Raw genomic sequence first — 44,339 nt, 5'->3', positions numbered from 1 at the left:
GTTGCAGTTTCACCGCTTAGCTCCAGAGTTTTTCCAGTTCATACATACGGCGGCTTTCTTCTTGCATCACATGCACAATCACTTCGCCTAAATCGACCACGACCCAGTCAGAGACACCCTGACCTTCAATGCCAAAAGGTATCATGCCTGCCGCGCGGGATTCCTGAACCAGGTTATCTGCCAACGCCATCACATGGCGAGTGGAGGTACCGGTACAAATAATCATGTAATCGGTGATGCTGGACTTACCCTGAACATCCAGAGTAATAATGTCCTGGCCTTTCAAATCATCGAGCTTGTCGATAACAAATTCTTGGAGCGCTTTACCTTGCAAAGGTTCCCCTTAATTTTTTCTAATTTAATCAGTTGGTTACGCTGTGCAGGTCGAAATTATTCGAAATTCGTTCACTACACCTCTATCTCGATCCATTCACTTCCGCGAACGTCGCGATACTTATCGGTCGTTTGTGCGGATTTATGCCCGAGGATTTTTTGAGAAAATTCTTTACCCATTTCCTTTTCATAGAGTCGTGAAGCTAAACTCCGTATCTCATGAAATGGCGGTGGGTTAATTCCTTCCCATGTTATGTTTGCTAAATCTCTCGCTTTGGCGAATCGCTTTGTCAGTGTCTTATCTGCAAATGACTCACCCTTGTCAGACGAAATTATCGTTTCGCCTTTGATTGCGCGTTTTTCGCAGCGCGCGATGATATCACGCAAAGAGAGCGAAAGGGTATCTAGCTTAACATCAAAGGGGATTATGATCCTCATCCCTGTCTTTTCTTGCTCAACAAACAATTTATCATCCTTGATATCTGTCCACTTCATTTTACGAACATCCCCCACGCGCTGCCCCGTCACTATAGCCAGGTCCATACTATCAACAACCCAGCCCGGCATGTTAGCCGCTGCTGCCCTAATTGATAGGAAGTTATCAAGCGACAGCCTTGCGCGCTTAACCTCTATCTTTGGGTTTTTTGTTGCATCGACGGGGTTATTGTAAATAATTCCCTCGGATACTGCCTCTCTGAAAAAATCAGTCAAAAATGATCGCATCAATTTAGCAGATGCCGCCTTTCCATTATTGGTGTAATCGTTAAGAAGTGTTGCAATGTCTTTGGTGCTAATGCTGTCCATGGGCCTTGATGCGAAAACTTCATCAACCACATCCAAGCGGCTATGGTAGCCAGTGATCGTCTTGCTTTTTAATCCGCGATTACTTAGCACTTCTATATACGTTTTAACCCAATCTGATACAGTGACAACTGCGACACCATTAATCCGGTCAACCAGCCTCACTGCCGAACCAGCATCCATAAGTTGCATGTTTGCCTCTACTGCCTGATTTATTGCTAAACGCTTGTCACGCCCAAGCCCGAACTCCTTGCCCGTCCTTGGGTCCTTATAGCTGTAATAACCACCATTTCGAACATACAAATTGGCTGGTAAATCACGCAGTGCGGCGGATCGCCTTCTTGCTGCCATTTCTGATCCTTGATATTAAGTTGCTTGTGGGTGTTGGGTTGGTTTTGTCTGAGGGGTTTATATATATTGCGGTTGATTCAACTTCGTACTCTTTTCCTACTCGTTCCGGTGGAGGGTATATCTTTCCGGCTTCCACCCATCTATATATCTGCTTCATTGATCGCGGCCTGTCTCGCCGCTCGTTCCACTCTTTAAGGCTAATCTTCATACTCTCACCACCCCTTCACCCAAATCAGCCAGAGCGCCGCACAGCCTCCCATAACCAGAAGTATCCAGTCCAAATAAGTCACTACAAAGCTAAGTGAATTCATCAGAACATCCCCCTAACAGCTTCATTCTCAATGATGTAAATGGTTGCCAGAACCGCCCATGCGATGATGACGATAAAGAACCAGGCACCGTCTGATATTTTTCTCTTCATGCTGCCTCCGAACTGCCAGGTATTAATTTGATTGATTGACCACACTCATTGCCCCAGGTATCCCACCCCTCCAAATCCTTCCTTGAAAACAACTCAATGCGTTTCACATCGCCATACAGTAATTCCAGCCGGTGGCGCACCTCCCACGGCTTTTCGCTATGCTCGCCAAGTGGTGAGTACACAACTTGCTTGATGCTGGCATTGAGCCGCTCAAGTCCATTCCCGCGCACTGCGATCAACACATCTTCCGTATTGGCCCGCGTGTAGTTGCCGCCGTTCATCCGTGATTGGGTATTTAGTAGGGCGAGAAAGTCGTAAAAGTCGTTAACCTCACCGGCTGCCAGCGCCTTGTTTATGTGATCCTCTGCCAGTTGATTCAGCTTCACCCAAGTGAAACCCTTCATCGTGCGCACCTGAAAGCCCCATGCCTCAGCGAGTTGATTGGCTTCGTCGTTGAAGTTACCTGTGTACCACATGGCTAGGACTGCATTAGGGGCGGCGAGGGACCAAACAGGGAGGCGTTTTAAATCGGTGAGTGACATCGTGCTGTAGTGATTAACTGCTGCGCCATTGCTGGCCTTGTTTCCGTATTGCCAGGGTGGGTCACAATAGATGAGCTGGTATCCACTCATTCCGCCTCCATTATCTTTCTCACTTTCGCCTTCACTGACTTCACCGTTTTGACTGGCGTAGGCGGGACAGCTTGCTTCGGTACCGGTCTCTTTGATTTATCGCCGGTTCGTAGCCGCTGCTTTATTCTCATATCCCACAGGTAGCAGTCTTTGTGGTCACGGCCGTCATCCAGCGCGCGGACAACAGTTAGAATTAGTTCGCTGATATCGTCCATATCAACCTCACAAATTTAGAATGGTTTTTACATCATCCGGCTCGCAGCCAGAGGACATGATATGAGTGCCTTCATGTAGCGACACCACAACATCGGCAGGCATAACGCCGTACCGTTTCCACAATCCCTGATGCAGAACTTGCGCTAATTCATCCGTGCTAACGCGACCCGCAGTGAAGTAAGCGCGGGGTAATTTGACGATGATGGACATGGGGATACTCCAGATAGTGAAATCCGTTTACTGAGAGTCCGTGGTGGGGTTAAAACGAGTTAGCGATACACTTCGCTGCACATAAGCACAACGTTGGGCTTGCGCTCTTTAATCAGCGTTGATACAGATTGGCATTCAGATTGAGTAGGGTAGATATCTTCGGTAACGGGTAGAGCATCACAGGCATCAAAGCCGCATGAGCTTATGAGAAGAACAAAGCCGATTAGCATTTATCCTCCATTGCTTTCCAGTTCAATTTCTACATTGCAGTAAGGGCAGAACCCATCAGCTTCAGCGTGCTGCTGGAAGGTAATGAAGCGTCGACATGAGTAGCATGTGATATCGACCTTGTGGTTGACGTCTTCGGCCCCAAGCGTTATTGGCTTAGCTGTTGTAAATAACATGGCGTCTCGACATGCATTCCATCCAGCCATATAGCCTACTCGCCCGTTCCATTTTCTATTTTGTTCAGGTGAAACAGCTGCAACTACTTCTGAAATTTTGATAGTCGGCGGTACCACCGGTTCCCGCTGTTTTGCAAGTTGATCACGCAGTGAACGCAGCTCAATGAGAAGCATAAGTAACTCGGTGTTGTCGGCATCACCGTCTGCGAATGCTTCGAGTACTTCAATCTGAGCTGCAAGCCCACCGTCAGGCTTGCGGGTATATCCCAATTCTTTACTCAGCATCTGCATTCCCCTCTACCACGGTAAATACTGCGCACCCGCAACTAGGGCAGCAGTTATCAGTCCAGCCGCCTTTGTTCCAACGATTAACAAGAGCGTCTTTCGCGTGAGTTTTTCGACAGCGGCGACATTTTAATTTCTGCATCACTCATCATCCCAGTTATCAATAGGGCAATGGCGTCCTGTAGCCATTGGCTCGTTGTCTCTAAGTTGAGGACAGTCTTTGTGGTGACACTCGCCATCACGGGCAGCGGCGCAACGTTCGAGCGGCTTCTCAAACTGAGGTCGCATTACCACACCGGCTAGGTGATATGTTTCAGTAGTTCGATACATTTCAACGATGCGTAATAATGAATTGAAATTCATAAACGGTACAATTTGATGGCCCTTGCAGTTCAAGGGGTCAAACGACATACGGATGCCGCCCGTAACAAACTGAACTCTATCTGCTAGTTCATCGAATGATATTGGTTTGGGTTTCTCGTTTGCCGCTGATAACTCGGCTTCTGCTTTCTCAATTCTATCTATCAGAGTGATAATTGATGATGCTGGGATATACGCATATCTCAGGGGAGAGATAGCCATTATTTCTTCACAGTGTTCTCTCAACTCTTCGAGGTTAGTCATTAATATTCTCCCCAGCGATACGTCGAGGCTACTTCTCCAGCTTCTTCTGCCGCGCGAAAGTCTTTGTCGGGAACAGATAGAATGTTGCTAAAACTGTTGAATTCGCCGTCTTTACTGATTTCAACAAAACCAGCCTCACTTATCCCTTTAAGGCAAAGCGACACGGTTTCGCTTGTTAGCCGGATTCGTTCTAACTGATATTGTTTGCGGTAAATAAACGCTTTTAACGCTTCCTCTTTGGTGCAGTGATAGCGTGAGCGGGCAGCATTTTTACGGCTACGCTTAATTGCCTTGTCGCCTGGTTTGCTGAGATATTGGATAATTTGTTCAAGACTCATTAGCGGGTAGTCATGGCAATACCAAAATGTCTTTTCTGTCTCCCTTAGAATTACCATTTGCCACAGCATTACGATTGGCCGTCCATGCGAATCATTACCGTCTGTATAGCGATAGCAGTATTTCTTGTCAGCCATGATGTTCACCCCTCAGGCTGGCGGCGAACTCCCGCAAATCACGAAATACCATTACGCACACGTCATCAAGTTCCCCGTATTCACCTTCAAGGCGTGAAACTTGCTCTTCAACACCCTGCGCCTTTATCTCGTTGAGCGCCTGAGTGGTGGCACTCATTTCAGCTTTGATTATTTCTACAGCCTTGGCGTGGGTAATGAGTCCGGTCATGTTTTCATCAAACCAGCCTTGTAATCCATTCACCTCCATTCTGTCTGGAATTTCCAACTGAGCCTCGTCAGTAGTACCCTCAAGCCATTCCCTTGCTTGACCTAACTTGCCTTGAGTAATGCAGAAAAGAGCCGCTTGTGCACCCATCATGGTGCGATGCAGCAACCATGCATTTGATAACTCACTGGCGGCCTTATCAGTAAGCCCTGCATTCTCGAAAACCAGTCGAGATATCAGAACTATTGCCGCATCGCGCTCAGCTTTTAACGTTTCATAATCAGTATTTTCAGACATAACTATTCCTCAGCAGATTGACTGCCGGTAATGGGGGGGGATTAGGCTGCCAGTCCGTTGGCAGCGAGTGACAATTTCAGATTTGAGTTAATCCGCTCAGCAATTAATTGAGCAATGATCTGGTTTTTAACTACCCGGTTATAAGGGGTAATCCATCCGTGGTGTATCTCTGAATAAACGAGGGTTATTCTTCCTACTGTGATGTTGTCGTGAGAATGGGTCATAGGCTGCCCCACTGGTCACCAAATTTGAATCCTAAAGCATCAAGAGCCTCGTCCATGGTCTTAATGAATTGAGGTATCTTCAACTCAAAGGCATCCTGGAATTCGTTGTCTTTGTCGATGATGATTGAGTGCATGTTCTCGCGGCGCATGCGCGGGTCATAATTGCTAAACCACCACTGGTCACATCCTGCTACCCACATAGAGTATTGAACCTGAGCCATGTACTCCTTTTTTACTGCCTCAATACCGCCAAGGCGAAACTTAACGTACTGAGATGATGTGTAAGGTGACTTCAGCTCAAGTCCTCTCCCATCGCTGCACATGCCATCAGGTGAGCATGCGCAACGCATTGATTCATCATTGTAATAAATGGGGGGTTGGGTAGTTGTCAGGTCGTTTTCAAACTCAAAAAGAAATCTTGCAGCTTCTTCGTGTTTCTTCCCCCAAAGCAGGGGGCGGGCGGGTATTTCGTCGGGGATCCTTCCCGTACAGACTTCAGCAATTAAATCCATCATGTATGTTTCTGCCATGCCAGATAAAACCCCTGCATCCTTGTCCTTTTTTGACTTTGGTTCTGTCAAAATATCGCCAACTCTTGAAGCTGTAATGCATGCTAACCTGCACATTTTCCACTCGTCGCTTCCTTGCTCGATAGCGGAAATGTCAAAGCCAAGCCGCTGTGATGCCATTGCATCGCTAAGCATTTGCAGCCTCCTTGTTGTTGGCTAATCGGCGTTCCATGCTTGATATAAGCATCCCTGCTTCGACGTTAGTAAGTTCAGACTGGTTATTAACTTCACGTCCTGTGAGTGTTTTGCATGCTTTCTTTAGGCTGTCGAATGTGGAATTAACCTGGATGAGAATGGAGTTAATCTTATCGTTTTGCTCAGCCGTTATTGGCGTAACATCTCGCTCAGGCGACTTTGCATTCTCGAAGTTATTTCCCTCACCGCCTTCCGTATTAACATAATCAATGGCCGCATCCAGACGTTCACGGCGGGGCCAGTATTTGCTTGCTCTCTTGACGATGGTTTTCCGTGCCATCTCTTCCCAAAAGTTTTTCCATGGGCCATTTTTTGCCTTGCTAGTAGCTTCCGTGGCTTTAATTTCTGCTAGGCTCATTTCTTCCGTGAGGTAGTCACCATCTGGTGTTTTTATGGTGCAATAGCCGCCAACAACAGTTCCTCTGTCGCCAAATGTGTTGTACTTATGAGTCGGTGCGCTATCCAATCCATTGGATTCATACGTATCATTTGAGTAAACGAGTTTGCATTGACCCCACTTAATAGCCCCTGTCGCTTGAGCCAAGTGAAGAAGGCCCATATAGCTGATATCAAGGCACACCATACCGTCACGAGGAACCAGGTAGGCCAACTTACTTGCCGGGTTTAATGTGATACCAATTGCTGCCACGTTGATAATTGCGTTCTGTGCGCTAGCAGGGTTGGCTATCGCTGTTTTTGTCAGATATTCATTTCTCTGGAAAAGCTGCACAGCGAATTGGCTTTCCTTAGCCCATGTAACTCCCTGATCTGTCAGTGCGCTGGAGAATAGCGGTTCCTGTTGTTTTACAAATTCAACGATACTGAAGCTCATCACGCCGCCTCCTCATGCCCGTCAATCATCATTGCTCGCTCGTACTTCGCGGCAATAAGCATTGAATCCCATAAGAATTGAGATGCCATTTCTTGGAAATCAGTGTTATTTAGCATCAGGTGAAGTGCCTTTTGGTTTAAGTCGCAGAAGCCTACCTGTTTAAATAGCGCTTCAATGTGCTTAATCTTGATTTCTGTATTCAGCTCGGCAGTTCGCGCTTCCAGCGCTTTTTCGTCACGATAATCAAATCCCTTTGTGACCTTATCGAGTGCCATAATCCGGGTGACGTTCATAGCGGATTCCCCTTACTGCGTAGAAACTCAACTATCTTGTCCAGCAGGCTCTTGCGTGGTGGGGGCGTGAAGCTGGCTGATGTGAGGCGATAGGCTGGCGCGTGCTGAATTTTGGTCAAATAGTTAGTAGAGCAGCCCGATGCGGTCTGCCCAGCAAATGCATGTTGCATGGGATACTCCGGTTTAATTAGTAGTGAATATTTGTGTGAGGAATTTGGTTATTGATAAGCGCTTTCAGGGTGGCAATCGCCTGTTCGCGAGTTAGTCCAGCGTGTTCAATTAAGCCGTTTACAACTGCGGTGCCAATAGTCTTGCGATGCGCTTCGTTAGCTGCTCGCGCTGCTGCTTCATCAGCAACACGCTTCTCTTCAGCTATCCTAGCGTCTTCTTTCTGCTGCGCTTCTCGCTTAATGCGATCTGCTTCTTCCTGCGCTTTACGTTGTTCGGCTGCGATAGCTTCCTGCTTCTCACTTTCGGCTTTCTGCTCTGCTGCGATACGATTGCGCTCTGCAAGTTCAGTTGCTTCCCGCTTTTCACGTTCAGCTCGTTCCTGAGCCAGTTTCGCATCACGTTCACGCAGTTCTGCTGCTTCAATGTCACGCTTGGCTTTCTCTTCAGCTTCACGTTTCGCTTTCTCTGCCGCCTGTTGAGCAATGAACTCCTCATGGGCTTTGCGCAGACGCTCAACTTCTTCAGCTTTCTCTTTGGCGTCACGGTCGAATGCGTCATTCATCAGTAGGGCCATTTCGTGATCGGCTTCTTTCTTGGCTGCTGCCTTTTCTGCAATTCTGATAGTGATAACGGCATCCATATCGTGGGCTTCCTGCCACATAGCCGAGTAAGCTTCTTCGGCTGCGATACGTTCAGCTTCAAGCTTTAGCCGTTCCTGTTCAGCCTCAAACTCCAGCTTTGGCAGTAACACCTTTTCTTTCAGCGCATCCAACCGGTCACGAACCGTCTTGCGGCTGGCATCAATTTTCTTTGGCACCTCTTTGTATTCGGTAACCAAATCCTTACCCAGACCATCCAAATAAGTTTTGGTCTTAGCCACTTTCAAGCCGAGAGAAGCAATAGCGTCGCGGCCTTTCTTTGTGCTGACATCTGGAACAAACGAATTAACTTCTTTCTCAACCTGCTGAAGAATTGATTCGATGTGGTCAGGCTGGGTAAATACTGCGAGAGCGTTTTTAGGATCGATAACAATCGATAACCCGTTTGCTTCACTCATGCTCATTTCCTTGTGTTTAGCCCACAGCAAAACACCGACAGTTGTCAGTTATTTACTCTGGGGATTGGTAGGGGATTAATTGTTGATTGCGACTAAGTCAGTGAATGTGCTGCGCCAGATATGACCGCTCTGAATTCCGAGTATTTTCGCTAAATCAGCCATGGCCTTTAGTTTGTTATCACCAAACCCAGCAGGGGACTCCTGAAGATTTACAAAATCCTTTTTATGAGCGCACCACGAATTACCGTCCTTTTCGATTTCAACTCCAACGACTTCCGCGAATTTGTCCGCATCTGTATCGTTGCATTTCCATTTGCCCGCCAGTTCATCCACACGGTCAGGGTTAGCACCTAAAGCCGTAGCCTCAATCAAAAGCTCCCACGCGCTTTTTCTGTCATGTGGATCAATTGCCCACGCACATCGAGCAAGGTCTGAATCTCGAATGCCTGCAATAGCGTCTGGATCTGGTTTATAAATAAGTTCGCCGTTTACGTGTAAGTAATACCAACCGATTATGCTCATGCTGTTTCCTTGAATTTTAGGTACAAAAAAAGCCGCCTAAGCAGCTCGTTGTTTGTTTCAGTGGTCTTATTGCTGCCACCGGTTAAGTGGCAGGGGTAAGGTCACTGGGGTTCCGAGATGAAATCTAATACTTCCTGCAAATCACCGTCACACAGAGCTACATATCCATCAGCATGCATGGTGCTGAAGCCACTCAATGCTTATGTTTCGATATTGACTCATCATTCATTCCTCATTTACCCGCCAATAAAAAAGGCCGCGTTATGCGACCTGTATAATTTGTGCTGGGATATTTAGCCACGCCCAGCCGTGGTTTCCCTGCTTTCCACAGTCAAAGGAAATTGATATGTTGGTTATTCCACAGTCAATATAGGGAGTTAAAAATGTCTGGTACTACAAATCCGTTACTTAATCCAGGTCAAGCCGCGCACGAAGTGATCATTGAGATGATAAAAGCAGGCAAAATTTCATACATTAAAGATGCTGAGGAGGTTTTTACTCGCATGCTTGATCATTATCGTGCTGAACAGAAGCGGATTCTGGCTGAAAATACATCTCGATAAATGCATCTCTTACCTCTCGGGCCAGTGTCTTAACTGGCTCTGTTCGCTCATTCACTCCTACGCCTAACGTAGAAAGCCTGTTTGAAAGTGTCTGAGCTGCTATTAACTGTACTTCACGTGGTAATTCTTCAAATCTCATTCTCTTACCCCTTAACTATGTGGTAGGCCTACTTAATAACGTGATAGCAATCTTCACGAACCTTACGGAAGCCTGCTGCAAACTTAGCTACCTGTGGTAAGCAGGTCTTACCGCCAGACTTCTTTGCTGTAGGCTCCGTGAAGCATTTACGACGCACATCCCTTATCTTTGCTAGGTCGCAATCTTTCGCGCCCTTGTGGTGCTTCTCGATGTGCATAAGCGGTATCCTTGGATTGAAGTTCAACCCACACACCGGACAGCGAATTTCATTCTTCATACTCACCTCTCGCTTAGAGAACTTATTACTGCCGCCTCGAACTGACAGCGACAGGGTATAAATTCACGTCTCCTTTAAAGAACACTTAGCGGTCGATCCCTCTCGGGGCCGGAAGTGATTACATCGCTCACCTCGGTGCGTGTTGCTTAGTTGGCGTCCTGCCGTGTTGATGGACTTAATTTAATACTATAGTTGTATTGTCGTCAACAACTATGGTTGTAATTAAGTTGTAATTGGTTTTATTTGGTTGTTTTTAAAGTGAATTTAATTTAAAAATAATTCAGACGTGACTCTTCGCACCGGCTAACGGGCGTGAAAAGTGTGCTAAATTGGGTGAAATTTAGACGGAGAAAGCTATGAAACTGGATGAAGGAAGACTAGACATGATCATTAACTCGATGGGCCGAGCTGTTATCGAGCTATCATTTGCGGACAGTGAAATAACTCAGCAGGCTATCGTGGATAAGTTGGAAGGGTATCGGAAAGAAACTGGGAACGTGATAGGTAAGGGCATTAACAGGGATGCAGCAGAGATAGTGAGGAAGGGGAGTAGAGCTGTAGAGTAGGCACAAAAAACCCGGCAGCGGGGCCGGGTTACTATATTGCGGCTTTGATGGCGCTTATGATTGGTGGAAGTAATTGAGCAATAAAAATAGCTCCAACCACCCAGACAATGATACTGAATTTAGCGTCGCTTATATCAGCCTTAGTTGCATAATTTGACTTTATGACAGCAAGATCGGTTTTGATGGTTTGCATGTCATCTTCGAGTTTTTTAATTCTAACAAGCATGTCATCTCCCCCTCCATTACCTCCACTGTGAGAAGTATAGTGATCCTTTGATGTTTCAGAGTCAATATGATTGTTTACTCTGTGAGAGTAACCAGGGTGTATTCCGATTTCTATAGTTGATTCAGCCATTTGCTTTGCTAACCTTAAAGTAAGCTGAGTTTTGATGAATGACTTTCTGATCAATCGAGAGTTCAGCTTCGATAAAGTAAGTCCCTTCAGTTTCAAATTGGCAATTTTCAATTTTCAAATCTATGGAAGCAGCGATATCGTTTGGCTTACCCTGCGTATCCTTTGCCCGAACCCATATGCCTTTTTTTTCTGATATCGAGATATCGGCGTCCTGCCCGCACTTATACATTTGAACTGAGAGGTAATAAGCCTGATCGTGGGTCATCCCTACTAAAAACACGCTAACATCCATATCATAAGTAGTTGGGAACTCGTCAAAGTCAAATGCTAATAAAGGCGACTTTGCTCCAGATGACAAACTTCGATCATCGGCATGTGGAAAAAGAAATGCTATTTTTGCGTTAATCATTTTTATCCCATTTAATCTAATTCATTACTAATCAATCATCCCACCCCTCTATGGGCTAGCAGTGGGTTAGCTACCAAGCCATTACTGACCAGTTGATTACTCGGCCGATTATTTCAACCGAGCTAAGATCAGCTTCTTCATCAGGGAACTCATCTTTGTTGTAACTTCTAATGCTTAACTTGTTGCCAGGTAATCGATAGAGGATTTTTAAGCGACAAAGTCCATCCTGACAGATGCCATAAATGCCTCCATCAACAATCTTTTTATTTCCAGTATCAATTGTTACCGTTGTCTTTTCTGGCATGACAGGAAGCATGCTGTTGCCATGTATAGGGAACGAAACTACGTTTTCTTTTTGAGCCCCATAGCGACGCAACGTCGCCTTTGAAAATCGCAAAAGAAAAGCATTGTGGTCATCGCCATTTTCTTTCCCATGCCCAGCAGCAAGTTCTATATCTTTATAAAACCTAATGTAAACCTCGTCATCTGGTAGTGGGGTATCGCTATCCCACGCATCAACACTTCCCCATTCAGATTCAGGGGGGATAGAAGATTCAGATCTATATGGCTTTGCGTTGCTATCTAAATTATTTGCTTCGCCAGATAACCACTGAGGATCTACATTCAGGGCATTAGCCAGCGCAACGAGGTAGCCAGTCTTTTCGACCTTGCCCGCTTCAATTTTCTGAATCGCCGCCTGTGTAACTCCAGCACGCTCACCAAGCTGTACTTGAGTTAGTTTTGCGGCCTTCCTCGCCTTCTTCAATCGTTCTGCTAGTTCCATTTTCATCTCGCGAAAATACAACCGTAGTAATCACGCGTCAAACAACCATTTGCTTGCAATAAAACAACTATGGTTATATATTTATCTCTAATTACAACGGAGGTAGTTTTATGAACCAAATTATTAAAACCGCTATCGCCATTGTTGGTACTCAAAAGGAACTAGCAAGAGCGTGCGGAGTAAGCCAGTCAGCCGTTCAGAAGTGGCTGCACAACAAGGCAAAAGTAGCGCCTGAAAACGTTGATGCATTAGTTAAAGCAACTGGTGGTGCTATTGAGGACTATCAGATTCGACCTGACTTGCCACACCTGTTTAAACACCCAGAACAAGCAGCTTAACAAACAACTTAGTAACCGAACGACCCGGTATACGGTCGGGTGCCCGGCGTGGTCAAGGTTGACTGTCAATGGTGCGCAAAAAATAACACTACCAAAGTGACAGGCTCACAGCTTTGTCACGTAACAACCAAACCACAAGGGAAGTATTACGCATGGAACGTGCAAGTAACAGCAAGAGAATTATGGAAGTTGAATCTGAGCTACGAAGCCGAATGGCTATCAAGGGCCAGAGCAAGTTTGCGCGGGAGGCTGGCTGGGCCGAATCAAAGGTAAGCCGGTTAAACGTACATGACATGGCAGTGACGTTTGTTCTTCTGGAGAAGATATGGGAGACGAGCGTGATAAGGGAAATCGCAAGGCAGGCTGTGATTGCGGTGACCGGAAAGCAAAAACCCCTGGCGGCAACCAAGGGTTCTGAACAACAGATAACAATCGACTTCTAAGGAAATTATACATGGGCACATCAACAGTGGCAATCATTGTCCCTTCTGACATTTCAGCCAAAATACGGGAGATTGAAACTTCATATCTAAATTATTTGGCAGAAAATAGAATTCCAGATGATCACATCATCGTTGTAAATTATTCGGGCGGGAAAGACTCAACGGCCACGCTAGCAGTTGCTCACCATCTTTTCGGCAACAAGGTTCGTTCGGTCATGGCTGACACAGACAATGAGCATGAGCTAACAATTAACTTCGCAAATAATATCCATACACAAATTGGTTGTTCACCAGTTGAAGTTGTCAAGCGTATCTACACGCAAGAGCATTTTGACCGCCGCCGCGCAACAATAAAAAAAGGGTGGAGCAAAAAGCAAGCTATCCGTATGGGTTCTTATCGCGGTGTCATCATGCCATCACTTAGTCGTTCAGATACCCAATTTGGTCGGGCTTGGCAAAGTACGGCCGCTCGATGGGGGATTGAATTTGATAACCCACTTGATGCAGCTCTATCTGTATTGCACCCATCTGGTAATAGTTTCCTCGATGCAGCACTGTTGCACGGCAAGTTCCCAATGTTGCGCGATCGTTTTTGCACTGATGAGCTGAAAATTCAAATTGCTTATGACGCAGTCATGGCCCCATTGCTTAACGATGGGGAAGTTATTGTTCAATGGTCTGGCGTTAGGGCTGATGAGTCCAGCAAGCGTGCAGGGTACTCACGATTCGAAGCTGACCGTCGAGATCCTTCTTTTCTCTACAATTTCCTCCCAATTCATCAGTGGACGGCGGTTGACGTTTTCGCGCTACACAAATATCTCGGCATTAAACCAAATCCTCTCTATTTAAAAGGCGCAGACCGTGTCGGCTGTATGAATTGCGTACTCTGCAACAAAGAGGAAATTGCACAAACCGCCGCCCGCTACCCTGACCACATAGAAAAGCATCGTCAATGGGAGCTTAAAGTACGACTTGTTAGCCGCTGGGTTCACTGGATGAGCATTGGCACCTTCAGGCAAACATGGTTCAAGCAATTTAAACAGCCATTCGGCACCATCCCACAAATCGGGCATCTATTGCCAGAAGTTCAAATTATCGACTGGTCTTCATTTTACGGCACTCGCGGTGGTATGGGCGCTCCTGGTGTTGATGATGTGATTGAGTGGGCAAAAACAGGCAGGGGCGGCAAGGTATATGACATCGTAAAAGCCAGTATTGATACCAGTGTGTGCTCATCACGCTACGGTCTTTGTGAATAGGAGATGACCACATGAGTACAGCTAAATTCTATGACTTAAGCGCCGAACGTGAGCGCAGGAGCAACAGGATGGAGAACCAGAAGCTTGGTTATGTCCCGTTGTACCGAAGCATCAAGAAGAAACCTTGGGCCAAAGACGTTTTCCTGCGGACTCTCTGGGAGGATCTGCTATTCGGTGCTCAAAGAAAGCCCCGCACGGTTAATTTCAAAGGTCACCAATGGAATCTTCAAGCCGGTCAACTGGTCACGACAGCGGCTGATTTAGGGCTATCTCTGTGCGACAGAGAAGGTAAGCCAACAAGCCGTGATGCGGTGGGCAGGATGCTCTCCTTTTTCGTCAAAGAAGGGATGATCGCAACGGGTGGAGAGAAGCGAAAAGGGACGGTAATCACCATCCTAAATTACGCTGAATATGCCGAAAAAATAGACAATTTACCCGCACATAACTCCGCACTTAAACCCGCACATAGTGAAGCCAGTAACGGCGCGGCCTTAGAGGGTGGTGCCGCACATAACGCCGCACTTAAACCCGCACATCATGAACAAGAAGGTAATAACAATAATATAAAACCCTTTACGTCAGAGAATTCTAACGAATCCCCTGACACCCCACCTAAGAAGCTTCCTGTTGTTCGTCCTGATGCTGCAATCCAAAGCGGTAAAAATTGGGGAACTGCTGATGACCTTCGAGCAGCGGAGTGGATGTTCAACGCCGTGCTGATGATTGCCCCTGACGCTAAAAAGCCGTCTTTTGCTGGCTGGGCCAATAGCATCCGATTGATGCGTGAACGGGATGGCAGGAATCACCGAGATATGTGTGTGCTCTTCAAGTGGGCCACGCAGGATAGCTTCTGGTGTGGCAACGTGCTTTGCCCGTCAACGCTACGTGATAAGTGGGACAAGCTGGACATCAAGCGCAAGAAGCAGCAATCAGGCACTGCCACTGGTAAGCCTGTTATTGATTTTGATAACACTGACTGGATAAACGGGGTATCGGTATGAGAAATGTCGTCACAGCCATCCAGAACCGTGATGGTCAATCATTGCAGCAGATGTACGCCGCTGATAAGCCAAAGAAGCAGGTGCCAGAGCAGGCCGCGCAGATATTTAACGAGCTATTTCGCCAGTTGAAGGCTGCATTTCCAGCGCTGATGACCAGTATCAAAGACCAAAGCGACCTGAACGAATTACGTCGCCAGTGGGTTTTGGCATTCATCGAAAATGGAATTACCAGCATCGACCAAGTTAACGCAGGAATGAAGATCGCCCGCCAGCAGGCTACGCCGTTCCTCCCGTCACCTGGTCAATTCATCGCATGGTGTAAGCAGGGTGCCACCCGCGCCGCTGGGCTGCCAGATGCAGATGAGCTTTACGACATGGTGATGGACTACGCCAAACGTCGTGACATGTTCAGCAGTGCCGAAGCATTCCCTTGGCCAAGCAATCCGGCTTACTGGATGGTCACGAAACTCTACTCACAGCAGCGGGTTCAGGGGTTATCTGAGCAGGATTTGCGGAAACGCTGCGGCAAAGAACTGGCTGACATGTCGAAGCGCATCGAGGCTGGAGAACCCATCCCCGCGCCGGTGGTGCAAATCCCTAAACTTCACATCCCGGTCAGCAACGAGAAAGCACTGGATCACATTGCCGAACTGCGCGCCAAGCTGAACATGACAAGGAAATCATGATGCTGATTAATGTTGAAGATTATGAAGTTATTGCAGCTTACGCCGGTAGTGATCGCTCTTGGCATGATCGAGTATCAACCAAAGAAGGCATAAGACAGCACCTGATTTTCAGTGAAAAAATGGCTAAAACCGCAATTTTAGTAGCTAAGCATGAATCGAAATGTATTCGTGGTTCGAAATTTCTCCCATCGGTGGATGAATTCATCACATGGTGCAAACAGAGGAAATCATGATGGACATAACTAAATCGCGGGAAGAGTTCGAAATCGCATGTCGAAATGTATTAATTAACTACGGATTAGCAAAATTCGAAAATGGTGAATACGCATCTGAATCAACTAGGGCTGTATTTTCTGGATGGCTCGCCGGTCGTGAAAGCCTTGAGGTGGAGCTGCCAGCAAAAATAACCTCCAAAGATACGCATTGGACTACGCCAAATAAGATGCGTGAAGCCTTAGTTTTATCCCTCCGCACTGCCGGTATTCGAATCAAGGGAGAGAGTGAATGAAAACAGACTCGTATTTCGACAATGCTGTAATGAATGCCGCTGAGGAACTAAAGAGCCGGGGCCTGATAGATTTTCAAATCTCATCAACGGGAGCTGAAATGTTTACCACCGTACAGGATGAGACATTCTCGGCTGGTAGTGGTGACATATCCGCCGCTGCTGAATTTGGTCGCTCTGTGCTGGCGCTAATCGAAAAGTCATACGGCAAGCCACTTTGCATGCGCATGACGCAACAGGATATCAGCATGAAAACAATGTCTGGTGTGATGTCTATTCGTGTTGAGGAGCTAAATTCATGAAAGAACTAGATAGTTTCACTGTAGAGAGACTGGAAGAGTTAGCGGTGTTAGACGAAAGTTTGCTCATCCTCCCTGCATCACATAAGCAAGTAGCAGCACTAGCCCGAATCGCGTTAGCTGCAAAGAGGGATGAGCCAGAGTGGTATGTCGTAATTACAAGTGTAGGGGTTTGGCAGACGCGTTATAAAACCCGCAGCGAAGCAGAAAACCATATTAAGCCGTGGCACAAGGAATACTGGATTAAAGAACTCTACACCACCCCACAGTTGAACTCTCCGGAGGTACACAAACTTATTTTAAGCGAAGTCAGTGACTTTTGTGCCGGACTTGGTCAACCGGGTGAGCCAGAGTTACCGGAAGATATTCAGCAAGAGCTGATGAATCGGATTGAATTAGTTTTCAATAATTGCGGATGAAACCATGCAAATCGATATGGTCAAGAATGCCGGTGGCGTTTTTGTTCCAGCCTTCGATCACGACTTACCAAGGTTAACCAAGTTCAAGAACGGCGAGATGTACACCGCCGACATTAAGCTAACTCGAAACCCCGCTTTTCATCGAAAGATGTTCGCCTTCTTCAACTTCTGCTTTGCTCACTGGGCAGCAGAGAATGCCGGTTATGAATTCACAGATGAATATACCCAGAAAGAAGAATTCAGGAAGAACCTGACTATTCTGGCTGGATTTTTTGACGTCGTGACAACCATCAAAGGCGAGACAAAGGTGAGGGCAAAGAGCTTGGCTTACGCGAACATGGAGCCTGACGAGTTCGAACGCTGCTACAACGCAATGGTTAACGCCGCAATAAAACACCTGTTCGGTCGCACGAATGACCAGAACATTATCAACCAACTTTATAGCTACTTCTGAGGTCGGACATGAAAATTACAGACCAAGAAATCCTAACGAGCATATTCCATGAAACAGCAAAGAAACTCCCATACTTCGCGACAAATAACTATTTTGGCAATCGGCGCGGGCTGGGTAGCACCGATGCATGGTCACAGCGTTATGCGACACAAATATGCACTGCTTATCGTGAAAGTGCGCTGAAATTGGAGTTGAGCAGCACCCAATCAATGATCCGAATTCGGGAGTTAATTGCTGCTCACTCATCGCGTTCTCCTTACTCTGTCGAATTTTGCGCGCAGCAAAACGCATATGTGGTCATATGTGGGTATTTCGCTGGCGGGGATTGGGGGTTTAGGCTTGGTTCGAGAGGTCTTGCGGAATATCAGGTTATCTATGGCTATCTGAGTGCTACTTCGTCGCGTCATCGGCACCACCATTTCCATAAATGGAAAATAGACGCTCCTAAAAATAAAATTGGCCACAGGATTGCCGCTGGCAACGCCCATGCTGAACTTATATTTTCCCTTTCATCAAGCTTGCAGGAGAAATAACCCATTAAGTAAATTCCCATGATGATATAAATAGCGATTGCGTCCATCATATGCGCCCTCCTGATTTTCTCAGAAAAAGCCAGTAAGGCCATGTGATGCCAATGCAAAACGCCCTTACATACCCCGAGACGGTTTCGTTGCTTCCTTGAATGTCATGAGCCCATTCAGATACAACGCCAGCCATCCAGAAATAAGCTGCGACTAATATCAGAGTAATCATGCTGCCACCCTCCCCTTGTCACCGAACTCAATAACCAGAATCTCAGTGATATTCGCCGCTAACTCATCAAATCCCACGTCACTGACCGGCTCTTTTGTTATTCCGCCGTTAGCCAATAGCTCCATCGTTCTTTCAAACATTGGCTTTGTTTCGCTTTCCGGCAATGAGAAGTAAAAAGACTGTCCGGGTCGAGCCTTCTCCGCTATTAGATGACCACTGGCAATTAACTCACGATGAGCTATGCCTGATAGCTGAAAAGTTTCTCAGGAATAACGGCTTCAAAGTGGCATTTCATGACCGCTTCGTTGCCGCTGTATCAACTGGAGAACAGCCAGATGCAATAGGGTTTAGGAATCTGGCGTCATGTCTGATTGAAGCGAAGTGCTCACGCTCTGATTTTTTGGCAGACAAGAAAAAGCGTTTTCGTATTGATCCAGAACTGGGCATGGGCGACTGGCGGTTCTTTATTTGTGAACCGGGAATTATTAACGCCGCTGACCTGCCGCAAGGGTGGGGGTTATTGCACGTAAAGAACGGACGAGTTTACAAGGTGCATGGCTGGCCCGGTAACGCTCTGTGGTGCTCTACAGCATCGAAGCCGTTCAAAGCCAACAAACAAGCTGAATGCGACTTCATGTACAGCGCACTGCGAAGAATGCAAATCAGAGGTCACTTATCTGAAGTCTATGACGGACTGCCAAAGCCGGAGGTTAGCCATGCTTGAACTACAGCGCTCCGTCTGTGCGTTCTGCTTCAAACCAATGACTGACGGCTCTATTTACGCTCATCAGAAATGCATTGATAAAGCAGCGAAGGAGAAAAGAGATGGCGAGAATACTCAGTCATCCAGGTGAGCGCCTAAAGACTCTGGCAGAGGAAAACTATGAGCTGAGGCGAGAGCGAATGCTGATGAGGCAACGGCTAATAACTCTAGGTCACCGGCTTGATATGGCGCAAAAGGAACTATCCCTACACCATTTCGATATAACCGCAATTCCCCCGATCCCCATGACCAAAAAAGTATCTGCATGGATAAGCGAATACGGCGTCCCATGGGAGGCTCTTTACTGTCCTGAGTGTCGGAGTTGGTTTATCGAACTGGATAATTCATTCCCATACCACCTCGAATGTTGCGTGTGTCGATGCGATATAAAAAAGGAGGAAGCCGATGATAAACAAGCTACCGAATCATCGTAACTGCAAAGTATGCAAAACGAGGTTCAAGCCTGACCGCGTAGAAACGTGGTGGTGCTGTCCAGAACATCGAGAAGAGTACGCCATACTTTTATACCGAAAAGACCGTGAGCGAAGGCAGAAGAACAAATCAGTAGCAGATAAGCAGTTAGCCAAGACACAGAAAGACGAATTGAAAGCCAGAAGGGAGAAGTTAAAGACCAAACCGCAGCGAATGGCAGAGGCCCAAGCAGCGTTTAACAAGTATGTGAGACTCAAGTATTTAGGTGTCCCCTGCATAAGTTGCGGCAGGTACCCAGAACAGAAGTACGGCGGCACGATGGAATGTGGTCACTATCGAAGCCGAGGCGCAGCCCCCCACCTCCGATTTAATCTTCACAACACTGGGTCCCAATGCGTTTATTGTAATCGACACCTAAGCGGCAACGTAGCCGGTTTCAGAATAGGGCTTATCGAGCGTGACGGCTTAGATAAGGTTCAGGAAGTAGATTCAAACCACGAAACCCGCAAGTTCGACATTCCATATCTAATCCGCATTAAAACCATCTTCACCAAGAAAGCCAAGATGCTTGAGAAAAGGCGATCCCATTTTCAGGAGGTAGCAGCGTGAACGCATATGTGAAAACCATTCCAGGGTTACTTATCGCTTCTTATGGAAACCAATCAACTGTAGCGGCCCAGCTAAATACTCAGCGCTCAACGGTCAGGAAGTACGCCAATGACTCCAAGGGTGAGCACCACGCAATTGTTAATGGTCGGCTGATGGTTGGGACAACTGGCAGGAAGAGGATTGAGAAATGAGACTGGAATCAATAACGAAACACTTCTTCGCTAAATCCACAATGATTAGCGACTCTCCACGGGCAACGGCTTCTGATTTACTTACCGGCACCGACATCATGGCAGCGTTAGGGTTGGCAGACCTTAAAAGCGGCTTCGGGCTGGAATTGTTCTTGGCAAAGCAGGGGATCAGTAATCCGCATCGCGCCGTGGAAAGTCTTACTCAATATGCGCTGGAAGAATCCGTTAAGTACAAAGCAATCTCAAAGCTCGATAAGAATATTAAACAAAACGTTGTGCAAACTCTCGCAAGATATGCGTTTGCTGATTATGCGCGGAGTGCTGCCAGCGTTCGTGAGTGTGAATGCTGCAAGGGGGAAGGGTTCATAGAAGCTGATGTTTTCACAATGAAAAGCCATTACACAATGCAGTTACCACAATTTGCTAAAGACTTTGGTCAAAGTCCGAGTGACTTCGAAGTGAAGCGAAAGGTTGAAGAGACAGTCCGACTGTTGTGTAAGCCGTGCGGCGGGAAAGGCGTAGTTTCCAACTCATGTCGATGCAACGGGAAAGGCACCGTAGTAGACAAGGAGAAATCAGAGCAGCAGGGAATTCCGGTTTATAAAACCTGCGGAAAATGCTCAGGTCGTGGATATTCTCGGCTTAAGTTTGCTGATGTCTACGAGGCCGTTAGAGAGCATTTGCCCGAACTAGCTTCCAGCACATGCTATGAAAGCTTTAAGCCGTTCTATGAGTTACTGGTAACGAAATGCTTAATGGAAGAGGGCATGGCTGATTCAATGCTCGCAAAAGTAACCCGGTAAATTACGATAGGAGCATTATTGCCACGGATGGCGACATTATAAAAACAAAGTCTTGCATTTTCCGGAAAAATGGACTAGATTCATCTCTAACGGTGGTAATTGCATCCGTTGAAGTGGTTAACCACCAAATAATCCCAGCCCTTGAGCTGGGTTTTTCTATTTTAGGGCTGCGCTAATGCGTGGCCTTTTTGCATTTAGCTCCCGCCTACACCAATCAACCGCAAACACCCTCTAGCGAAAAGTGGAAACGGCGGTGAGCTAATTCCTCACAACAGCATACGAACCCGACCAATGGCGGGAAGATAATTCCCCAAATGGGGGTGGGTTATGAAAATGGAAAAATACTCAAGCGGTATCGCGAAATTCTTCGGTGGGCTTTTGATGGGGTTTGGAGCGATGTCCTTAAATGACTGGGCTGTTCTTATTGGTATGGCTTGTGCTGTAGGTACGTTCGCTCTGAACTGGTACTACAAGGACAAGGAATTCAAGTTGAGGTTTAACCCTAAGTCTGGAGCTGAAAATGTCACCAGCGCTGAGGAATAAGATAATTGGCGTATCGGCTGCCGGGGCATTAGCAATAGCCGGAGCATTGCTTGGTGGTGACGATGGGTTAGAGGGCCGCAAGTATGTGGCTTACCACGATGTCATTGGCGTTTTAACAATTTGTGATGGTCACACTGGTAAAGACATTATCCCCGGCAAGAAATATTCAGATGCTGAGTGCGATGCTTTGTTACAGAAAGACCTGGTACCAGTACAGCGCACTGTCGATGCCGCGGTAAAAGTTCCACTGAGCAAATACCAGAAAGCCGCGCTCTACTCATTTACCTATAACGTAGGCCAGAGCGCATTCACTAAATCCACTCTGCTTAAAAAGCTCAACACAGGCGACATCAAAGGCGCTTGCGATGAGTTACGCCGCTGGACATATGCCGGTGGCAAGCCGTGGAAGGGATTACAGAACCGACGCGAGATTGAGAGGGAATTATGTTTAGCGGGTTAAAGAACATACTCACCTACCTACCGGCGTTACTGCTCATCATTCTGGCTGGCTTATCGCTTCACTTCTACAACGAAGCTGACGAGTGGCACGACAAGGCTGATGCAGCTACAGCACTAGCCCAAAGAAAGCAGGACACCATCGATATGATGGAGAGTCAGCGCCAAGCTGTAGCCGCTATCGATATCAAATACACCAAGGAGTTGGCAGATGCCAAATCTGAAAATGAGCGCCTTCGTGCTGATATCGCTTCTGGCACTAAGCGGTTGCAGCTCAACGCAACGTGTACAAAGCCAGTGCCCAAAACCACCGGCCCCGCCAGCATCCCTGATGATGCCAGCCCCCGATATGATGCAGAATTTGAACGAAATTATCTCAGTCTCAGAGAGCGAATTGGAGTTGCCACAAGCCAAATAAGCGGCTTGCAGGACTACATCACTAATGTGTGCCTGAAATAACCCAACAGGATAAATCATGACTCAGAAAACAGCAGAACAAGTAAAGAGTGATGCATTAGCTACCATGCAGGAATACTTCCCGAACGGCGGTCGAGATTGGGATAACGCCAGCGCGCTATTTGATGCTATTCGTGACGGCAAGGTTGCTGGCTTGGGTATTAATTCCGAGCAAGAGCAAATCACCCCATTAGACCCGCCACGCGCACAGATGGTTGAATATATCAAGACTGCAATAGGAGAGGGATATCAGCCTGAGTATGAGGCAGCAGTGAGCGACCTTGCTGTTATTGATGCGCTTGATGATCATGACTTAAATCGCGAGTTTGGCAAGTGCTGGCAGTGGTACAACATGGGTGGTGGCTGGCATGAGACATTTGAAGAGACCAAGCTACAGAGCTTTGAGAGAAGCGCAAAACCCCTTATTCAGTGGTTGGCTGAAAATATTCATCCCCACCACACAGTAATCGTCACCAGCACTGGCGCTGAGTTAATGGTTGGTGAGATGTCATTCCCCACTAAAGAATTCCTGAAAGACTAAGCAACCAGATTGTGCAGCCCTATAGAGGTGATCCACATCTTGCTGACGGGTAAGCCGTAAGTGGTGTAGCAACTCTGTGAAGACGTGGCAAAGCCGCGATAACCAACGGAGCAAATATGGCAAGACCGGATTGGGGAGCCATTCAAGAACAGTTCCTCGCCGACCATGCCAAATCAAACATCTCCCCTAAAGATTGGTGCGAGGCACAAGGACTTAATTACTCCACCGCAAAGCGTTATATCAAAATTGCGAATGCGAATGGTAAAAGTGCGAATAAAAGTGCGAATTCGCAGAAAGGAAAGGATAGGGCACAAACTGCGAATCCTAACTTAAAGGAAACAACATCAGTTCATCACGACGCTCAACAATTATTGCCTCAACCCATTGATGATTTTGGGCTATCCGACCAGCAGATGATTTTTGCTCGCCATGTTGTTGATGGGAAACCACGAGTTGAAGCATATCGAATGGCTGGGTACTCAGATGTTGGTCATGGCGCTTACGCCAACGCCAGTCGTTTGATGAGGAATGATAAGGTTTCACGATATGTCAGGCATCTTCGCAACGAGCGCCAACATCGCTACACCGCTGAAATTGATGATGTTATATCCCAGCTTAAGGCCATAGTTGATGCCGACCCAAATGACATTGGCCAGTACCGTAGAGTTAATTGCCGTTACTGCTGGGGGTTCGGTTACCAGTATCAATGGCGTGATTCTGTCGAATTTGAAGAGAAACGACTGGATTCGGTAGAGAAAAAGAAAAGAGAGCCGCTCGATGATGGTGGCTATGGCTTTGACCAGTCAATGGATCCCAATCCGGAATGCCCTCGATGCAATGGTGAGGGGAGAGGGGAGGCATTCTTCGCAGATACGAGAGACATCGAGGGTGATGCTCGACACCTGCTTCATGGTGTGAAACTGGGCAAATTTGGAATAGAAATACTTTCTGCCGACAAAGACGGTGCTAGGAAAGAGCTGGCGCGACTGATTCTTCTGCGTACGACAAATGATCGCCAAGCTCAGCTAGAAGTTGAGCGGCAGGAACTTCAGAACGAGAAGCTTCGTCACGAAATTGAATTAATGAAGGACGGCGATAAAGACAACGCGATTGTTGTGCATAACGCATTGCCAATACCGGGAAGATAATCATGGCCGATATTTACCTGCCGACGCTGCACGATGGGCAGCTAAAGGTTTGGTCTGATGCGTGGGAACATCAACTTAACGTCGTTCGATGCGGACGGCGTTGGGGTAAAACGTTCATGCTGGTTAGCGCTGCCGTTACCTACTCTACAGCCCAGTTTAAGCGACCTGGAATGGATATCGAATTAGGTGGGAGGGTGGGTATCTTTACTGCTGAGTACCGCCAATATCAGGAAATTTACGACAAGTTAGAAGAGGTGCTTCAGCCTCTGAAAAAAAGCTTTAGCCGACAGGATAAGCGATTACTGTTGAAGAATGCGGGAAAGATAGACTTCTGGGTTACTAACGATAACAAGCTTGCCGGTCGTGGTCGCGAATATGACATTGTGCTTGTCGATGAGGGGGCGTTTACTAAATCGCCAGAAATGTTGAAAGAAATCTGGGCTAAATCCATAAAGCCAACGCTTCTTACAACCAGAGGGCGCGCGTTTGTGTTCTCAACACCCGATGGCATTGATGACGATAATTTTTTCTACGCCATTTGCAATAACAAAAAACTAGGGTTCTTTGAACATCATGCTCCAACGTCGTCTAACCCTTTTGTTCCTCCTGATGAACTGGAGAAGGAAAGGGAGAACAATGACCCTCGCGTATTTCGGCAAGAGTTTCTGGCTGAATTTGTTGATTGGTCATCTTCCACCCTGTTTGACATCAGCAAGTGGTTCATTGACGAGAAGCCTGTTGAATACCCGGCCATGTGTCAGGCGGTTTTTGCTGTCATGGATACGGCAGTTAAGGGTGGCACAGAGCATGACGGAACAGCAGTAGTTTACTACGCCATTGAAACTCGCCCCGGCATGGAGCGACTAACAATCCTTGATTGGGATGTTGTGCAAATCGATGGCGCTTTATTAGAGGTTTATCTCCCCTCCGTATTCGACCGCCTAAATGAATTAACAGGGCAGTGCGTCGCTGTAAACGGCAGCCTTGGTTTGTTCATTGAAGATGCCAGCATGGGCAGTATCTTGCTGCAAAAAGGCGACAGCATGGGCTGGCCTGTCAAAAAGATAGAGTCAGCACTAACGAGCAAAGGGAAAGATGAGCGCGCAATTATGGCCTCCGGTTATCACTACCGTGGACTAGCCAAAATATCGCGTCATGCCTTCGAGAAAACGGCCGTCTTTAAGGGCGAGACAGCCAACCATCTATTTAAGCAAGTATCCCGATTCCATCTCGCAGATAAGAACGCACATAAGCGCGCTGATGACCTGCTCGATGACTACATGTATGGGCTGATACTGGCATTCGGTAGCGGCGACGCACTCTGATGAGATAACAAAATGATTGACGACGAAATTGAAATCGGCAGCAGCTCACCAGAACTGTCACTGCTTCTGGAGGGTGATGATATCCAGCCAGGAATGAACACTGGATATCAGATCTGCAAAACTATTTACCTTTACCACCCACTTGGCGGAAAAATGGTGGATCGCCCAATCAAGATGGCGATGAATGAATCAAGAACGGTTCATGTTTCTCAGACATTTGCACTTGAACAACGATTGCGCGATGCATTTGAGCGCGAGTGGAGATCGCTTGGTGCTGACCGCCACATTTCAAACGCTGCGCGGATTGCCAGAATTTACGGCACATCAGCAATCGCGATGTTGGTAGGTGACCAAGAGCCTGCTACTGCACTTGATTTCCGCACCCTATACAAACACAACATTAGCTTTAATATTTTGGACCCGTTAAACACCGCTGGCAGCATCGTTCTCAACCAAGATCCTAATGCCCAAGACTTCCAAAAAGTTGATGGCATCCGGGTTGCGGGTAAGGCATATCACAAGTCACGCTGTGTAGTAATCCAGAACGAAGACCCTATTTATCTTGCATATAACCCGGCAGCATTCGGCTTCACTGGCCGCAGCGTTTATCAGCGCGCCTTATTCCCGCTAAAGTCGTTTATTCAGACCATGCGCACCGATGACATGGTTGCAGTAAAAGGCGGATTGCTTGTTACGAAGATTAAAGGGCCTAGCTCTGTTGTAAACAACATGATGCAGAAGCTTAGCGGCATTAAGAGAATGATGCTTAAGCGTGGGCGGACTGGCGAGGTGTTACAGGTCGGTCACGAAGATGCTATCGAGTCAATTGACCTTAATAATCTTGATAAGCCGCTCGATACGGTGAGAAATCATATCTTAGCTAATATTGCCGCCGCCGCTGACATGCCAGCCATCATCCTGAACAGTGAGACATTTACTAAGGGATTTGGTGAGGGTACCGAGGACGCTAAAGCGGTAGCTGTTTACATTGATGATCTGCGTGAGTGGCTTGATGAGCTTTACAACTATTTCATCCGCATTTGTCAGTACCGGGCTTGGAGTATCGAATTCTTCCAAACCCTACGTGCAGATATGCCAGAAATAAAGAACACCTACAGCCTGTATTTCACAAAGTGGATTAATAACTTTGAGTACGTCTGGCCATCATCCCTGAAGGAGCCAGAAAGTGAAAAAGTTAAAGTCGATGAGACGCGATTTAAGGCCATTGTCAGTACGTTGGAAATATTACTGCCACAACTAACTTCAGACCCAGATAACAGAGCCACGTTGATTGAGTGGGCCTGTGAGAATGCCAATGCTAACGAGCACCTGTTCCCGCAGCGCTTAAATCTTGATTACGACTCTTTGTTAAACAATCCTCCTGAGCAGATACCAAACCCACAGGAGCAAATTGACGGGATGCCGCTATGAACCAGTTCACGCGAATTGTGCGAGAGGCGGTTAAGTATTTCCTGAAAAATGGATATTCATCAAGCAGTGAGTTGGAGCGCTGGCAGTCTCTTATCCGAGGTGCCGCTGAGGGAGCTACTGCTGACGATTATGCTGGAATGGTAGCCGAAAGATTAAGGCATTCATACGAGCGCAAAGTAACCAACGGTGGTGCTCTTAATCGTCACCCAGGGATAGCGCGCTTCACCATTCATCATCTTGAACCACAGCTTAGGGCGCAGTTAGATCGCCGCATTCTCGCTAGCGTTGACCTCATCAAACTTAACAGAAGTAAAGCTATCGACACTACGTTATCTCGGTTTAGCGGGTGGGCTAGCAGTATTCCTCCATCAGCAAGCATTGCTCTGGTCGGTAATCAGGGTGGCATGCTGAAAACTGCACAGCACATCCAAAAGACAGCTGAGCAAATGGACTATGAAGCACGGCGCGTAATGATTGACCAGAATCACAAGCTGATTGCCAATATCGACAATGTTATTGCAACAAATAACAACGCTATTGCAGTTGAGTGGCACAGCCATTGGCGACAGGCTGGATACGATTACCGCGTTGATCATAAAGAGAGGGATAAGCACTTTTATCTTATTCGCGGTAATTGGGCGCAGAAGAATGGCTATGTGAAGCTGGCTGAAGCTGGCTATCTGGATGAGATAACACAACCAGGCGAGGAACCATTTTGCCGCTGTTACGTAACCTACCTATACAACCTCCGCAGCATCCCTGAAGACATGCTTACCCAGAAGGGTAAAAAGTTTATGGAGTCGATGGGAGGACAAAAACAAAACTAAAGGAGCATTGAAACGTGGCTATTTTTGGCAGCGGGATAATGTTTCGTCATGGGAAGTTTGTCTTCCTGATCCAGCGCTCTGACGATGGTACGTGGTGCCCACCAGGAGGGAAGGTAGAACCAGGTGAGCTTGCCGTCGATGCCGCAAGGCGCGAAGTGTTTGAGGAGGCTGGCTATCAATATGATGGTCTACTAACCCCGCATAGCGTTTACGGCGATTATCTGACGCTTCGTGCAGAAGTAACGGATCAGTTTGAGGCGAAACTTAACGATGAGTCACTGGCTGCTGGATGGTTTCACATTGATGATCTGCCCAAGCCACTTCATCAGCCATTCGCTGAAATGCTGGGACGGCAGGCGCTCAACGAAACCGAGGTAGCCGCACTTATCTCAGACGGGACATTAAGCAGCCCGCAATACTTCATAAACATGTGGATGTACGCCATACGGGTGACCGGAACTGGTGTTACATGGCGCTCCGCAGGTCAGGAGATGACTTTCCGTAATCCGGATGACTATCTCACCCCAGAGTTCTTACAGCGTGTAGCGGGATTGCCGCTCATCTGGCTTCACCCTAAGAAAAATATACTTGATAGCAATGAGTTTGCAGAGCGCGTTATCGGGACCCTGACGAGTAGTTGGGTTGCCGATAAGGGCGAGGTGTGGGCTATTGCCAGAGTATATGACGCCGAAGCCGCAGAAATTATGGCGACGCGGCAACTAAGCACCTCACCAACTGTAAAGTTTGTTGAGATACCTAAATCAATCATAGTTGACGGTCAGCCTCTACTGGTGGAGCCATCCCCTGAGCTGCTCGACCATGTTGCAATTTGTGAACAGGGCGTATGGGACAAGCTCCTTGACCCTACTGGTGTTAAATCTGATTCCATTCCAAACGAGGCTGAAATAATGGACGAAGACAAATTCGTAGAACTATTTAATAAGTGTATGGATTCTCGCATGGCTAAAGCTGATTCCGAGGCCAAAGAGGCCAAGGAAAAGGCGGATGCCGAAGATGCAGCCAAGAAAGAAAAGGCTGACGCTGAAGAAAAAGAAGCTGCGGAGGCCAAGGCTAAAGCCGATGCGGAAGAAAAAACCGCAAAGGAAAAGGCTGATGCTGAGGCTAAAGAAAAGGCCGATGCTGAATCGGCAGCAAAAGAAAAAGCAGACTCTGAACTACGTCAGCAAATTGCAGACCTCAAAACTCGCATCCCAACCGAGCTGAGTGATGAAGAGCGCAATGAATTAGCTGATGCGCAAGTTAAGGCTGATAGCGTGTTCTCTGTGTTGGGTAAGCGCGCACCTATGCCGCTCTCTGGTGAGAAACCACTGTCATATCGTCGTCGCCTGATGATCCAATTACAGGAACATTCAGGTGATTACAAAGCAGTTGATCTCTCTTCAATCGCTGACTCTGCATTGTTGAATATCGCAGAGAAACAAATTTACGCCGATGCACAATCCTCAGCCAGTTTGAGTGTTGGGCCTGGCATGTTGCGTGAAATTAAACGCTCCGATGTTACTGGTCGTCAGATTAGTACCTTCGAAGGCGATCCGGCAGCCACTTGGGGACCATTCCAAATGGGTAAGCGTCAGGTCACCATGTTCAACAACCAGGCTTAACGGGAGCATTAAAGCATGGCTAATTTATCTCTAAACCCAATGGCGACGACTAACGCATTGGGTTCTTTCGGTGTTCAGTCTGACGGATTTATTCAAGGCGTTGCTTTGGATGACCCGGCTAATCGTTTCAATCTTGCTTCCGGTACCGTTTCTGCGACTGAGACCAAACCTCTGTGGGGCGGCGTGCCGGTTGCTGAGCTGATCCCCGGCGTATCGTCCAGCCCTCGCGGTTCGACCATTCGCCGAGCACTTGGCGTAGCTGATATCGAAGGGTTTACAGTTTTCAATCAGGCTCACAACGGCCTGACTACCCCTCAATCGCCTGTTCCGCTATTTGCGTCAGGTATGAGTGTTTCCTTCTATCGCTTTGGCGCAAATATGCGCATCCCGTTGAAGGCATCTCCTGCGGTGATTGCGCTCGGCACCAACAATGCATCTGTAAAAACAGCATTGGCGTGGGACTTCGTTAACAACCAAATAACCACCGCTGCCGATGCGGGTTATGCAGGTGCTGATATTGCCACCACCGCCATTTCATTCACCGGTGGTGTGGCTACGGCTACCACTGGCGCGGCGCATGGATTAACTGCTGGTAAATACATCACCATTAGTGGTGCTGTTCCTGCGGCTTATAACGGCACTGTAGTTGTTACTTCGGTACCGACAGCTACCACGTTCACCTATGTGCCAGCGTCAACACCTGGTGGCGTAGCAACTACACAGGGGACTATTGGAGCGGTAACTCTGGCGAACATTACGCTACCGGCCAAAGTTATCTCAATACAGTCTGGCAACTCGAAAACCGTTTCTTATGACAGCGTTACGGGTTTCCTGACATGGAATGATCACGACAGCTGCGCGCTGGTCCTAATTTAATCGGGAGTTGAATTAAATGGCTGCAATTACTCCGAGTTACACGATCGTCAATCCGTCGTACATCGCGCCGGAGATGATCATTGGTTACCAGCAGGCGTCAGGTGCATTTGAAACCATCGCCAGCGGTAACCCACAAGTTCGCCTGGGCGTTGGCGACCAGTATGTTTACATGCGTCGTCTTGATATCCGAACCCAAGTCACATCCAGTCAATCCGGTAACGCTAACCAGTTGCCGAGTGTTGCGATGGAAGCCCGTATGATTTCCACGCCAACATATCTTTTCCGCTGCCGCGGTATCTATGACCACCATGACATGGCCGCAGCAGGAAACTGGAATGTGGCACTGCCTGAAGCACAGCGCCTTGGTATGCGCCAGGGTATCTTCCAGCAACTTCGTACCAGCTTACTGTTTGGTATGAACCCAGCAGGCGGGGAGGGCTTGCTGAATACCGCAGGCGCAACTACTGACACCCTGCCTGCTGACTCAAGTGGCAACACCACCGTCCTAACTTACGACCATGGGGAAATGGCGGTTTATCTTCTGGGACAAGTTCAGGCAGCGCTGACGCGGACCATGCAGTTAGGTCTCCAGCAGCGTGTTGTCATCCTTGGTCCTCAGCGTGTCCTGGGTGCTATGGAGATTCAGCAGATTGTGCAATTGACATCATATCAGCGCCCTGGCGGTGGTACCGATGCAGTTGGCGGGATGGTGAAGGAAGTTCTAAGAGGCGCAGGTGTTCAGGTTGATTGGGTTTACGACGACACCTTGATCGGCGCTGGCGCTGGCGGTACAGACGTTGTGTTAATTACCATCCCTGAAGTTGAAGTCCCGATGGTTAACTCAACCGTTAACACCAACGAATTTGCCAAGCTCTCGCCTTCTCTGTCTGCCAATGCCCTAATGTTCTGTGACATGGCCGCACCTCGCGAAATTCCTACTCCGATCGCCGGTGGTGCAGTAGACGTGTTAGCAGAAATGCGTTCAACATCTGGCTGGGCCGTTCGCCCGGAAGCTATCACTATTTTATCTATGGCCTACGCCGCTTAAGTCTGCGCGTTGTCATAAGAACCCCTGTTGGTTAAATCCTTCAGGGGTTTTTTATTTTGGGGGAAACGATGAAGCTTTATATCGCAAACACTACTAAGCAGCGCCACATGTTCTCTTTCCGTACCTTAGAGACGGGCCGTCTGCGCAACATTCCTATTGCTTATGGTTCTCAAGCCATTGTTCTTGATGGGAACACCGAAGAAATCAGTGCAGTTATCCAGCATCACCAAGTTTACGGGCTGATTGATGCCTCAACTATCGACCAAAGTAAAAACTTTGTTGGTCTTTGCTACAGCATTGATAAGCCAGTGCAAGAGAAAATTATCGAAAAAGCGATGAGAGATAACGATCACAAGTTGACTGAAACCTCTCATAACCGCCGTCAGGCTTCAGTCGCAGCTCAAGACGATGCATTGCTGAATAGCGGTACTGGTTATGCCGGTGACATGGAATTTACTGTCGAGCAGACAAAAGGCCGTGATGACAATAACGACACACCTAGCGTGAATGAAACAATTGTCACCCAGAAGCGCGGGAGTAAAAAGTAAATGACCATCAGTCTGTCGGGATTTATCGAATTTATTCGCACTGACATGGGGATTCCTGCTAGTCAGCTTCCCGACGACTCGCCTTCAATTGCTCTTGCTTACGGTGGCGCTGTTGAGTGGGTGAATCAGGATATTGCCTCTGTGATGCCGAATCTCTATACAGTGGCGGTATATAACCTTGCTGCTTCATTCCTGGTTAACTACGGAACGGAATCAGTATTTTCTGAGCTTCGTAAAACGCTTGGGCTGAATAACTTCAAGGCTGGGGTGATCACCGGGGCCAGCGATAACTCAACAAGTTCTCAGCGCCTGGTGCCTGATTTCTTCAAAGACTTGTCACTTGCTGACCTCCAGATGCTGCTTGACCCTTGGGGGCGCAGATACCTGATGATTGCTCAGCAATTTGGGAGCTTGTGGGGGCTGTCATGATCACTCTCCATTTAGGTGTTATGGACATCCCTTATGGGGATGAGAACACGACCACTGGTGATGTAGCAGAGTTGCTAGAGGGGAAGTACAAAGTCATGCAGACGTTCTTTGACCGGTACGGCCAAGATATCGCTGACATGATGGCAAATGATATCGCCGCCAGTCTTGAGAATATGATTGCAGGTGCGCCCCCTGCAAGAGATCCGTTAGCTGAATCAATGTCACGAACGCACAACCTATTTGTCGCGTTTCTGGACAATGAAGAGATGAACGGGCTAGCGGGAATTCCAACTCGCCGGGCAATGGAAGGAATATCGAAGAGATTCAAAAATAAGAAGGGTAGCCCAAGACCATCCTTTATCGATACTGGAACATATCAGGCTTCAATGCGCGCCTGGGTAAGTGGGGTGCTGAATGCCTTCCCTAACTGAGCTACAGAAAACCGCACAAACAGAACTTAATGCGGCCTTGACTCAGGGCCTTGATGACATCAGCCGTTCTGAGGTTGTCACATTTACAAAATATATTAGAAAGGTTCTTCCGCTGGATGGCTTCGTGTTCTGGGTGAAAGCGTCAATTCTGACTGACGACCCAGACCCTGAACCAGACACGGTGGATGTGAAAGGTTACCTGCACTTAACAACAGAAACTATTCAGGATGATGAGCAACTTTACGACCGAAACGTTGTGACTTTCACCGCTCAGTCGGATATCGACCCATTTAATGACATTGGTTCTGATGTGCTCTATATCGGCGAGTTTTACGGAATACAGTTCTCTTTCTCTCGGCGAACCGGCCTGAATGAGCCAGCTAATCTGTATCACTACACTGGCGAAGCTGTATACCCGCACATGCGCTCGCAGATCATCAACTCTGCTGAAGATATAGATTTAACGGATGTTGTTGTCTCCAGTTCACTGCCTATCTGGTTAGGGTTGAATCAGTACATGCCAATGTATCCGGCTATGCTGTCAATCCAGAATATTTCACCGCCTTTTGCAACGGTCAGATGTAGCAACGTTACTCCTGTTGCAGGTTCATTTTACCTTGATGAAAAGAGCAACCAATATCAGCTGGTATCCGAAGATGTAACCATTTCTGTGACCGGTTTACGAAATGCTGCAATAGAAGATTTTCTTCGCTATGTGCAGCAATACACGATAAGCGACGACTCGGAAATGGGTGTCATGAATATCCCTGTCGTTCAGGATGAGCGCGTGACTCAGAACGAACTTAACGCTATCGCCATGCGAAAAACCATCAAATTCAAGATCAACTATTACCAACAACGGATGAGAAATATCGCCCGCCAGTTGGTTGTATCTGCAATCCCGTCCATTTATCCGGAGAAATAATTAAATGGCAATTGTTAATATTAACGTATCGGTGACCAACCCACCGAAGCCGTCGCAACTGCTTAAGTCCGGGGCGATGATTTCCATGGGCGGGACCACTCTAAGCGCTGGTGAATACCAATTACTGACATCCAAATCAGATTTGGCAACCATCCTAAAACCAGCAAAATCGATTGCTACCATTGAATGGGCTACAAACGTAGTAACAGTCACGCTATCAGCAGCGCATGGCTGGACGATTGGCGATGAAGTGCCAGTGTTGATTTCTGGTGTTACTCCAGCTGGGTACAATGGCGCCTTTACTGCCACGGTAACCACATCAACTGCGTTCACATATCCATTGCTAGTTAGCCCTGGCGTGTCCACGGTTATGGGGTCAGTGAAAACTGTAGTGTCGAATGAAATAACCCAGATGAATACTTCGTACTGGGCGCAAGGAACCAACCGAGCAGTATTTGTGCTGGAACTTGGTGATGTATCCATGGAGAGCGGTGTGGCGGCTCTGTCTACTTTTATTGATGAAGATATCTCTCTGGGTAACACATACCAGAAATTCTTCTCTTATCTGGTGCCGCGCGAGTGGGATGAGCAAGCGACATTTAAAGACCTAACCGGTCAGTATACATCGCCAAGTTCTCTGGTTTACTTTTTTGTGACAACCACTATCGGCACTTACTCTGAGTGGGTTGCCACTAAGAATAAGACGGTCTTTGCGGGTGTTGAAGCGCCAAATATTCCGGCAACAGAGTTTTCTATGGCCGGACCATTCCAATCTTCGCTATCAAATGACCCTGGTTCATCAAACATGGTGCCGCCGATGGCCTATCGGTTCATGTACGGGGTAACAGAATACCCATTGAGTGGTAATGGCACACTGCTGAAAACGCTTCAAAATAACAGCATCAACTACATTGGCACGGCAGCAGAAGGGGGCCTTAGCAATAAGATGCTGGTAGCTGGCCACATGTTGGATAGTAATCCATTCAACTATTGGTACTCAGTGGCATGGACTGCGATAAACCTTGAGTTGGATCTGGCTAACGAAGTCATCAATGGCTCTAACACCTCAACCAACCCTCTTTACTATGAGCAAGTTGGCATCGATCGCCTCCAAAATCGCGCGCTGAAAACGCTACGTAATGGCATTAGCTATGGGTTAATTCTGGGCCGGGTCATTGGTGCAAAACTAATTCAGACTGACTTCAATGCTGAATATGAGAAAGGCACTTATGCGGGGAATGCTGTGATCAATGCGGTGCCATTCAGCAATTACACAAGCCTTAACCCGTCAGACTATCAGGATGGGAAATATAGCGGACTAAGCGCCGTTATGACACCGCGCCGTGGATTCGAGTCAATCACGTTTAACCTGAACGTAACCAATTTTGTGGGGGCATAAAAAATGGCAAACCCGTTAGTACCACAGGGATTTCTTAACCGCGTTCGTGGGGCTGTTTCCGTAACTGGTGATCCGTCTTTGAATGTTACGGCGTCATTTCTTGGCAAAGAAGGTGTTAGTTTGCGTCCTGACGGGCCAGCAACCGATATTTTGCCAACAATGACAGGCACGGTAGGCAGCCAAGCCCCCTATCAACAGGTTACGTTAACAGTTCACTTGCTTAAGACTCAGGCGCTTGCTGCGGCATATCAAAATCGCTTTGCGACCGACACGTCACTTGGGGAAATTGTAGTTACCCCAGATGCTAATACCTTTGGGAATTACACCGTTCTTAACAGTTACTTAGTTAATTTCAACGAAATAACCATGAACGGTATGGACCCCGGCTATGTGGCCACAATTTCTGGCTACATCATCACCAATGACAACATGTGGGTGTAATTCGTGAAAATTGATAAAAATCTTAACCTGGTTAGCACCATTAGCCGGGATGGCGGAAATCCTGTTTATCTTCATGTTGCCCCCTTCCCCTATGAAGTTATTGAAGAGAATTGCCTGCTCTTGGGGAATATGTTCTCAAGCTTCATATCTCAAGTTGGTGGGCTTGGGTCTGCTCGCATTGCCGCCATGATGCTACGGAAAAAACTAAAACAGGATCAAGAGTTGAGTGGGGCTTCTGGGCCGACAATTGTTGACGACATTCAACGCTTAACCACTGTCATTTATAACGACAACGGCGAGTGGAAGTCATCACCGTTTGATGCCGCGATGAAGAATGGAGTTATCACCGCTGATGAGTATCGAGACACTGAAGGTGAAATAGTTTTTTTTATGGTGTCATCTGCCATTCAGAAGAAGGAGCTGATAGCCCCAACAGTGGGAGCGGTGATCGGAATGTACGGTGGGCAACTAACATCATCAAACGCTACGGAATTCCGCGCTTCCTTGCTGAAGTCGAATCAGGATACAGATACCCAACCCCAGAGTGCCGAGCAGGAAACTTCATTTATACCCTCTTAGATTGGGCGGCGAATGAGGGGTTCTGGCGTGTTATTCGGGACATCACTGGTGAAGAGTTTCACAGTCCTGCTCAATATCGCCAGCGCTTCTTAATCGCGGCACTCAAAGAAAGAGGCTTCTTCAATGGCAGCTAAGTCAATCATTGATATTGATGTAAATGACGATAAATTCCAGTCATTTATGGAAAAATTCAACGAGTATCAAAATGCCCTTAATGACCTGCCAGATGCATGGAGGGGGGTTGCTCAGGGGATTGGTGATACTGAGAAAGAAACTGCAAAAGCGCGTTCTGAATTGCAGGGTGTAGCAAAATCTTTCTCAGATGGTGCTGCTGCTATTTTGTCTATAAATAGTGGGCTTGACCGGTTAAACGACAGTCTTGATAAAGCTAACAAAAACCAATCTGGATTTAATAAAAATGCAGGAGCCGCAAAGAAATTTCTGAGCGGTGCAACGAAAGATGCAAAATCTCTGGCTGGACATATCAAGGATGCTACTACCAGTTTGATTTCATGGGGTAGCATCCTTGGCTTGTTTTCTGGACTGATAGGTGCAGGCGGTTTATTTGGGATTAACCGGCTGGCTTCCGGTGCTGCATCACAGAGGTTTACAACGCTTGGGCTGGGAACTACGTCTGGTGGACTTGATTCTAGTGCTATCAACTATCAGAGGGCGCTGGGCAACCCAACAGGCACCCTTGGCGCTATTCGCGACTCACAGCTTGATCTGAGTAAGCGCTGGCAGTTCCAGGCGATGGGTATCAACAACCCGGATCAGGACCCTGCAAAACTGCTTCCACAGATGATCCGCAATGCGCGCGATATCTTTGTTAAAAATGGTAGCAATCTTCAAGGGGCCGAGGCTCATGGACTGACAAACTTTTTCACCCTCGATGATTTGAACCGCTTTAAAAATATGAGCGATGCAGAAATTGATTCGATGGAAAAGCAATCTCAGAAGGATGCCGTTCGTCTTCAGTTAACAGACCAGCAGTTAAAGCAATGGCAGGACTTTAATGTACAGCTTGACCTTAGCAATCGCAGTATTCGCAATGCTTTTGTTACCGGTCTAGCCCCGTTAGCACCATCACTTGGTAAATTATCTGATGCAGTTTCTGGTGCAATAGATACGTTCCTTCAATCCCCAGAATTAGGTAAGTGGATTGATAGCCTTTCGCAGGGCATTCAAAAATTTGGCAACTACTTAGCATCCCCTCAATTCAAAAGTGACGTGGATGACTTCATGTCAAAGGTTGAACGTATGGGAACGCTAATCGGTAACGTTGTTGATTGGGTTCTTGGTAAAACTGATTCAGCAGGAATTACCGCTTCAATAACCTCCGGTTCCAGCATCTTGAATGCCAAGCCAGTAACCAATCCACAAACAGGACAGACTTATACCCCTGGAGGGGAAGATGACCCGCATGTATGGGGATGGCTAAAAGGGGTCAAGCGCTTTTTTTCTGCGGGTGATGTTAAGCCTGTAGATTCAACTCCAGCTGATGTCACAGCAAGGGGGAGAACAATTGCTGATCGCTTTAACAACCCAGGTAATTTGCGCTGGGCTGAAGGGTATGGAACGCATAACACTCAAAGTGGAAAGTTTGCCGTGTTCCCAACCCTCGATGAGGGGGTTCTGGCAGCCACGAAACAGCTTCAGATATATGGATCCAAGGGAATAAATAGCGTTAAGGATATCGTCAAAAAGTGGGCACCATCCAATGAAAACGATACTGATGCTTATATTCGCCACGTTGTTAAATCGACGAAATTCAGTGAAAACGAAAAGCTCAACCTTAACGACCCAACCGTTCTGGCAAAACTCATTTCAGCTATGGCAACGAAAGAGGGGGCTGGTAGCCGGGTTACTGAGGGGGCGGTCATCCAGATTTACAACAATACCGGTGGCAACGCCATTGTAAATAGCGCTCAGCTTGGGGGGGTATAATCAATGGCTTTCACAAGGGAGCTTTACAAGCTTGGATTCGAGATATCCCCTGTTATTCTCTGTGAAGGTGTAGCTCAAAGTATTCCAGGCGGAATGCTACCGATAGTGGCCCTTACGCAAAGCGCAAGTTTTGTTACGGGCCTGATTGGTGGGGCTATAAACCTGACAGACTTGGATAAATATTTCTGCCATTGGAAGCCCATACAAGGGGCTACCATGGTTGATTACGATATTGCCAGATACCCATTTGCTAACCAAACCGTGGCTGCAAATGCGCTATTAGCGCAGCCACTTCGAGTATCTCTAATGATGGATGCGCCGGTTAATGAAAACACTGGTGCAATGACAAAATTAGTTACCCTCAGCGCGCTTCAGTCAGTTCTGCAAGCTCATGCCAATCTTGGTGGCACATTCATTGTTGCAACGCCTGCATTGATATACAGCGGTTGCATACTGAAAACGGTGAAAGATGTTACCAGCTATAACGAGCCTATCCCTCAGAAATCATGGGTGTGGGACTTCGAGCAGCCGCTTGTTACTGAGACTGGAGCCGAGCAAGCCGTTAATAGCTTTATCGGCAAGATAGACGGCGGAGCAAAGACAACCAGTAGTGCGTGGACAAGTACGGCAGCGGCATTAGGAAATACCTCACTTGGGGGTAGCGTCTCAGGAATAGCTAGTGAGGTTGTAGGGCTTGTTGGCAAACTGAGTGGAGCTTTCGGCTTATGAGTACAGAATATTATGATTTTTCTGGCAATGAGCGCGAGAGTATGTCGTTTACTCCACCACTGGATGGGACGATTTATAACTGCCAAATAAAATGGAACATATCGGGTCAGCGATGGTATCTGAACATTACGGATAACTCAGGTAGCCAGATCCTTACTACTGCAATGATCGAATCAACAACAGGCATGGGGATTAACCTTATATCTGGAGTTTTTTCTTCAACATCCATGATATGGCGTCAGCCTAATGGTCGAATTGAGGTAACAAGCTGATGCGCTTTTACGATATTCAGATATATGACCAAAAGGGGGCTTTATTTCGTCAGTATTCAAGTCTTAAAAATGGAGTTTTCAACCCCGGCGGCCTGATGGTTGAATTTGATATTCAGCGATTTGGCGAGTCCACTCCGCAAGGTCAGAGCTGCATTACTGTTTGGGGCGTTAGCCCACAGGAAATGCAGCAAGCCCAGCAAAACATGTTTGGCATGACTGTAAAAATGTTTGTTGGAATGTCAAAGGGATTGCCATTATCGAAACCATCTCAAAAAGGTTTGGTTCTTGAGGGCACCATCTGGCAGGCCTTTGGAAACTGGCAGGGAACTGAGCTGAGACTTGATTTAATCGTTGTTGCTGGACCAACATCGACCACCAGTCAGGTGCCAATGGCTCCGCTTAATTTAACGATGCCATGGAGTGCTGGGCAACAGTTATCAGTAGCACTAACTCAGTGTTTTCAAACTTTGGGTGGTTCATACACTCACAACATAAACGTTAGTAGCCGCCTGGTTCTTCCATATTCTAGACCCATGTTTTGCGGAACTCTTAGCCAGTTGGCGAGGGATCTGAAAACCTTTTCAAGGTCAATAATTAAAGACGCCTCTTATTATGGAGTAGAGATCACTGTCGTTGATGGGAAAGAGATAAGGGTGTGGGATAACGATTATAATAACCACTCTGATCAATCATCATTAAAAAGCGCCACCTACCGTAAAGGGCATCCAACTCAAATAGAATTTACTGACCTTATAGGTCAGCCCACATGGATTAGATTTGGCACAATAACAGTGCCATGTGTAATGCGGGCAGATATTCAGGTTGGCGATCATATTTTAATGCCGAAAAAATCACGGCCAATGATACAGGCATCTTCATTTTCTCAATTCAGAAATGACTCTGCTTTTACTGGGGAGTTTATCGTGCAATCCGTTCGCCTTGTGGGAAATAGTCGGCAACCCGATGCCAATAGTTGGGTGACAATTATTGAGGCATATCCTTCTATGGAGTTGGCGAAAAAATGAATGTTAGCAACAAGTTGAATTTTAATAGAAATATTACTCAGTTTACTGAGAACAAAATAAGTGAAGAAATGGAGTCGGCAGGCAAGGTATTGCCAGTGACTGTTATCTCTCAGTCAGGGAAAATGGTAACTGTTTCATTCAATCTCACTAATATCCCGTACACGCTACCTCAAGTCACTATTCCTATTTTTGGTCCTCAATATATCCGATACCCAATGCAACCAGGTGACAGGGGAATCGCGATACCTGCTGATACCTATCTTGGGGGGGTTAGTGGGCAAGGTGGAGGCACGGCAGATCTCACGCCGCCGGCGAACTTAAGTGCTTTGGTTTTTTTACCCATAAGTAATACAGAGTGGGATTCGGTTGATGGACAGGTCCTGACACTGTACGGGCCAGAGGGTGTGACTATTCGTGATGCTGGAAGCAGCACAACATTTTTACTTACACCGGAAAGTATCACTATTGCCACGCCAACACAGTTTAAAGTCACGGTTGGCGGCACGGTATTCACTTTGACAAACGGCATGTGGAGCCTTTCTGGCGAAGCTGGAAAGTTAGAGGACTCTACCGCAAGTACAAGTCCTGCAATTATGCATGCTGGCTGGTCTGGCTTGGTTGCATGGTGCAATAGCCACGTTCATACCAACGGCAATGGCGGAGCGAATACCGGTTCAACTACAACGCCTTTTAACGGGAATATTACTGAATGAGAACTTACGGCAGAAATTCAGATGGCCAATGGGTGCTTGTTGAGACTGATGATAATGGTTTTAATGATTCTGTTTATCTGACGACGCTTATTCAAAACCTGAAGCTGGCCCCGCAAGAATCACCCTTTTACGCGAATAACGGCATCCCGGCCAATGGTTCGGTCATTCAGCAGATATTGCCGACTTATTACGTTAATAGAATACAGCAGCAATTTAGCCAGTATTTCTCTTCTTTGCAGATTGCGATGGTCAGCGATGACCCGCCAATTTATAACATATCGGCCATAACGAACGCCGGTTCAAAAATCATTGCACAGGTGAATGTATGAGTGATTTGCCAGTTAGTTACAATGCATCAGGTCCTATCCCGCTAACCGCAAATGAATTAAGAGATCAGATAGTCACTCTGGCCACTGCGCAATCACCTGGAATCACAACCGATTTACCAGGTTCATTAGTAGAGGATATCGTCAGCACGAACGTTGGTGCGCTGTTGGTGTGTGACCAGGCTCGAGTAGATTTAATTAACTCAGTCGGGCCTCTTACTGCCAATGTTTTTATGCTCAACACTCTTGCTGAGCAATATGGGATAGCCAGTCAAAAAACAGAAGGACTGACAACCGTGCCGGTTGTGTTTACTGGCCCCGCGGGATTTGCAATCCCCCAAGGCTTCCTTGTTTCAGATGGTACTTATCAATATTCTCTTTTGGACACAACAATCATTCCTTCATCTGGTACCACTTCACCAACGACCTGTGCGGCTACAATTACAGGTTCTTGGGCTGTGCCAGAGAATACCGTGAACAATATTGCTACAAGCCTACCGTCAGACATTGTTATTTCCTGCACCAACCCAACAGCCGGGGTTCCGAGTGGTTCTGCTGAAACTGTTGCTGAGTTTCGTAGCCGCGTATGGGAATCAGGAATGAGTACAGTTCAGGGCTACCCTGGGTTTATTCGTCAAAAATTAACTGATTTAGAAAATGTTCAGGCTAGGCTTGTGTCTGTTGTCGCAGATGGTAGCGGCTGGATAATCATGTGTGGTGGCGGTGATATATTCTCAATGGCAGGAGCTATTTATAAATCAGCGGGTGATATAAGCCGATTGAAAGGAACTACGCTGGGCGTGACGGGCATAACAAACGCGTCGCCTGGGGTTGTAACCACTGATATCACTCATGGGTTTAGTGATGGTCAGGTAGCTGTTATAAACGACGTCACTGGAATGACAGGAATAAATGGAACGCCTTTCACCATCACCGTAATAAACTCACATTCATTCTCAATCGGCGTTAGTACGATTGGATCTGGATCATGGTCTGGTGGTGGGGTGGTGACGCCAAACTTAAGAAATAACGCAGTTACAATAAACGACTGGCCAGATAACTACATCATTCCATTTGTTCAGCCATTGCAGCAGCGTGTAACTGTGAGGCTGGAGTGGGCAACAGAAAGTGTAAATTACTTAACCGATGCTACTGTAGCCTCGCTAGTAACTGCGCCTGTAATCTCTTACATCAATGGAATTTACGCGGGAAACCCTTTAAACATTAACAGCATTAAGGATGTTTTCTTACAGTCAATTAATGAAACTATTAACATGAGTTTAATTAGTAGCTTAAATGTTGTTGTTACTGTTAATGGTGTTATTACTGGAGTAGATGAAAACACAAATATAATCAGTGGCGATAGATATAGCTATTGGTTTATTTCGGATGATGGCGTAACAGTATCGGGGGGATGAGATGCTTGAAGATATTATTCGCGCATACCTATATCAGCAGTACAATGACGATGAAAATCTTCAAGCGTTTGTTGATGCATATAATACGCTAGCAAAAGATATATATGGCTGGATGAAAGACGCAAATCTTCCTGTTTTCGTTGGCGGGTATAATGCTGGTGATCAGCTAAGATGGATAGCACTTGGAATTTACGGCGTTAAACCACCGATACTTTCAAGTGATAAACGGAGAATATCCGGTCCATTCAATGCCATGCTTTTTAATCAACTTCCATATAACGGTAGAGTGGTTAAAAACGAGTCAGAGCAAGTTGTTGCATCAGACGATGTCTTTAAAAGAGTCATGACATGGAACTACTATAAGGGTGATGGATTCAACTTTACGATACCGTGGCTTAAGCGGCGCATTATGCGCTTCTTGACTGGTGTTGACGGGGTTGATGTATTGAATGATCAGCGATGGAGTATATCTGTTTTGTTTTCTTCCTCCGGTGCCAGCATATCCATCGTTAAAGGATACAGGAAGCTGACCAGTTCCAGTTTGTACAATGCATCCACTTTCAATACTCGTTCTTTTAACCAGAAAACAAGCGTCCTGATTAAAAGTAACGAATATGAGTTTGCATCACTATTCAAACAGGCTTTTGATAGTGGGCTTCTACATATGCCATTTTATCAGCCTGTTTCTGTGACTATTGTTGGTTGATTATATATTTCCATCTTTAAATTTGTTTTGTTTATTTGCACTTTGATTTCTATTGTCAATAGAAATATACAGGTGTGTTTTTAAACAAAAACAGATAAACACAAGCAAAACAATAACAAAAAACAATGAGACACTAAACCGTATATTTTCAAATGGAGGCATGCCATTTTGAAAAGCAATGTCGAATATTAAACATATTAGGAAAATAGAAAGCAGTATTGTTGCCGTGCTTATTGCGGAAAGAATTGCCTTTAAAATAACAACCATCCATTTGCTCATTTCAAACATCCTCTTGTATTGGGTAAGTATTATTTTTGCAGTGAAATCACTTAAAGTCAAAATCAAACCATCTTGCTTTATTTTAACTAAATTCAGGAGGGCCAAATGGCCTTGACACTATTGTCTGCAAATAACGCCTCAACAGTGTTATCAGCGGGGATCAGCGCATCAGCTACAACTCTAACGGTAAATACCGGCACTGGCGGTCTTTTCCCATCACCGGTATCTGGTACGAGCTTTTTTAAACTTACTTTGATTGATGCTGCTACAGGAACATTAACCGAGATAGTGCATGTCACGGCCCGAACTGGCGACACTATGACAATAGTGCGCGGGCAGGAGGGGACAACTAATAGGATTTGGTCTGCTAATGATATAGCTGCAAATATGATGACAGCTGGCACCCTGGATCTGTTTGTACAGTCCGGCACTCTAGGTGGGGCGGCATTACTAAATGTTGGAACCGCAGCAGGTACGGTCGCAGCAGGTAACGATAGTAGAATCACCGGCGCACTCCAGAAGTCAGCGAACTTATCTGACTTAACCAACGTTACAACGGCTCTCGCAAACCTTGGTTTAGGTGATGGAAGTATATTGCCAGTTGGCGTGCCTGTGCCGTGGCCGCTTTCAGTGCCACCAACCGGCTGGATGAAATGTAATGGTTCATCTTTCAACACATCAGCAAACCCTAAGCTTGCGCTATGTTTCCCATCCGGAATACTGCCTGATTTGCGGG

66 protein-coding genes are annotated in these 44,339 nt (G+C 46.9%); 44 read left to right on the top strand and 22 right to left on the bottom strand.

Features of this window, described 5'->3' with window-relative positions; translation table 11 throughout:
• Window positions 1-16: 16 nt before the first annotated feature.
• The 16 genes from rsfS to ACNSO8_RS22415 form a co-directional block, all read right to left on the bottom strand.
• Complete coding sequence (gene rsfS / locus ACNSO8_RS22490; protein WP_005167894.1) at window positions 17-334, bottom strand: ribosome silencing factor; 318 nt, start codon at window positions 332-334, stop codon at window positions 17-19.
• 74 nt (window positions 335-408) lie between these two features.
• Window positions 409-1,485 (bottom strand): tyrosine-type recombinase/integrase, encoded by a 1,077-nt coding sequence (locus ACNSO8_RS22485; protein ID WP_418395979.1) that lies wholly within the window; start codon window positions 1,483-1,485, stop codon window positions 409-411.
• On the bottom strand, window positions 1,451-1,642 hold the full coding sequence (locus tag ACNSO8_RS22480) for an excisionase (protein ID WP_418395980.1): 192 nt from the start codon (window positions 1,640-1,642) through the stop codon (window positions 1,451-1,453). The genes ACNSO8_RS22485 and ACNSO8_RS22480 overlap by 35 nt, the downstream gene beginning before the upstream one ends.
• 260 nt (window positions 1,643-1,902) lie before the next feature.
• Window positions 1,903-2,538, bottom strand: coding sequence for an MT-A70 family methyltransferase (locus ACNSO8_RS22475; protein ID WP_418395978.1), 636 nt, complete (start codon window positions 2,536-2,538; stop codon window positions 1,903-1,905).
• A 222-nt stretch (window positions 2,539-2,760) separates the two neighbouring features.
• Complete coding sequence (locus ACNSO8_RS22470) at window positions 2,761-2,964, bottom strand: hypothetical protein (RefSeq protein WP_145554894.1); 204 nt, start codon at window positions 2,962-2,964, stop codon at window positions 2,761-2,763.
• A gap of 230 nt (window positions 2,965-3,194) precedes the next feature.
• The gene (locus ACNSO8_RS22465; protein WP_418395977.1) at window positions 3,195-3,653 is read right to left on the bottom strand and encodes a zinc-ribbon domain-containing protein; all 459 of its coding nucleotides are present in this window, start codon (window positions 3,651-3,653) and stop codon (window positions 3,195-3,197) included.
• 141 nt (window positions 3,654-3,794) lie between these two features.
• Window positions 3,795-4,277 carry a hypothetical protein gene (locus ACNSO8_RS22460; RefSeq protein WP_418395976.1) on the bottom strand — a complete coding sequence of 161 codons (483 nt, stop codon included), beginning with the start codon at window positions 4,275-4,277 and terminating at the stop codon, window positions 3,795-3,797.
• The gene (locus ACNSO8_RS22455) at window positions 4,277-4,750 is read right to left on the bottom strand and encodes a hypothetical protein (RefSeq protein ID WP_418395975.1); all 474 of its coding nucleotides are present in this window, start codon (window positions 4,748-4,750) and stop codon (window positions 4,277-4,279) included. Before ACNSO8_RS22455 ends, ACNSO8_RS22460 begins: the two co-directional genes overlap by 1 nt.
• Window positions 4,743-5,252: a hypothetical protein gene (locus ACNSO8_RS22450; RefSeq protein WP_418395974.1), complete on the bottom strand. Its 510-nt coding sequence runs from the start codon at window positions 5,250-5,252 to the stop codon at window positions 4,743-4,745. Before ACNSO8_RS22450 ends, ACNSO8_RS22455 begins: the two co-directional genes overlap by 8 nt.
• 41 nt (window positions 5,253-5,293) lie before the next feature.
• Window positions 5,294-5,476 carry a DUF1317 family protein gene (locus ACNSO8_RS22445; protein WP_172654830.1) on the bottom strand — a complete coding sequence of 61 codons (183 nt, stop codon included), beginning with the start codon at window positions 5,474-5,476 and terminating at the stop codon, window positions 5,294-5,296.
• Window positions 5,473-6,180, bottom strand: a complete 708-nt coding sequence (locus tag ACNSO8_RS22440; protein ID WP_418395973.1) for a lambda exonuclease family protein — start codon at window positions 6,178-6,180, stop codon at window positions 5,473-5,475. The genes ACNSO8_RS22445 and ACNSO8_RS22440 overlap by 4 nt, the downstream gene beginning before the upstream one ends.
• The gene (locus tag ACNSO8_RS22435) at window positions 6,173-7,072 is read right to left on the bottom strand and encodes a recombinase RecT (RefSeq protein WP_418395972.1); all 900 of its coding nucleotides are present in this window, start codon (window positions 7,070-7,072) and stop codon (window positions 6,173-6,175) included. The genes ACNSO8_RS22440 and ACNSO8_RS22435 overlap by 8 nt, the downstream gene beginning before the upstream one ends.
• Complete coding sequence (locus ACNSO8_RS22430; RefSeq protein ID WP_145555815.1) at window positions 7,072-7,365, bottom strand: hypothetical protein; 294 nt, start codon at window positions 7,363-7,365, stop codon at window positions 7,072-7,074. Before ACNSO8_RS22430 ends, ACNSO8_RS22435 begins: the two co-directional genes overlap by 1 nt.
• A complete protein-coding gene (locus tag ACNSO8_RS22425; protein WP_172654816.1) occupies window positions 7,362-7,535 on the bottom strand; it encodes a hypothetical protein in 174 nt (57 codons plus the stop codon). The genes ACNSO8_RS22430 and ACNSO8_RS22425 overlap by 4 nt, the downstream gene beginning before the upstream one ends.
• Window positions 7,536-7,552: 17 nt before the next feature.
• A complete protein-coding gene (locus ACNSO8_RS22420; RefSeq protein WP_418395971.1) occupies window positions 7,553-8,593 on the bottom strand; it encodes a hypothetical protein in 1,041 nt (346 codons plus the stop codon).
• A gap of 75 nt (window positions 8,594-8,668) precedes the next feature.
• Window positions 8,669-9,115, bottom strand: a complete 447-nt coding sequence (locus tag ACNSO8_RS22415; protein WP_418395970.1) for a hypothetical protein — start codon at window positions 9,113-9,115, stop codon at window positions 8,669-8,671.
• 383 nt (window positions 9,116-9,498) lie between these two features.
• Here ACNSO8_RS22415 and ACNSO8_RS22410 point away from each other — a divergent pair, with 383 nt between their 5' ends.
• A complete protein-coding gene (locus ACNSO8_RS22410; RefSeq protein ID WP_418395969.1) occupies window positions 9,499-9,678 on the top strand; it encodes a hypothetical protein in 180 nt (59 codons plus the stop codon).
• Window positions 9,679-9,845: 167 nt separating this feature from the next.
• On the opposite strand, the gene ACNSO8_RS22405 is transcribed toward ACNSO8_RS22410, so the two are convergent.
• A complete protein-coding gene (locus ACNSO8_RS22405; protein WP_418395968.1) occupies window positions 9,846-10,094 on the bottom strand; it encodes a hypothetical protein in 249 nt (82 codons plus the stop codon).
• Window positions 10,095-10,450: 356 nt separating this feature from the next.
• Here ACNSO8_RS22405 and ACNSO8_RS22400 point away from each other — a divergent pair, with 356 nt between their 5' ends.
• Window positions 10,451-10,660: a hypothetical protein gene (locus tag ACNSO8_RS22400; protein ID WP_418395967.1), complete on the top strand. Its 210-nt coding sequence runs from the start codon at window positions 10,451-10,453 to the stop codon at window positions 10,658-10,660.
• A gap of 31 nt (window positions 10,661-10,691) precedes the next feature.
• Here ACNSO8_RS22400 and ACNSO8_RS22395 read toward each other — a convergent pair whose 3' ends face one another.
• The 3 genes from ACNSO8_RS22395 to ACNSO8_RS22385 form a co-directional block, all read right to left on the bottom strand.
• The gene (locus ACNSO8_RS22395) at window positions 10,692-11,015 is read right to left on the bottom strand and encodes a hypothetical protein (protein ID WP_418395966.1); all 324 of its coding nucleotides are present in this window, start codon (window positions 11,013-11,015) and stop codon (window positions 10,692-10,694) included.
• Entirely contained in the window at window positions 11,008-11,424 is a 417-nt protein-coding gene (locus tag ACNSO8_RS22390) for a hypothetical protein (RefSeq protein ID WP_418395965.1), read from the bottom strand. Before ACNSO8_RS22390 ends, ACNSO8_RS22395 begins: the two co-directional genes overlap by 8 nt.
• A 70-nt stretch (window positions 11,425-11,494) precedes the next feature.
• Window positions 11,495-12,214 carry an XRE family transcriptional regulator gene (locus ACNSO8_RS22385; RefSeq protein WP_418395964.1) on the bottom strand — a complete coding sequence of 240 codons (720 nt, stop codon included), beginning with the start codon at window positions 12,212-12,214 and terminating at the stop codon, window positions 11,495-11,497.
• 104 nt (window positions 12,215-12,318) lie between these two features.
• On the opposite strand from ACNSO8_RS22385, the gene ACNSO8_RS22380 reads away from it, so the two are divergent.
• The 11 genes from ACNSO8_RS22380 to ACNSO8_RS22330 all read left to right on the top strand — a co-directional run bounded on the left by ACNSO8_RS22380 (window position 12,319) and on the right by ACNSO8_RS22330 (window position 18,145).
• Window positions 12,319-12,546, top strand: a complete 228-nt coding sequence (locus tag ACNSO8_RS22380) for a transcriptional regulator (RefSeq protein WP_050322422.1) — start codon at window positions 12,319-12,321, stop codon at window positions 12,544-12,546.
• A 152-nt stretch (window positions 12,547-12,698) separates the two neighbouring features.
• The gene (locus ACNSO8_RS22375) at window positions 12,699-12,989 is read left to right on the top strand and encodes a CII family transcriptional regulator (protein ID WP_418395963.1); all 291 of its coding nucleotides are present in this window, start codon (window positions 12,699-12,701) and stop codon (window positions 12,987-12,989) included.
• An 11-nt stretch (window positions 12,990-13,000) separates the two neighbouring features.
• Window positions 13,001-14,248 carry a phosphoadenosine phosphosulfate reductase family protein gene (locus ACNSO8_RS22370; protein ID WP_418395962.1) on the top strand — a complete coding sequence of 416 codons (1,248 nt, stop codon included), beginning with the start codon at window positions 13,001-13,003 and terminating at the stop codon, window positions 14,246-14,248.
• A 68-nt stretch (window positions 14,249-14,316) separates the two neighbouring features.
• Complete coding sequence (locus ACNSO8_RS22365; RefSeq protein ID WP_418395961.1) at window positions 14,317-15,249, top strand: replication protein; 933 nt, start codon at window positions 14,317-14,319, stop codon at window positions 15,247-15,249.
• The gene (locus ACNSO8_RS22360) at window positions 15,246-15,935 is read left to right on the top strand and encodes a replication protein P (RefSeq protein WP_418395960.1); all 690 of its coding nucleotides are present in this window, start codon (window positions 15,246-15,248) and stop codon (window positions 15,933-15,935) included. Before ACNSO8_RS22365 ends, ACNSO8_RS22360 begins: the two co-directional genes overlap by 4 nt.
• Entirely contained in the window at window positions 15,932-16,168 is a 237-nt protein-coding gene (locus ACNSO8_RS22355; protein WP_418395959.1) for a hypothetical protein, read from the top strand. Before ACNSO8_RS22360 ends, ACNSO8_RS22355 begins: the two co-directional genes overlap by 4 nt.
• On the top strand, window positions 16,168-16,443 hold the full coding sequence (locus tag ACNSO8_RS22350) for a hypothetical protein (RefSeq protein ID WP_418395958.1): 276 nt from the start codon (window positions 16,168-16,170) through the stop codon (window positions 16,441-16,443). The genes ACNSO8_RS22355 and ACNSO8_RS22350 overlap by 1 nt, the downstream gene beginning before the upstream one ends.
• The gene (locus tag ACNSO8_RS22345) at window positions 16,440-16,742 is read left to right on the top strand and encodes a hypothetical protein (RefSeq protein ID WP_418395957.1); all 303 of its coding nucleotides are present in this window, start codon (window positions 16,440-16,442) and stop codon (window positions 16,740-16,742) included. Before ACNSO8_RS22350 ends, ACNSO8_RS22345 begins: the two co-directional genes overlap by 4 nt.
• Window positions 16,739-17,158, top strand: a complete 420-nt coding sequence (locus ACNSO8_RS22340) for a hypothetical protein (RefSeq protein ID WP_418395956.1) — start codon at window positions 16,739-16,741, stop codon at window positions 17,156-17,158. The genes ACNSO8_RS22345 and ACNSO8_RS22340 overlap by 4 nt, the downstream gene beginning before the upstream one ends.
• Window positions 17,159-17,162: 4 nt before the next feature.
• Window positions 17,163-17,612 carry a DUF1367 family protein gene (locus ACNSO8_RS22335; RefSeq protein WP_418395955.1) on the top strand — a complete coding sequence of 150 codons (450 nt, stop codon included), beginning with the start codon at window positions 17,163-17,165 and terminating at the stop codon, window positions 17,610-17,612.
• A gap of 8 nt (window positions 17,613-17,620) precedes the next feature.
• Window positions 17,621-18,145 carry a hypothetical protein gene (locus tag ACNSO8_RS22330; RefSeq protein ID WP_418395954.1) on the top strand — a complete coding sequence of 175 codons (525 nt, stop codon included), beginning with the start codon at window positions 17,621-17,623 and terminating at the stop codon, window positions 18,143-18,145.
• Window positions 18,146-18,361: 216 nt separating this feature from the next.
• Here the strand turns inward: ACNSO8_RS22330 and ACNSO8_RS22325 are convergent, their stop codons facing one another.
• On the bottom strand, window positions 18,362-18,505 hold the full coding sequence (locus ACNSO8_RS22325) for a hypothetical protein (RefSeq protein WP_418395953.1): 144 nt from the start codon (window positions 18,503-18,505) through the stop codon (window positions 18,362-18,364).
• A 23-nt stretch (window positions 18,506-18,528) separates the two neighbouring features.
• Between ACNSO8_RS22325 and ACNSO8_RS22320 the strand changes: the two genes are divergently transcribed.
• Complete coding sequence (locus tag ACNSO8_RS22320) at window positions 18,529-19,089, top strand: hypothetical protein (RefSeq protein ID WP_418395952.1); 561 nt, start codon at window positions 18,529-18,531, stop codon at window positions 19,087-19,089.
• 114 nt (window positions 19,090-19,203) lie between these two features.
• Here the strand turns inward: ACNSO8_RS22320 and ACNSO8_RS22315 are convergent, their stop codons facing one another.
• A complete protein-coding gene (locus ACNSO8_RS22315) occupies window positions 19,204-19,419 on the bottom strand; it encodes a hypothetical protein (RefSeq protein WP_418395951.1) in 216 nt (71 codons plus the stop codon).
• Between the two features lie 114 nt (window positions 19,420-19,533).
• On the opposite strand from ACNSO8_RS22315, the gene ACNSO8_RS22310 reads away from it, so the two are divergent.
• From ACNSO8_RS22310 to ACNSO8_RS22165, 30 genes are all read left to right on the top strand, one after another.
• Window positions 19,534-20,169 (top strand): recombination protein NinG, encoded by a 636-nt coding sequence (locus ACNSO8_RS22310; RefSeq protein ID WP_418395950.1) that lies wholly within the window; start codon window positions 19,534-19,536, stop codon window positions 20,167-20,169.
• Window positions 20,166-20,360 (top strand): protein ninH, encoded by a 195-nt coding sequence (locus tag ACNSO8_RS22305; RefSeq protein ID WP_418395949.1) that lies wholly within the window; start codon window positions 20,166-20,168, stop codon window positions 20,358-20,360. The genes ACNSO8_RS22310 and ACNSO8_RS22305 overlap by 4 nt, the downstream gene beginning before the upstream one ends.
• On the top strand, window positions 20,357-21,163 hold the full coding sequence (locus tag ACNSO8_RS22300) for an antitermination protein (RefSeq protein WP_418395948.1): 807 nt from the start codon (window positions 20,357-20,359) through the stop codon (window positions 21,161-21,163). The genes ACNSO8_RS22305 and ACNSO8_RS22300 overlap by 4 nt, the downstream gene beginning before the upstream one ends.
• Before the next feature lie 327 nt (window positions 21,164-21,490).
• On the top strand, window positions 21,491-21,706 hold the full coding sequence (locus tag ACNSO8_RS22295; protein ID WP_050127248.1) for a phage holin family protein: 216 nt from the start codon (window positions 21,491-21,493) through the stop codon (window positions 21,704-21,706).
• The gene (locus ACNSO8_RS22290) at window positions 21,684-22,166 is read left to right on the top strand and encodes a lysozyme (protein WP_418395947.1); all 483 of its coding nucleotides are present in this window, start codon (window positions 21,684-21,686) and stop codon (window positions 22,164-22,166) included. The genes ACNSO8_RS22295 and ACNSO8_RS22290 overlap by 23 nt, the downstream gene beginning before the upstream one ends.
• On the top strand, window positions 22,151-22,621 hold the full coding sequence (locus tag ACNSO8_RS22285) for a lysis protein (RefSeq protein WP_418395946.1): 471 nt from the start codon (window positions 22,151-22,153) through the stop codon (window positions 22,619-22,621). Before ACNSO8_RS22290 ends, ACNSO8_RS22285 begins: the two co-directional genes overlap by 16 nt.
• A 16-nt stretch (window positions 22,622-22,637) precedes the next feature.
• Entirely contained in the window at window positions 22,638-23,159 is a 522-nt protein-coding gene (locus ACNSO8_RS22280) for a hypothetical protein (RefSeq protein WP_418395945.1), read from the top strand.
• Between the two features lie 116 nt (window positions 23,160-23,275).
• Window positions 23,276-24,307, top strand: coding sequence for a terminase small subunit (locus tag ACNSO8_RS22275; protein WP_418395944.1), 1,032 nt, complete (start codon window positions 23,276-23,278; stop codon window positions 24,305-24,307).
• A gap of 2 nt (window positions 24,308-24,309) precedes the next feature.
• The gene (locus ACNSO8_RS22270; RefSeq protein WP_418395943.1) at window positions 24,310-25,632 is read left to right on the top strand and encodes a terminase large subunit domain-containing protein; all 1,323 of its coding nucleotides are present in this window, start codon (window positions 24,310-24,312) and stop codon (window positions 25,630-25,632) included.
• Between the two features lie 12 nt (window positions 25,633-25,644).
• On the top strand, window positions 25,645-27,063 hold the full coding sequence (locus tag ACNSO8_RS22265) for an anti-CBASS protein Acb1 family protein (protein WP_418395942.1): 1,419 nt from the start codon (window positions 25,645-25,647) through the stop codon (window positions 27,061-27,063).
• Window positions 27,060-27,890, top strand: coding sequence for a hypothetical protein (locus ACNSO8_RS22260; protein ID WP_418395941.1), 831 nt, complete (start codon window positions 27,060-27,062; stop codon window positions 27,888-27,890). Before ACNSO8_RS22265 ends, ACNSO8_RS22260 begins: the two co-directional genes overlap by 4 nt.
• 14 nt (window positions 27,891-27,904) lie before the next feature.
• Complete coding sequence (locus ACNSO8_RS22255; RefSeq protein WP_418395940.1) at window positions 27,905-29,512, top strand: NUDIX domain-containing protein; 1,608 nt, start codon at window positions 27,905-27,907, stop codon at window positions 29,510-29,512.
• 15 nt (window positions 29,513-29,527) lie between these two features.
• Entirely contained in the window at window positions 29,528-30,388 is an 861-nt protein-coding gene (locus tag ACNSO8_RS22250) for a hypothetical protein (protein WP_418395939.1), read from the top strand.
• A gap of 16 nt (window positions 30,389-30,404) precedes the next feature.
• Window positions 30,405-31,436: a DUF2184 domain-containing protein gene (locus ACNSO8_RS22245; protein ID WP_418395938.1), complete on the top strand. Its 1,032-nt coding sequence runs from the start codon at window positions 30,405-30,407 to the stop codon at window positions 31,434-31,436.
• 68 nt (window positions 31,437-31,504) lie between these two features.
• On the top strand, window positions 31,505-31,984 hold the full coding sequence (locus ACNSO8_RS22240) for a hypothetical protein (RefSeq protein WP_050144618.1): 480 nt from the start codon (window positions 31,505-31,507) through the stop codon (window positions 31,982-31,984).
• Window positions 31,985-32,413, top strand: a complete 429-nt coding sequence (locus tag ACNSO8_RS22235; protein WP_418395937.1) for a hypothetical protein — start codon at window positions 31,985-31,987, stop codon at window positions 32,411-32,413.
• Window positions 32,410-32,844: a hypothetical protein gene (locus ACNSO8_RS22230; protein WP_418395936.1), complete on the top strand. Its 435-nt coding sequence runs from the start codon at window positions 32,410-32,412 to the stop codon at window positions 32,842-32,844. The genes ACNSO8_RS22235 and ACNSO8_RS22230 overlap by 4 nt, the downstream gene beginning before the upstream one ends.
• Window positions 32,828-33,769: a hypothetical protein gene (locus ACNSO8_RS22225; protein ID WP_418395935.1), complete on the top strand. Its 942-nt coding sequence runs from the start codon at window positions 32,828-32,830 to the stop codon at window positions 33,767-33,769. Before ACNSO8_RS22230 ends, ACNSO8_RS22225 begins: the two co-directional genes overlap by 17 nt.
• A gap of 4 nt (window positions 33,770-33,773) precedes the next feature.
• Window positions 33,774-35,168, top strand: a complete 1,395-nt coding sequence (locus tag ACNSO8_RS22220; RefSeq protein WP_418395934.1) for a hypothetical protein — start codon at window positions 33,774-33,776, stop codon at window positions 35,166-35,168.
• A 3-nt stretch (window positions 35,169-35,171) separates the two neighbouring features.
• Entirely contained in the window at window positions 35,172-35,609 is a 438-nt protein-coding gene (locus ACNSO8_RS22215) for a hypothetical protein (protein WP_050537685.1), read from the top strand.
• Window positions 35,610-35,612: 3 nt separating this feature from the next.
• The gene (locus ACNSO8_RS22210) at window positions 35,613-36,188 is read left to right on the top strand and encodes a hypothetical protein (RefSeq protein WP_418395933.1); all 576 of its coding nucleotides are present in this window, start codon (window positions 35,613-35,615) and stop codon (window positions 36,186-36,188) included.
• A 123-nt stretch (window positions 36,189-36,311) separates the two neighbouring features.
• Window positions 36,312-38,135, top strand: coding sequence for a hypothetical protein (locus ACNSO8_RS22205; protein ID WP_418395932.1), 1,824 nt, complete (start codon window positions 36,312-36,314; stop codon window positions 38,133-38,135).
• 3 nt (window positions 38,136-38,138) lie between these two features.
• Window positions 38,139-38,864, top strand: a complete 726-nt coding sequence (locus tag ACNSO8_RS22200; protein ID WP_049526752.1) for a hypothetical protein — start codon at window positions 38,139-38,141, stop codon at window positions 38,862-38,864.
• A complete protein-coding gene (locus tag ACNSO8_RS22195; RefSeq protein WP_418395931.1) occupies window positions 38,861-39,136 on the top strand; it encodes a phage baseplate plug family protein in 276 nt (91 codons plus the stop codon). The genes ACNSO8_RS22200 and ACNSO8_RS22195 overlap by 4 nt, the downstream gene beginning before the upstream one ends.
• The gene (locus ACNSO8_RS22190; RefSeq protein ID WP_418395930.1) at window positions 39,136-40,161 is read left to right on the top strand and encodes a hypothetical protein; all 1,026 of its coding nucleotides are present in this window, start codon (window positions 39,136-39,138) and stop codon (window positions 40,159-40,161) included. Before ACNSO8_RS22195 ends, ACNSO8_RS22190 begins: the two co-directional genes overlap by 1 nt.
• The gene (locus ACNSO8_RS22185) at window positions 40,158-40,874 is read left to right on the top strand and encodes a hypothetical protein (protein ID WP_418395929.1); all 717 of its coding nucleotides are present in this window, start codon (window positions 40,158-40,160) and stop codon (window positions 40,872-40,874) included. Before ACNSO8_RS22190 ends, ACNSO8_RS22185 begins: the two co-directional genes overlap by 4 nt.
• Complete coding sequence (locus ACNSO8_RS22180; protein ID WP_418395928.1) at window positions 40,871-41,203, top strand: hypothetical protein; 333 nt, start codon at window positions 40,871-40,873, stop codon at window positions 41,201-41,203. Before ACNSO8_RS22185 ends, ACNSO8_RS22180 begins: the two co-directional genes overlap by 4 nt.
• The gene (locus tag ACNSO8_RS22175) at window positions 41,200-42,618 is read left to right on the top strand and encodes a ubiquitin-activating E1 FCCH domain-containing protein (protein ID WP_418395927.1); all 1,419 of its coding nucleotides are present in this window, start codon (window positions 41,200-41,202) and stop codon (window positions 42,616-42,618) included. The genes ACNSO8_RS22180 and ACNSO8_RS22175 overlap by 4 nt, the downstream gene beginning before the upstream one ends.
• Window position 42,619: 1 nt before the next feature.
• On the top strand, window positions 42,620-43,324 hold the full coding sequence (locus ACNSO8_RS22170; protein WP_418395926.1) for a hypothetical protein: 705 nt from the start codon (window positions 42,620-42,622) through the stop codon (window positions 43,322-43,324).
• Window positions 43,325-43,708: 384 nt separating this feature from the next.
• A partial coding sequence (locus tag ACNSO8_RS22165) for a phage tail protein (protein ID WP_418395925.1) occupies window positions 43,709-44,339 on the top strand: 631 nt, incomplete at its 3' end.

The organism is Yersinia sp. LJYL362, from assembly GCF_048323875.1.
The sequence above is the reverse complement of the archived record's forward strand: the minus strand, read 5'-3'. Positions and strand labels throughout refer to the sequence as shown.

Coding starts and splice junctions, on each gene's coding strand:
- ACNSO8_RS22295 (WP_050127248.1), top strand. CDS start 21,491: ATGAAAATGGAAAAATACTCAAGCGGTATCGCGAAATTCTTCGGTGGG.
- ACNSO8_RS22315 (WP_418395951.1), bottom strand. CDS start 19,419: ATGGGACGCCGTATTCGCTTATCCATGCAGATACTTTTTTGGTCATGG.
- ACNSO8_RS22230 (WP_418395936.1), top strand. CDS start 32,410: ATGATCACTCTCCATTTAGGTGTTATGGACATCCCTTATGGGGATGAG.
- ACNSO8_RS22190 (WP_418395930.1), top strand. CDS start 39,136: ATGCGCTTTTACGATATTCAGATATATGACCAAAAGGGGGCTTTATTT.
- ACNSO8_RS22340 (WP_418395956.1), top strand. CDS start 16,739: ATGAAAGAACTAGATAGTTTCACTGTAGAGAGACTGGAAGAGTTAGCG.
- ACNSO8_RS22175 (WP_418395927.1), top strand. CDS start 41,200: ATGAGTGATTTGCCAGTTAGTTACAATGCATCAGGTCCTATCCCGCTA.
- ACNSO8_RS22420 (WP_418395971.1), bottom strand. CDS start 8,593: ATGAGTGAAGCAAACGGGTTATCGATTGTTATCGATCCTAAAAACGCT.
- ACNSO8_RS22280 (WP_418395945.1), top strand. CDS start 22,638: ATGACTCAGAAAACAGCAGAACAAGTAAAGAGTGATGCATTAGCTACC.
- ACNSO8_RS22235 (WP_418395937.1), top strand. CDS start 31,985: ATGACCATCAGTCTGTCGGGATTTATCGAATTTATTCGCACTGACATG.
- ACNSO8_RS22360 (WP_418395960.1), top strand. CDS start 15,246: ATGAGAAATGTCGTCACAGCCATCCAGAACCGTGATGGTCAATCATTG.
- ACNSO8_RS22350 (WP_418395958.1), top strand. CDS start 16,168: ATGGACATAACTAAATCGCGGGAAGAGTTCGAAATCGCATGTCGAAAT.
- ACNSO8_RS22270 (WP_418395943.1), top strand. CDS start 24,310: ATGGCCGATATTTACCTGCCGACGCTGCACGATGGGCAGCTAAAGGTT.
- ACNSO8_RS22390 (WP_418395965.1), bottom strand. CDS start 11,424: ATGATTAACGCAAAAATAGCATTTCTTTTTCCACATGCCGATGATCGA.
- ACNSO8_RS22265 (WP_418395942.1), top strand. CDS start 25,645: ATGATTGACGACGAAATTGAAATCGGCAGCAGCTCACCAGAACTGTCA.
- ACNSO8_RS22485 (WP_418395979.1), bottom strand. CDS start 1,485: ATGGCAGCAAGAAGGCGATCCGCCGCACTGCGTGATTTACCAGCCAAT.
- ACNSO8_RS22450 (WP_418395974.1), bottom strand. CDS start 5,252: ATGTCTGAAAATACTGATTATGAAACGTTAAAAGCTGAGCGCGATGCG.
- ACNSO8_RS22345 (WP_418395957.1), top strand. CDS start 16,440: ATGAAAACAGACTCGTATTTCGACAATGCTGTAATGAATGCCGCTGAG.
- ACNSO8_RS22430 (WP_145555815.1), bottom strand. CDS start 7,365: ATGAACGTCACCCGGATTATGGCACTCGATAAGGTCACAAAGGGATTT.
- ACNSO8_RS22325 (WP_418395953.1), bottom strand. CDS start 18,505: ATGTTTGAAAGAACGATGGAGCTATTGGCTAACGGCGGAATAACAAAA.
- ACNSO8_RS22275 (WP_418395944.1), top strand. CDS start 23,276: ATGGCAAGACCGGATTGGGGAGCCATTCAAGAACAGTTCCTCGCCGAC.
- ACNSO8_RS22365 (WP_418395961.1), top strand. CDS start 14,317: ATGGAGAACCAGAAGCTTGGTTATGTCCCGTTGTACCGAAGCATCAAG.
- ACNSO8_RS22290 (WP_418395947.1), top strand. CDS start 21,684: ATGTCACCAGCGCTGAGGAATAAGATAATTGGCGTATCGGCTGCCGGG.
- ACNSO8_RS22475 (WP_418395978.1), bottom strand. CDS start 2,538: ATGAGTGGATACCAGCTCATCTATTGTGACCCACCCTGGCAATACGGA.
- ACNSO8_RS22245 (WP_418395938.1), top strand. CDS start 30,405: ATGGCTGCAATTACTCCGAGTTACACGATCGTCAATCCGTCGTACATC.
- ACNSO8_RS22465 (WP_418395977.1), bottom strand. CDS start 3,653: ATGCTGAGTAAAGAATTGGGATATACCCGCAAGCCTGACGGTGGGCTT.
- ACNSO8_RS22285 (WP_418395946.1), top strand. CDS start 22,151: ATGTTTAGCGGGTTAAAGAACATACTCACCTACCTACCGGCGTTACTG.
- ACNSO8_RS22225 (WP_418395935.1), top strand. CDS start 32,828: ATGCCTTCCCTAACTGAGCTACAGAAAACCGCACAAACAGAACTTAAT.
- ACNSO8_RS22405 (WP_418395968.1), bottom strand. CDS start 10,094: ATGAAGAATGAAATTCGCTGTCCGGTGTGTGGGTTGAACTTCAATCCA.
- ACNSO8_RS22385 (WP_418395964.1), bottom strand. CDS start 12,214: ATGAAAATGGAACTAGCAGAACGATTGAAGAAGGCGAGGAAGGCCGCA.
- ACNSO8_RS22205 (WP_418395932.1), top strand. CDS start 36,312: ATGGCAGCTAAGTCAATCATTGATATTGATGTAAATGACGATAAATTC.
- ACNSO8_RS22195 (WP_418395931.1), top strand. CDS start 38,861: ATGAGTACAGAATATTATGATTTTTCTGGCAATGAGCGCGAGAGTATG.
- ACNSO8_RS22250 (WP_418395939.1), top strand. CDS start 29,528: ATGGCTAATTTATCTCTAAACCCAATGGCGACGACTAACGCATTGGGT.
- ACNSO8_RS22355 (WP_418395959.1), top strand. CDS start 15,932: ATGATGCTGATTAATGTTGAAGATTATGAAGTTATTGCAGCTTACGCC.
- ACNSO8_RS22170 (WP_418395926.1), top strand. CDS start 42,620: ATGCTTGAAGATATTATTCGCGCATACCTATATCAGCAGTACAATGAC.
- ACNSO8_RS22220 (WP_418395934.1), top strand. CDS start 33,774: ATGGCAATTGTTAATATTAACGTATCGGTGACCAACCCACCGAAGCCG.
- ACNSO8_RS22440 (WP_418395973.1), bottom strand. CDS start 6,180: ATGCTTAGCGATGCAATGGCATCACAGCGGCTTGGCTTTGACATTTCC.
- ACNSO8_RS22260 (WP_418395941.1), top strand. CDS start 27,060: ATGAACCAGTTCACGCGAATTGTGCGAGAGGCGGTTAAGTATTTCCTG.
- ACNSO8_RS22435 (WP_418395972.1), bottom strand. CDS start 7,072: ATGAGCTTCAGTATCGTTGAATTTGTAAAACAACAGGAACCGCTATTC.
- ACNSO8_RS22185 (WP_418395929.1), top strand. CDS start 40,158: ATGAATGTTAGCAACAAGTTGAATTTTAATAGAAATATTACTCAGTTT.
- ACNSO8_RS22180 (WP_418395928.1), top strand. CDS start 40,871: ATGAGAACTTACGGCAGAAATTCAGATGGCCAATGGGTGCTTGTTGAG.
- ACNSO8_RS22370 (WP_418395962.1), top strand. CDS start 13,001: ATGGGCACATCAACAGTGGCAATCATTGTCCCTTCTGACATTTCAGCC.
- ACNSO8_RS22445 (WP_172654830.1), bottom strand. CDS start 5,476: ATGACCCATTCTCACGACAACATCACAGTAGGAAGAATAACCCTCGTT.
- ACNSO8_RS22400 (WP_418395967.1), top strand. CDS start 10,451: ATGAAACTGGATGAAGGAAGACTAGACATGATCATTAACTCGATGGGC.
- ACNSO8_RS22320 (WP_418395952.1), top strand. CDS start 18,529: ATGAGAAGTAAAAAGACTGTCCGGGTCGAGCCTTCTCCGCTATTAGAT.
- ACNSO8_RS22455 (WP_418395975.1), bottom strand. CDS start 4,750: ATGGCTGACAAGAAATACTGCTATCGCTATACAGACGGTAATGATTCG.
- ACNSO8_RS22470 (WP_145554894.1), bottom strand. CDS start 2,964: ATGTCCATCATCGTCAAATTACCCCGCGCTTACTTCACTGCGGGTCGC.
- ACNSO8_RS22425 (WP_172654816.1), bottom strand. CDS start 7,535: ATGCAACATGCATTTGCTGGGCAGACCGCATCGGGCTGCTCTACTAAC.
- ACNSO8_RS22410 (WP_418395969.1), top strand. CDS start 9,499: ATGTCTGGTACTACAAATCCGTTACTTAATCCAGGTCAAGCCGCGCAC.
- ACNSO8_RS22375 (WP_418395963.1), top strand. CDS start 12,699: ATGGAACGTGCAAGTAACAGCAAGAGAATTATGGAAGTTGAATCTGAG.
- ACNSO8_RS22215 (WP_050537685.1), top strand. CDS start 35,172: ATGGCAAACCCGTTAGTACCACAGGGATTTCTTAACCGCGTTCGTGGG.
- ACNSO8_RS22460 (WP_418395976.1), bottom strand. CDS start 4,277: ATGACTAACCTCGAAGAGTTGAGAGAACACTGTGAAGAAATAATGGCT.
- ACNSO8_RS22480 (WP_418395980.1), bottom strand. CDS start 1,642: ATGAAGCAGATATATAGATGGGTGGAAGCCGGAAAGATATACCCTCCA.
- ACNSO8_RS22380 (WP_050322422.1), top strand. CDS start 12,319: ATGAACCAAATTATTAAAACCGCTATCGCCATTGTTGGTACTCAAAAG.
- ACNSO8_RS22200 (WP_049526752.1), top strand. CDS start 38,139: ATGGCTTTCACAAGGGAGCTTTACAAGCTTGGATTCGAGATATCCCCT.
- ACNSO8_RS22395 (WP_418395966.1), bottom strand. CDS start 11,015: ATGGCTGAATCAACTATAGAAATCGGAATACACCCTGGTTACTCTCAC.
- ACNSO8_RS22300 (WP_418395948.1), top strand. CDS start 20,357: ATGAGACTGGAATCAATAACGAAACACTTCTTCGCTAAATCCACAATG.
- ACNSO8_RS22310 (WP_418395950.1), top strand. CDS start 19,534: ATGATAAACAAGCTACCGAATCATCGTAACTGCAAAGTATGCAAAACG.
- ACNSO8_RS22415 (WP_418395970.1), bottom strand. CDS start 9,115: ATGAGCATAATCGGTTGGTATTACTTACACGTAAACGGCGAACTTATT.
- ACNSO8_RS22335 (WP_418395955.1), top strand. CDS start 17,163: ATGCAAATCGATATGGTCAAGAATGCCGGTGGCGTTTTTGTTCCAGCC.
- ACNSO8_RS22240 (WP_050144618.1), top strand. CDS start 31,505: ATGAAGCTTTATATCGCAAACACTACTAAGCAGCGCCACATGTTCTCT.
- ACNSO8_RS22330 (WP_418395954.1), top strand. CDS start 17,621: ATGAAAATTACAGACCAAGAAATCCTAACGAGCATATTCCATGAAACA.